The organism is Nitrobacter sp. TKz-YC02 (genome assembly GCF_049852135.1).
Taxonomy (GTDB): Bacteria; Pseudomonadota; Alphaproteobacteria; order Rhizobiales; family Xanthobacteraceae; genus Nitrobacter; species Nitrobacter vulgaris.
Genome location: NZ_CP180728.1, coordinates 3009373 through 3064875 on the forward strand (window position 1 = coordinate 3009373; position 55503 = coordinate 3064875).

The 55503-nt window shown below is 59.3% G+C and carries 57 protein-coding genes, 3 tRNA genes, 1 other RNA gene and 1 riboswitch (1 of these 62 only partly in view); of the genes, 31 read left to right on the top strand and 30 right to left on the bottom strand.

Features of this window, described 5'->3' with window-relative positions; genetic code table 11:
- Both rpoH and ACM561_RS14450 read right to left on the bottom strand, forming a co-directional pair.
- On the bottom strand, positions 1–460 hold the 5' portion of the coding sequence (gene rpoH / locus ACM561_RS14445) for an RNA polymerase sigma factor RpoH (protein ID WP_079447673.1). Its footprint begins 440 nt before the window's first position; the window shows 460 of its 900 coding nt (coding positions 1–460); the start codon lies at positions 458–460; its stop codon lies off the left edge, out of view.
- Positions 461–675: 215 nt separating this feature from the next.
- Entirely contained in the window at positions 676–1737 is a 1062-nt protein-coding gene (locus ACM561_RS14450) for an RluA family pseudouridine synthase (RefSeq protein WP_425905896.1), read from the bottom strand.
- Between ACM561_RS14450 and ACM561_RS14455 the strand changes: the two genes are divergently transcribed.
- From ACM561_RS14455 to ACM561_RS14470, 4 genes are all read left to right on the top strand, one after another.
- Positions 1736–2068, top strand: a complete 333-nt coding sequence (locus ACM561_RS14455; protein ID WP_425905898.1) for a hypothetical protein — start codon at positions 1736–1738, stop codon at positions 2066–2068. The genes ACM561_RS14450 and ACM561_RS14455 overlap by 2 nt on opposite strands.
- 54 nt (positions 2069–2122) lie before the next feature.
- Positions 2123–2197: transfer RNA gene (locus ACM561_RS14460), tRNA-Glu, on the top strand.
- A 99-nt stretch (positions 2198–2296) separates the two neighbouring features.
- On the top strand, positions 2297–2473 hold the full coding sequence (locus tag ACM561_RS14465; protein ID WP_425905900.1) for a hypothetical protein: 177 nt from the start codon (positions 2297–2299) through the stop codon (positions 2471–2473).
- A gap of 50 nt (positions 2474–2523) precedes the next feature.
- Positions 2524–3875 (top strand): IS3 family transposase gene (locus tag ACM561_RS14470; RefSeq protein WP_425905397.1). Its coding sequence is split into 2 segments (ribosomal slippage): positions 2524–2860 and positions 2860–3875, totalling 1353 coding nucleotides; the frame shifts between segments, so codons are not numbered across the junction.
- A 412-nt stretch (positions 3876–4287) separates the two neighbouring features.
- Here ACM561_RS14470 and ACM561_RS14475 read toward each other — a convergent pair.
- The 4 genes from ACM561_RS14475 to ACM561_RS14490 form a co-directional block, all read right to left on the bottom strand.
- Positions 4288–4863 carry a recombinase family protein gene (locus tag ACM561_RS14475; RefSeq protein WP_425905902.1) on the bottom strand — a complete coding sequence of 192 codons (576 nt, stop codon included), beginning with the start codon at positions 4861–4863 and terminating at the stop codon, positions 4288–4290.
- A 368-nt stretch (positions 4864–5231) separates the two neighbouring features.
- Positions 5232–6425 carry an FtsX-like permease family protein gene (locus tag ACM561_RS14480; protein WP_425905903.1) on the bottom strand — a complete coding sequence of 398 codons (1194 nt, stop codon included), beginning with the start codon at positions 6423–6425 and terminating at the stop codon, positions 5232–5234.
- The gene (locus ACM561_RS14485; protein ID WP_425905905.1) at positions 6426–7379 is read right to left on the bottom strand and encodes an efflux RND transporter periplasmic adaptor subunit; all 954 of its coding nucleotides are present in this window, start codon (positions 7377–7379) and stop codon (positions 6426–6428) included.
- Complete coding sequence (locus ACM561_RS14490) at positions 7376–8119, bottom strand: ABC transporter ATP-binding protein (protein WP_425905906.1); 744 nt, start codon at positions 8117–8119, stop codon at positions 7376–7378. The genes ACM561_RS14485 and ACM561_RS14490 overlap by 4 nt, the downstream gene beginning before the upstream one ends.
- 115 nt (positions 8120–8234) lie before the next feature.
- Between ACM561_RS14490 and ACM561_RS14495 the strand changes: the two genes are divergently transcribed.
- The 3 genes from ACM561_RS14495 (at position 8235) to ACM561_RS14505 (ending at position 11406) form a co-directional block, all read left to right on the top strand.
- Positions 8235–8804: a Chromate resistance protein ChrB gene (locus tag ACM561_RS14495; protein ID WP_425905908.1), complete on the top strand. Its 570-nt coding sequence runs from the start codon at positions 8235–8237 to the stop codon at positions 8802–8804.
- A gap of 446 nt (positions 8805–9250) precedes the next feature.
- Positions 9251–10051, top strand: coding sequence for a transporter (locus tag ACM561_RS14500; RefSeq protein WP_425905910.1), 801 nt, complete (start codon positions 9251–9253; stop codon positions 10049–10051).
- A 413-nt stretch (positions 10052–10464) separates the two neighbouring features.
- Entirely contained in the window at positions 10465–11406 is a 942-nt protein-coding gene (locus tag ACM561_RS14505) for an OmpA family protein (RefSeq protein WP_425905912.1), read from the top strand.
- A 73-nt stretch (positions 11407–11479) separates the two neighbouring features.
- On the opposite strand, the gene ACM561_RS14510 is transcribed toward ACM561_RS14505, so the two are convergent.
- The 4 genes from ACM561_RS14510 to ACM561_RS14525 all read right to left on the bottom strand — a co-directional run bounded on the left by ACM561_RS14510 (position 11480) and on the right by ACM561_RS14525 (position 14025).
- A complete protein-coding gene (locus ACM561_RS14510; RefSeq protein WP_425905914.1) occupies positions 11480–12298 on the bottom strand; it encodes a lytic murein transglycosylase in 819 nt (272 codons plus the stop codon).
- A 273-nt stretch (positions 12299–12571) separates the two neighbouring features.
- On the bottom strand, positions 12572–12793 hold the full coding sequence (locus ACM561_RS14515; RefSeq protein ID WP_425905916.1) for a hypothetical protein: 222 nt from the start codon (positions 12791–12793) through the stop codon (positions 12572–12574).
- 201 nt (positions 12794–12994) lie between these two features.
- On the bottom strand, positions 12995–13792 hold the full coding sequence (locus ACM561_RS14520) for a hypothetical protein (protein WP_425905917.1): 798 nt from the start codon (positions 13790–13792) through the stop codon (positions 12995–12997).
- Positions 13793–13827: 35 nt separating this feature from the next.
- Positions 13828–14025: a hypothetical protein gene (locus ACM561_RS14525; RefSeq protein ID WP_425905918.1), complete on the bottom strand. Its 198-nt coding sequence runs from the start codon at positions 14023–14025 to the stop codon at positions 13828–13830.
- 208 nt (positions 14026–14233) lie between these two features.
- Between ACM561_RS14525 and ACM561_RS14530 the strand changes: the two genes are divergently transcribed.
- Positions 14234–15585 (top strand): IS3 family transposase gene (locus ACM561_RS14530; RefSeq protein ID WP_425905397.1). Its coding sequence is split into 2 segments (ribosomal slippage): positions 14234–14570 and positions 14570–15585, totalling 1353 coding nucleotides; the frame shifts between segments, so codons are not numbered across the junction.
- Between the two features lie 2 nt (positions 15586–15587).
- Here the strand turns inward: ACM561_RS14530 and ACM561_RS14535 are convergent.
- Complete coding sequence (locus ACM561_RS14535; protein WP_425905919.1) at positions 15588–15947, bottom strand: hypothetical protein; 360 nt, start codon at positions 15945–15947, stop codon at positions 15588–15590.
- A 149-nt stretch (positions 15948–16096) separates the two neighbouring features.
- On the opposite strand from ACM561_RS14535, the gene ACM561_RS14540 reads away from it, so the two are divergent.
- Positions 16097–16708, top strand: a complete 612-nt coding sequence (locus ACM561_RS14540) for a hypothetical protein (RefSeq protein WP_425905921.1) — start codon at positions 16097–16099, stop codon at positions 16706–16708.
- Between the two features lie 188 nt (positions 16709–16896).
- Positions 16897–17487, top strand: a complete 591-nt coding sequence (locus ACM561_RS14545; protein ID WP_425905922.1) for a hypothetical protein — start codon at positions 16897–16899, stop codon at positions 17485–17487.
- Positions 17488–17540: 53 nt separating this feature from the next.
- Here the strand turns inward: ACM561_RS14545 and rpoD are convergent, their stop codons facing one another.
- Together rpoD and dnaG are read right to left on the bottom strand one after the other, a co-directional pair.
- The gene (gene rpoD / locus ACM561_RS14550) at positions 17541–19697 is read right to left on the bottom strand and encodes an RNA polymerase sigma factor RpoD (protein ID WP_425905923.1); all 2157 of its coding nucleotides are present in this window, start codon (positions 19695–19697) and stop codon (positions 17541–17543) included.
- 671 nt (positions 19698–20368) lie between these two features.
- Complete coding sequence (gene dnaG, locus ACM561_RS14555; RefSeq protein WP_425905924.1) at positions 20369–22270, bottom strand: DNA primase; 1902 nt, start codon at positions 22268–22270, stop codon at positions 20369–20371.
- A gap of 148 nt (positions 22271–22418) precedes the next feature.
- On the opposite strand from dnaG, the gene ACM561_RS14560 reads away from it, so the two are divergent.
- Complete coding sequence (locus tag ACM561_RS14560) at positions 22419–22964, top strand: chlorite dismutase family protein (protein ID WP_425905926.1); 546 nt, start codon at positions 22419–22421, stop codon at positions 22962–22964.
- A gap of 215 nt (positions 22965–23179) precedes the next feature.
- Here ACM561_RS14560 and ACM561_RS14565 read toward each other — a convergent pair whose 3' ends face one another.
- The 3 genes from ACM561_RS14565 to ACM561_RS14575 all read right to left on the bottom strand — a co-directional run bounded on the left by ACM561_RS14565 (position 23180) and on the right by ACM561_RS14575 (position 24758).
- The gene (locus ACM561_RS14565) at positions 23180–23344 is read right to left on the bottom strand and encodes a DUF3309 family protein (protein ID WP_009798696.1); all 165 of its coding nucleotides are present in this window, start codon (positions 23342–23344) and stop codon (positions 23180–23182) included.
- Between the two features lie 306 nt (positions 23345–23650).
- Positions 23651–24190, bottom strand: coding sequence for a hypothetical protein (locus ACM561_RS14570; RefSeq protein WP_425905928.1), 540 nt, complete (start codon positions 24188–24190; stop codon positions 23651–23653).
- 112 nt (positions 24191–24302) lie between these two features.
- Positions 24303–24758: a GatB/YqeY domain-containing protein gene (locus ACM561_RS14575; protein ID WP_425905929.1), complete on the bottom strand. Its 456-nt coding sequence runs from the start codon at positions 24756–24758 to the stop codon at positions 24303–24305.
- Between the two features lie 182 nt (positions 24759–24940).
- Between ACM561_RS14575 and carA the strand changes: the two genes are divergently transcribed.
- Entirely contained in the window at positions 24941–26131 is a 1191-nt protein-coding gene (gene carA / locus ACM561_RS14580) for a glutamine-hydrolyzing carbamoyl-phosphate synthase small subunit (RefSeq protein ID WP_425905930.1), read from the top strand.
- 44 nt (positions 26132–26175) lie between these two features.
- Here carA and ACM561_RS14585 read toward each other — a convergent pair whose 3' ends face one another.
- Positions 26176–26712 (bottom strand): Dps family protein, encoded by a 537-nt coding sequence (locus ACM561_RS14585; RefSeq protein ID WP_425905932.1) that lies wholly within the window; start codon positions 26710–26712, stop codon positions 26176–26178.
- A 236-nt stretch (positions 26713–26948) separates the two neighbouring features.
- Here ACM561_RS14585 and ACM561_RS14590 point away from each other — a divergent pair.
- Positions 26949–27023: transfer RNA gene (locus ACM561_RS14590), tRNA-OTHER, on the top strand.
- Between the two features lie 283 nt (positions 27024–27306).
- Here the strand turns inward: ACM561_RS14590 and ACM561_RS14595 are convergent.
- Together ACM561_RS14595 and ACM561_RS14600 are read right to left on the bottom strand one after the other, a co-directional pair.
- Positions 27307–27376, bottom strand: a tRNA-OTHER gene (locus ACM561_RS14595).
- A gap of 153 nt (positions 27377–27529) precedes the next feature.
- Positions 27530–27961, bottom strand: coding sequence for a DUF302 domain-containing protein (locus tag ACM561_RS14600; RefSeq protein WP_425905934.1), 432 nt, complete (start codon positions 27959–27961; stop codon positions 27530–27532).
- A gap of 283 nt (positions 27962–28244) precedes the next feature.
- Here ACM561_RS14600 and carB point away from each other — a divergent pair, with 283 nt between their 5' ends.
- From carB to ACM561_RS14615, 3 genes are all read left to right on the top strand, one after another.
- Entirely contained in the window at positions 28245–31709 is a 3465-nt protein-coding gene (gene carB, locus ACM561_RS14605; RefSeq protein WP_425905936.1) for a carbamoyl-phosphate synthase large subunit, read from the top strand.
- Between the two features lie 349 nt (positions 31710–32058).
- Positions 32059–32535, top strand: a complete 477-nt coding sequence (gene greA, locus ACM561_RS14610; protein WP_425905938.1) for a transcription elongation factor GreA — start codon at positions 32059–32061, stop codon at positions 32533–32535.
- A gap of 506 nt (positions 32536–33041) precedes the next feature.
- Complete coding sequence (locus tag ACM561_RS14615) at positions 33042–33440, top strand: DoxX family protein (RefSeq protein ID WP_425905939.1); 399 nt, start codon at positions 33042–33044, stop codon at positions 33438–33440.
- Between the two features lie 14 nt (positions 33441–33454).
- Here the strand turns inward: ACM561_RS14615 and ACM561_RS14620 are convergent, their stop codons facing one another.
- A complete protein-coding gene (locus ACM561_RS14620) occupies positions 33455–33934 on the bottom strand; it encodes an Lrp/AsnC family transcriptional regulator (RefSeq protein ID WP_173816000.1) in 480 nt (159 codons plus the stop codon).
- A 265-nt stretch (positions 33935–34199) separates the two neighbouring features.
- Between ACM561_RS14620 and trxB the strand changes: the two genes are divergently transcribed.
- Positions 34200–35165, top strand: a complete 966-nt coding sequence (gene trxB / locus ACM561_RS14625; protein WP_425905940.1) for a thioredoxin-disulfide reductase — start codon at positions 34200–34202, stop codon at positions 35163–35165.
- A gap of 17 nt (positions 35166–35182) precedes the next feature.
- Positions 35183–36076: a LysR family transcriptional regulator gene (locus tag ACM561_RS14630; protein WP_079447500.1), complete on the top strand. Its 894-nt coding sequence runs from the start codon at positions 35183–35185 to the stop codon at positions 36074–36076.
- A gap of 160 nt (positions 36077–36236) precedes the next feature.
- Here ACM561_RS14630 and ACM561_RS14635 read toward each other — a convergent pair whose 3' ends face one another.
- The 3 genes from ACM561_RS14635 to ACM561_RS14645 all read right to left on the bottom strand — a co-directional run bounded on the left by ACM561_RS14635 (position 36237) and on the right by ACM561_RS14645 (position 37679).
- Positions 36237–36917 (bottom strand): ParA family protein, encoded by a 681-nt coding sequence (locus ACM561_RS14635; RefSeq protein WP_079447676.1) that lies wholly within the window; start codon positions 36915–36917, stop codon positions 36237–36239.
- Positions 36918–37109: 192 nt separating this feature from the next.
- Positions 37110–37421 (bottom strand): hypothetical protein, encoded by a 312-nt coding sequence (locus tag ACM561_RS14640; RefSeq protein WP_425905942.1) that lies wholly within the window; start codon positions 37419–37421, stop codon positions 37110–37112.
- 105 nt (positions 37422–37526) lie between these two features.
- Complete coding sequence (locus tag ACM561_RS14645; protein ID WP_173816001.1) at positions 37527–37679, bottom strand: hypothetical protein; 153 nt, start codon at positions 37677–37679, stop codon at positions 37527–37529.
- A gap of 127 nt (positions 37680–37806) precedes the next feature.
- Between ACM561_RS14645 and rnpB the strand changes: the two genes are divergently transcribed.
- Positions 37807–38257: RNase P RNA component class A (rnpB, locus tag ACM561_RS14650), an RNA gene on the top strand.
- Between the two features lie 185 nt (positions 38258–38442).
- Here the strand turns inward: rnpB and ACM561_RS14655 are convergent.
- Together ACM561_RS14655 and ACM561_RS14660 are read right to left on the bottom strand one after the other, a co-directional pair.
- On the bottom strand, positions 38443–39651 hold the full coding sequence (locus ACM561_RS14655; RefSeq protein WP_425905944.1) for an extensin family protein: 1209 nt from the start codon (positions 39649–39651) through the stop codon (positions 38443–38445).
- Positions 39652–39674: 23 nt separating this feature from the next.
- Positions 39675–39905: a hypothetical protein gene (locus ACM561_RS14660; RefSeq protein ID WP_425905946.1), complete on the bottom strand. Its 231-nt coding sequence runs from the start codon at positions 39903–39905 to the stop codon at positions 39675–39677.
- 39 nt (positions 39906–39944) lie between these two features.
- Here ACM561_RS14660 and ACM561_RS14665 point away from each other — a divergent pair, with 39 nt between their 5' ends.
- Positions 39945–41501 (top strand): DUF4403 family protein, encoded by a 1557-nt coding sequence (locus ACM561_RS14665; RefSeq protein WP_425905948.1) that lies wholly within the window; start codon positions 39945–39947, stop codon positions 41499–41501.
- A 126-nt stretch (positions 41502–41627) separates the two neighbouring features.
- On the opposite strand, the gene ACM561_RS14670 is transcribed toward ACM561_RS14665, so the two are convergent.
- A complete protein-coding gene (locus tag ACM561_RS14670) occupies positions 41628–42137 on the bottom strand; it encodes a PRC-barrel domain-containing protein (RefSeq protein WP_425905949.1) in 510 nt (169 codons plus the stop codon).
- A 404-nt stretch (positions 42138–42541) separates the two neighbouring features.
- A complete protein-coding gene (locus ACM561_RS14675) occupies positions 42542–42667 on the bottom strand; it encodes a hypothetical protein (RefSeq protein WP_425905950.1) in 126 nt (41 codons plus the stop codon).
- Positions 42668–42924: 257 nt separating this feature from the next.
- Here ACM561_RS14675 and ACM561_RS14680 point away from each other — a divergent pair, with 257 nt between their 5' ends.
- From ACM561_RS14680 to ACM561_RS14715, 8 genes are all read left to right on the top strand, one after another.
- Entirely contained in the window at positions 42925–43356 is a 432-nt protein-coding gene (locus ACM561_RS14680; RefSeq protein WP_425909764.1) for a transglycosylase SLT domain-containing protein, read from the top strand.
- Between the two features lie 205 nt (positions 43357–43561).
- Positions 43562–43697: riboswitch (TPP riboswitch) on the top strand.
- Positions 43686–44702: an FAD-dependent oxidoreductase gene (locus ACM561_RS14685; RefSeq protein WP_425905952.1), complete on the top strand. Its 1017-nt coding sequence runs from the start codon at positions 43686–43688 to the stop codon at positions 44700–44702. Its footprint overlaps the riboswitch before it by 12 nt.
- A complete protein-coding gene (thiS, locus tag ACM561_RS14690) occupies positions 44693–44890 on the top strand; it encodes a sulfur carrier protein ThiS (RefSeq protein WP_425905954.1) in 198 nt (65 codons plus the stop codon). The genes ACM561_RS14685 and thiS overlap by 10 nt, the downstream gene beginning before the upstream one ends.
- A 57-nt stretch (positions 44891–44947) precedes the next feature.
- The gene (locus ACM561_RS14695) at positions 44948–45730 is read left to right on the top strand and encodes a thiazole synthase (RefSeq protein WP_425905955.1); all 783 of its coding nucleotides are present in this window, start codon (positions 44948–44950) and stop codon (positions 45728–45730) included.
- Positions 45717–46325, top strand: coding sequence for a thiamine phosphate synthase (locus ACM561_RS14700; RefSeq protein WP_425905956.1), 609 nt, complete (start codon positions 45717–45719; stop codon positions 46323–46325). The genes ACM561_RS14695 and ACM561_RS14700 overlap by 14 nt, the downstream gene beginning before the upstream one ends.
- Before the next feature lie 70 nt (positions 46326–46395).
- The gene (thiC, locus tag ACM561_RS14705) at positions 46396–48291 is read left to right on the top strand and encodes a phosphomethylpyrimidine synthase ThiC (RefSeq protein ID WP_425905958.1); all 1896 of its coding nucleotides are present in this window, start codon (positions 46396–46398) and stop codon (positions 48289–48291) included.
- Between the two features lie 220 nt (positions 48292–48511).
- Positions 48512–49237 carry a DNA helicase gene (locus ACM561_RS14710; protein WP_425905960.1) on the top strand — a complete coding sequence of 242 codons (726 nt, stop codon included), beginning with the start codon at positions 48512–48514 and terminating at the stop codon, positions 49235–49237.
- Between the two features lie 197 nt (positions 49238–49434).
- On the top strand, positions 49435–50382 hold the full coding sequence (locus tag ACM561_RS14715) for a YiiG family protein (protein ID WP_425905962.1): 948 nt from the start codon (positions 49435–49437) through the stop codon (positions 50380–50382).
- A 27-nt stretch (positions 50383–50409) separates the two neighbouring features.
- On the opposite strand, the gene ACM561_RS14720 is transcribed toward ACM561_RS14715, so the two are convergent.
- Positions 50410–50844 carry a hypothetical protein gene (locus ACM561_RS14720; protein ID WP_425905964.1) on the bottom strand — a complete coding sequence of 145 codons (435 nt, stop codon included), beginning with the start codon at positions 50842–50844 and terminating at the stop codon, positions 50410–50412.
- Positions 50845–51240: 396 nt separating this feature from the next.
- Between ACM561_RS14720 and ACM561_RS14725 the strand changes: the two genes are divergently transcribed.
- Complete coding sequence (locus ACM561_RS14725; protein WP_425905965.1) at positions 51241–51495, top strand: helix-turn-helix domain-containing protein; 255 nt, start codon at positions 51241–51243, stop codon at positions 51493–51495.
- 161 nt (positions 51496–51656) lie between these two features.
- Positions 51657–53750 (top strand): S9 family peptidase, encoded by a 2094-nt coding sequence (locus tag ACM561_RS14730; RefSeq protein ID WP_425905967.1) that lies wholly within the window; start codon positions 51657–51659, stop codon positions 53748–53750.
- A gap of 169 nt (positions 53751–53919) precedes the next feature.
- Here ACM561_RS14730 and bfr read toward each other — a convergent pair whose 3' ends face one another.
- Both bfr and ACM561_RS14740 read right to left on the bottom strand, forming a co-directional pair.
- A complete protein-coding gene (gene bfr / locus ACM561_RS14735) occupies positions 53920–54402 on the bottom strand; it encodes a bacterioferritin (RefSeq protein ID WP_079447515.1) in 483 nt (160 codons plus the stop codon).
- Between the two features lie 147 nt (positions 54403–54549).
- Positions 54550–54807 carry a (2Fe-2S)-binding protein gene (locus tag ACM561_RS14740; protein WP_425905970.1) on the bottom strand — a complete coding sequence of 86 codons (258 nt, stop codon included), beginning with the start codon at positions 54805–54807 and terminating at the stop codon, positions 54550–54552.
- Positions 54808–55096: 289 nt separating this feature from the next.
- On the opposite strand from ACM561_RS14740, the gene ACM561_RS14745 reads away from it, so the two are divergent.
- Positions 55097–55414, top strand: a complete 318-nt coding sequence (locus ACM561_RS14745; RefSeq protein WP_425905971.1) for a hypothetical protein — start codon at positions 55097–55099, stop codon at positions 55412–55414.
- Positions 55415–55503 lie beyond the last annotated feature (89 nt).

Sequence of the window (55503 nt, forward strand, 5' to 3'; positions counted from 1 at the left end):
TATCGCCTTCATCAAGTGCGGAGATCTTGCTCTTCGCCTTCCGCAAGTTGAAGAACAGTTTCTTCTGGTTCGCGGTTGTGCCCATCTTCACGAGCGACCACGAACGCAGGATATACTCTTGTATTGACGCTTTGATCCACCACATCGCATATGTGGCGAGGCGAAAGCCCTTTTCGGGCTCGAATCGCTTCACCGCCTGCATCAGGCCGACGTTGCCTTCCGAAACGACTTCCGATATCGGCAGGCCGTAGCCTCGATAGCCCATGGCAATCTTAGCCACGAGCCGCAGGTGGCTGGTCACGAGATGATGCGCCGCGTCGCGGTCGTCATGTTCGCGCAAACGCTTCGCGAACATATACTCCTCGTGCGGTTCCAGCATCGGAAACTTGCGGATCTCCGCAAGGTAACGAGAAAGTCCCGATTCTCCGTTGAGAACCGGCAGGGTAGCAGTACGGGCCATGGTTGCGCCCTCCACTTGGTTCAGGCCCCCGATAGCGGCGAGCCTGGCAGGCAGTCTCTTGTGTTAAAGCTGACTACGCTGCGATGTTCCACGTTGGATGTTCAACGCAGGTGCAGCATATACTAGGCGGGTCAAAAAAAGAAGAACAAAAAGTGATTACGTTTTCGTGATAGTGAATCAACTGTTTGGTATGATTGTGTTTTTTGAAATATGCGTCATTCCGCCGCCGCTAAAGCCGATCGAAGTAAAAACAGGTCCTCCGGCAACCCTGCTTCCCAGCGGAGAATTTCTCCAGTCCGTGGATGTTCGATGACCAGAAGGGACGCGTGAAGCGCCTGCCGCCCGAGAGTGGTTAGGGCGGCCGAGGCCCGCGGCCCCAGATGATTGGCCTTGGTCTTGAAATGCGATCCATAGACGCCATCACACATCAGAGGGTGGCCGGCGTCGGCGAGATGTACCCGAATCTGATGTGTGCGGCCGGTGGCGAGTTGGCAGGCGAGGAGAGCGGCCACCGGTTTTCCGTCCCGGCCGTTGAAGGCCTGCAGTACCTCCCAGTGGGTAATCGCTTCCCGCCCGCCTGCACGTACGGCCATCTTTTCGCGTGCGTAAGGATGCCGGTCTATCGGAGCGTCAACGGTACCGTGGGGGCGGTTCGGCAATCCCCAGACAAAAGCCAGGTAACCGCGTCGCATCGCTCCCGTGCGTCCGTGATCCGCAAATTGCGCGCTCAGCGACTTATGTGCGGCGTCATTCTTGGCGGCTACCATGAGGCCGGTGGTGTCCTTGTCGAGTCGATGTACGATGCCGGGCCGGCAGACGCCGCCGATGCCGGACAGACTCTCCCCGCAATGCGCGATGAGGGCGTTGACGAGCGTCCCGGCCTGGTGGCCTGCACCGGGATGAACAACCAGACCTTTCTGCTTGTTAATGACGATGAGATCGTTGTCCTCGTAGATGATATCCAGCGCGATGGCCTCGCCTTTCGGTTTGGCCGATATTGCCGGGGGCACGAGGATTGTGATCGTATCTCCCGGAGCGACATGATAAGCCGGGTCGCAAACACGAGCCGGGCCGATCGCACTCTCGGCAGCAGAAACTTTTTTCACAACACTGACGCAGCCGGCGAGAATCAGGGATTTCAGGCGTGATCGCGACAAATCGGGACTGTGAACGGCAAGGACGCGGTCAAGGCGCACCGACCCCTCGTCGCCGGTGACAATGATGTCCAGCCTTTGATCGTGATCCGATGATGAGCCTTCAAGAGCCGAGCCTTGCATGACCGAGACTTTAAACCCTGAGCCGACGCCGGAACAGGCCGCGCTGTTCGCGAGGGTTCGGCGGATGATGTTGATCGCTGGGCTGACCACAGCCCTCGCCGTTGGAGCCGTCCTGGTCGCCATCGGCTATCGTTTTTTCCGCGCTGAGGGAAGCAGGCCGGTGGTCGACGTCACCGCGACCCTGCCGAAGGACGCAAAGATCATCGCGACTGCGGTTACAGGTGACCGATTGGTGGTGACCCTCGATCTCGGCGGTTCCGTCCAGATACGGACGTTCGATCCGCGTACGCTGCGGTCGACCGGAACACTGAGTTTCGCACGCGAGCCCTGATATCCTGAGGTACCTTGCAGCGTATCGATTTCGGGGTTATTGCCTGTCCAATACGCTCCCTTCGTCTAGCGGTTAGGACGCGGCCCTCTCAAGGCTGAAACAGGGGTTCAATTCCCCTAGGGAGCGCCATGCATCATCTAAGCCATTGAAAAGCTGAAAACTCTAAGCAATCATGAGCTTAGAGAGGCCGCCTTGCTACACAAACGTAGCCCACAAAGGTGGTCCACAATGGCGGCTTTGAGTTACATGCAGCGACGTGCATCCGGCATCTACGAGTTCCGAAAGCGTCTGCCGGAGGCGCTGGCTGGGAAGCCCGTGCCATTTCACATGCGCGATGACTTTCCCGATCTGGTCAACGCAAAGACCCGTTGCTGTCCGGGATCAGCGCCTATGGCACAGAATTGAAGGTATGATTTAAGGAGAGTTCGGTTCTCGTCGATGACGAAGGAACGAACATGACTACGAAGTCTCGCAGCAGGAAAAGTTCTGCCGAACGGGTTGTCAAAGACATTCGCCGCGCCACCCGGCGCCATTTCTCGGCGGAAGATAAAATCCGGATTGTGCTTGATGGCTTGCGCGGTGAAGACAGCATCGCTGAACTGTGCCGCAAGGAAGGGATCGCTCAGAGCCTTTACTACGTCTGGTCGAAGGAGTTCATGGAGGCAGGCAAGCGGCGGCTGGCCGGTGATACGGCGCGAGCTGCGACAAGTGGTGAAGTGCAAGACCTTCGCCGTGAGGCGCATGCCCTGAAGGAGGTGGTTGCCGATCTGACGCTGGAGAACCGTCTGCTCAAAAAAAGCATGATCGCGGATGGGGGCGAAGGCGAATGAGATATCCCGCATCCGAAAAGCTTGAGATCATCAGGCTCGTCGAGCAATCGCATCTGCCGGCGAAGAAGACACTCGACAAACTGGGCATTGCACGTCGAAGCTTCTATCGCTGGTATGACCGTTACCTTGAGGGCGGGCCGGAAGCGTTGGAAGATCGTCCTTCCCGGCCAGGTCGCGTGTGGAACCGCATCGATGCCGATATCCAGGGTCAGATCATCGAGATGGCGCTGGAGCAATCCGAACTTTCATCGCGCGAACTGGCAGTGCGCTTTACCGATGAGAAGCGCTACTTCGTCTCCGAAGCCAGTGTCTATCGCCTGCTCAAGGCCCACGATCTCATCACCAGCCCAGCCTTCATTGTGGTCAAGGCGGCTGATGAGTTCAAAGACAAGACGACAGCACCCAACCAGATGTGGCAGACCGACTTCACCTACTTCAAGATCATCGGCTGGGGGTGGGTGTATCTGTCCACCGTACTCGATGACTTCTCTCGATATGTCATTGCCTGGAAGCTGTGCTCGACCATGCGCGCCGAGGACGTCACCGATACGCTCGAACTGGCCCTTGCAGCTTCAGGCTGCGACAACACCAAGGTGTTGCACAAGCCCAGACTGCTCAGCGACAATGGTCCCAGTTACATCGCCGCCGAGCTTGCCGAATGGATCGATGCCAACGGCATGAGCCATATCCGCGGCGCACCGCTGCATCCGCAAACCCAAGGCAAGATCGAGCGATGGCATCAAACCCTCAAGAACCGCATCCTGCTCGAGAACTACTTCCTGCCCGGCGATCTCGAGTGTCAGATCGAGGCATTCATCGAGCATTACAATCATCGCCGTTATCACGAGGGCATCGGCAACGTCACACCCGCCGACGTCTACTTCGGACGTGCACAATCCATCATCAAACAGCGTGAAAGGATCAAACGACAGACAATCAAATATCGGCGCTTGCTCCACCGCAAAATCGCCGCTTAACATCAACCAACAAATGAGGCCCGCTCTCCGCTAAATCTCGCCGCTCTTTGCGCCAAATGTTTTGATGACGGACAGTCGGGAGAAAGAGAGAATGCATATCCAGTCGGTGCAACGCGCTCGTTGCGTATCTCAATGTGACTCGAAGCAATGAAAATTGTGGCCAAGCTGGTCGAATTCGAATGCATTGGTGTTGGTACTCCAAAAATCAGCGTTACAGAATGCATGCGGTGTGTATGAAATTGAAGACAAAAAGTCAATGCATCACGATAACACAAAATGAAAGAAGTGCCTGTGCCCCAGTGGTTATCTCCCCTATCTCTGCCCTATCTCTGTCTCTATGTCCGCCCTATCTCCGTCTCTATGTCTGTCCCATCTCTGTCTCTATGCTTGTCCCATCGGTAGGCTCTATATCCTAGCAGGTGTGAGGTGACGTGCGCGATGATGGTCCCTCATCACGGCATGCCTTGCCGTCTCTGATCCGAAGCACGGTACCCACTCCCACTTCGAGGTCACGCCCTAGCTTGATACCGTCTGCCTTGGCCCTCGCAAGCCCTGCCATGACCCGCTCTCGGATCATCGAGCGTTCGAACTCGGCGAACACCCCAAGCATCTGAAACATAGCCCGGCCCGAGGGTGTGGATGTGTCGAGGCCTTGCTGATGCAGGAAGAGGTCCACTCCCTTTGCATGTAGGTCTCGTAGTACGTCTAGAAGGTCCGTGAGGGATCGTCCCAAGCGATCCACCGACCATGCCGCCACCATGTCCACCTCGCGGCGGGCTACTGCCTTCATGAGTGCGTCGAGGCCGGGCCGTTGGTTGCGTCCCTTGGCTCCCGAGATGCCCGCATCCTCGTAGACTGCGGTAACCTCCCAGCCGTGCCGCTCCGCTACCGCTTGTAGCTCAAGGCGCTGGTTGCCAGTGTGCTGCTCTACGGTGCTCACGCGAACGTAAAGGGCAACACGCCGAGTGAAGGGGCTTCGTGAATGCATCTCCATGCTTCCTCTATGAGTGAAGGATGGAAACGATTCTGAATCCCGCGAGTCCGAAAAGCAATGTCTTTGGAACACGCGAGGTGATCGACGAAGCCTGCTGCGAATGCTGGGTTTTCGCCATGCGATCCACACCGGGTTTTCGGAACACTTAGTCAGACCCATTGAGGCCGACAGAGGTTAGTGATGAAGCACTGCAGATGCCGATGTCGATGCAGAAGGGAGGGCTATGGGGGAAATCCCATTGCTGCTGCTACGAGGTCACGTCTCGCATTTGTGACCCTTAAAATTAGCGCCGGTACCGCAACTTAGAGCGGGAAGAACAAGGTGTCTGACAGTCCGCTTTTGGACCCGGAGCGGACCTCGACCTAACGACCTGTAAAGACGACACTGGGATCGAGTTTGAGCACCGGGCCCGCACTTATTATCGCGGCGACCACGCTCACCACCAGAACCATCGTGCTGCCGACCAAGGGTGTGAACCACATCATTCGAAATGGGTATTCGAACTCGGATGCAAATTGGCCGACAAGAGCACAGAGCCCGAGACCAAGGCCTGTCCCAAGCAGGGCGCACAGACAGACCTGAACAAAGATCATCGCCAGAAGCGTTGATGACGTAGCGCCCATAGCCTTGAACACCGCGTACTGCTTGAGGTTTTCGGTGGTGAACATGTACAGCATGATTCCCGTCACCCCGAGGCCGACCGACATTGCAAGCGTAAGCATTGCGGCGATATCGCCGACATCTTCGGAATTGGCGAGGAACCACCACACCGTATCACTCTTGAAGTCGTCCGCCGCACGTGCGCGAAGTCCCGCCCGAGATTCGATCCGGGAGGCCAGACTGCTTGCAGCAACCCCCGGTGCAGCAATCACCAAGACGAAAGTCAGCCTGCGACGTTCAGGCAACAGGATGCGCGAGGCGCTGGAATATGTCGTATACAGCAAGGGTCGCGGCGGAAATCGCGGCAGCGCCTCCGACCTGCCAACAACTGTAACGTGGCGGTCGTTGACCAGGAGATCATCACCAACAGCGAGCGAACGCGTCGGCACGTCGAGACGTGGCCCTCCGCCGGGCCATTGATCGGTTCGGAGCTGCGGAGTCTGCAACTTGCCGCTTGTCCCACCGGGATCAACGATCACCGAGTCTGGTGTACGCAACACCGTGGTCGATACGCCGTCCTTGAGTGGCGGAACGCCAGCTAGGGTGGCGTCATCCACACCGATGATCTGAAATGACTGAAATACGCCATTTGGGAACCGCACCTCAGCGGTGCCAAGCGCCATAGGGACGGCTGAACGGACTCCTTCGATGCTGCGCACGCGATCGAGCGCTGATGCAGCCATGTTGGCGGTTTTTTCGACGGAATGCACTGCGGGGTCCATGACCCATACGTCGACCGTCGGGTTTTCGCTAACGAGTGCGAAGCCGCGTGTCATGAAGCCGGTAAAATACGACGCGGCGAATGTGACCAAGAAGGACGTAAATGCGATTCCGAAAATGAGTCCGGCGTACTTGGCGCGGTCGCCCATGAGCATCTTGATGGCCACGCGGAGCATCTACTTCGCGCCTTCGCGCGGTTTCGCGACGATCGTACTTCCGGGTTGCGCTTCAACGCCGCCGGCAGCGGGTGCGTCGACATGCGCATTCATGCGCTGACCTATATAGATCGGCAACTCGCCCCGCTCGAAACTATAGAGGACCTGCAGCACCCGTGTATCAGTGCGCTCGGTGCTCTCACCGGTTAACGACACTTTCGGCACTGCGTAGGGCTCGATCCGTTCGAACCGCAGGCGCACGCTGAGGTCTGGATTGCCCGGCACGTAGGCCATAGCGGATGCCGTTGGCTTTATCCGCCAAGCATCGTTCTCGTTGATGTCGACGCGAACATGCAGGCGCGTGTCGTCACCCAGCAGCATCAGCGACGGGTTAACCACGCCGCTCTGCGCGTATTCGCCCGGATGAATCTTGATCTGGAGAATCCGACCCGCCAAAGGAGCGCAAACAGTCCGCCGATCAACTTCGCTCTTCAATTGATCTACCTGCGCCTTTGCCGATGCGACGATCCCTTCATTGATGCCCACGTCGAAGCGACGATTGGCCAAGTCCACGACGCTGATGGAAGTGCCCTTGCCCAGGCCCTCTCCGACATTGAGCAAATTCTTCACCTTCGCCAGACCTGCTTCGGCCTCTTTGACCTTGGCGTTCGCGACCAAAAGCTGTCCTTGCAGGTCGCGGTCATCGATCTTGAAAAGGAGGTCCCCGCTCTTGACGTGATCGCCCCATTTCACCGCGATTGCCGTTACGATTCCGGACACTGGCGTTCCGATCGCAATGTTCTCACTGCTGGCTTCGACGATACCGGCACCGGCTACAGAGGTCAGAAAAGGCGATACCACGGGATTGAGGACCGCGGACGCGCCGGGAGGCGTCCGATCGCCGAGCATGACGGTGCCGATCGCAAGACCGACGCCGACGACGGCCAAAAGCGGAAGGGCAATTCGGCGGCTCATAACGGTGATCCCAGCGTTCCGCCACTGGTGACGTCGATGATCTTTCCGTCGTCCATATGCGCAATCCGATCGGCAAACTGGAAGATACGCGGATCGTGCGTGACAACGATGAGCGCCCGGTCATGCTTTCTGCCCGTGCCGCGGAGCATTTCCATCACCGCTATTCCGGTGTCGTGATCGAGGTTACTGGTCGGCTCGTCGCAAACGATCAGCTTCGGGTCGTGGACAAGGGCACGCGCAATCGCGACACGCTGCTGTTGACCGCCACTAAGCTCGCCCGGCAGAGCGTTCGGCCGCGAACCGAGACCGACCGCCTCGACGACTTCTCGCGCCCGAGTCTTTGCATTCGGACGGGGTGTCCCGTTGATCAGCAATGGTATGGCCACATTTTCGACCGCGGAAAGCGACGGCAACAGATTGAACATCTGAAACACGAACCCGATCGATGTGCCGCGAAATTGGGCGCGTTCCATCGGGCTCATGCGCCGCACGTCACGGCCAAGCACTATGCACTCGCCGGAATCCTGACCGAGGATCGCACCGATCATTGAGATAAGCGTCGTCTTGCCGCATCCGGACGGGCCGACGACCATCAAAAGCTCGCCGCGCTGAACGTCAAGGTCGAGGCCGCGCAACGCAGTTACCGATGCGTCGCCTGCACCGTAGGTTTTAGTCAAGCCTCGGCAATGAACCGCAAGCTCACCCGTCGGTTCGGATAGTTCAGCTAGAGCGGCAGTCATGATTTCAACGCCAATCGATTGTGGCGCTCCCGACACAGCGTGATGCGATTATCGCGCGAGAAACGCCAGCTCAGAACACTTGTTTTGTTACGATCGTTACATTACATTTGTACTTATGACCGTCAAGTCTTGGCTCCTGCTGACCTATAAGGTCCCACCCGAGCCCGCTAAGAAGCGCATCGCGCTCTGGCGGAAGATCAAGGCATTGGGCGCGGTTTATCTGCAGAACGGCATCTGCTTGCTACCAAAAACCGACGACCACGTCCGACAGTTGAAGATGCTGGAGAACGACATCAATGAGATGAACGGTGAAGTGGTCATTCTGGAGACGGTCGCGCTGGACCGAGGACAGGAAGAGAAGGTGGTCGCCCGCTTCACGGAGGACCGAGACGAGCAATATCGCGAATTTCTCGGTCGGTGCGCCGATTTCGAAGTTGAGATAGCCAAAGAGATCGCGATCAAAAAATTCACCTACGCCGAGCTTGAAGAAGAAGACACCGACCTGAAGAAGCTTCAGGGATGGCTGGAAAAGATCAGAAAGCTCGATTTTTATGGCGCAACGCTGGCTGACGAAGCGGCGGAACGGCTACGTGGTTGCGAGACGTTGCTCGACGCCTACGCTCAGCAGGTCTTCGATGCACAAGACGAGAACCGTCCATCTCCACGGACTGCCAAGCCGTCTTGATGGAATCCTAAGTTGCGGCCGGTGATACTCGACGCCTCACGTAAAGGCTGCTACACAATCGCCTGCGGGTTGGCCGAAAATGCTAATGTTTTCAAAGGTTCTTGATGTCACTTGGTGTTTCCCCTAGGGAGCGCCATTGAAATCAGTAATCTTGATGCAGCTCGGCGACGATCCTGCCCGGTAGCATCGGCTCGGGACTCGCCACCATGGTCCTCATGGCGTTGCTCGCGCTCCCTGTCCTTCCGGCATCGCTGTTTGGCCTCGCGGCTGTGGCGGCGGTATTGCCGCCCGTGCTTGAGGGGCTTCTCAACAAGGGGCTGCACGGACTGCAGGATGTCCTCCATTCTCGTTTACGGCCTCGGCGGCCCCGTCGCGCCCTTCGTCGGCATCAAGCTGATCGACATGGCCATCGCCGCCCTCGGTCTTGCCTGAGAGGCAGGTATGCGATGGGCACGCTCACGCTATCGGCCGCGCTCTTCGCGGCTCCTGCCATGGCGCAGGATGTTGTGCCCACCGGGTCTACGCCGGATGCGCCGATCTGCACGGACCGACCCACCAAGTCCAACTTCGCCTGCACCGTGCCAAAGGGAAAGGTTCAGATTGAGGCTGACACCTTCAACTGGCTCAGCAACACCGTTGCCGGTGTTCGCACCGACCAACTGCTGTTCACCAACCCGACGTTCAAATACGGCCTGACTGACAGCAGTGACATCCAGCTCAACTGGGCACCCTTCACCCGGGTGTGGACGCGTGATGCCAGCGGCAATGTCGCCTCTGTCTCGGGTGTGGGCGACATGACCGTTCGCTTCAAGCAGCGCCTGACCCCTCTCGAGGGTGACTTCCAGCTTGCCATCCTGCCATTCGCAAAGCTGCCTACCGCGCGCACCGGCAACGGCAACGTTGAAGGCGGCGTTGCTGTCCCGATCAACTACAGCGTGCCTGGCGGATGGACCCTCACACTGGGCCCGCAGCTGGATGTGCTGGCCGATTTCGACGGCCGGGGCCGGCACCTCGGCGTGACAGGACTAGTGAACATCGCCAAGCAGTTCGGACAATTCACCCTGTACAACGAGATCTGGACCAACCAGAATTTCGATCCGACCGGCACGGTGAGCCAGTATAGTTATGACATATCCTTGGCTTGGCAGCCGCACCCGACTCTACAGTTCGATGTCGGGCTTAACATCGGTCTTAATCGCAACACGCCCGACGTCGTCAGTTACGTCGGCATCTCCACACGCTTCTGAGAAGATTGCCATGCAACCTTGTGGATAACGGGCTGACGACGCTTTGGTGACGCGACGCGGCTCATCCGAATCTGTTCGGATCGATGCCCGAGGCTGTTGTGCGGTTGTCCCCTTGAACACGCCTCGAAGTCGCGTTCAACCATTTAACCCTTAGAGGACATTATGGCCAAGAAAGCGAAAAAAGCTGCGAAGAAAACAGCAAAGAAAACCGCAAAGAAAAAGAAGAAGTAGTCTCAGAGGCTCGGGCGGAGTTTGCTTCGCCCGAGCCTTCGATGACGGCGCATGATCCGCTGCGATTGCGGACGAACATTTTTTCTCGGGTCGCAGCGGCGAGGATCGAAGCGGATCCCTCGCCTGCCATTTCATATGACTCATATGACGTTTTTCATGTGACGCTATCAAAAGGTTTGTTCATGCCGCGCCTGGCCCTCGCTGTTGCCGCCGCCATCGTCTTTCACTTGATGCCGAGCCTGACCGCACCGGCCGCAGCCGCGGCGGGCGATGTCACCAAATCGCACGATTATCCCGGTATCGGCCGCTTCAAGGGTAGCGTCATCACCGGTTATGACGTGAAGGATTTCGACGCCGCAACCCTGCAGGCCGCTCCGTTCAAGGACGGCAAGGCCACCGACCCGCGCAGAGTGGAAGGCCGTATCTCCCGTATCGCTTACCGCACGGGGCCTGGTCCCTCGATTCTTGAAGTATCCCGCAATTTCGAGAGCCAACTGGCGAACGCCGGGTTCGAGACGCTGCTCGCTTGCGATGTCGACGCCTGCGGCGGAATTCCATTCAGCGAGACAATCGGCGCGCTGCCGATACCGCAAATGTGGGTCGACGGCTTCGACTACCGCTACTATGCCGGCCGGAAGGTCGAGAATGGGCGCGAGACCTATGTCAGTGTGCTGGTCAGCAAGAACAACGACGACATCTTCGCGCAGCTCACCGTCGCCGAACGCTACGCGATGCAGAACAAGATGGTCGATGCGGCTGCGATGGCCAAGGGGCTCGGCGAGAGCGGACACATCGCGCTCTACGGCATCTACTTCGATACCGACAAGGCCACGCTCAAACCGGAGAGCCGGCCGACACTCGACCAGATCGCGAAGCTGTTGAGCGGTCAGCCGGACCTCAACGTCTACATCGTCGGCCATACCGACAGCCAGGGCGCCCCGGCCCACAACCTCGACCTGTCGCGCCGCCGCGCCGAAGCCGTCGCCGAGGACCTCGTGCGCACTTACAAGATCGTCAGGACCCGGCTCAACACCTCCGGCGTCGGCTTCCTCGCCCCGGTCGGCTCCAACGGCACCGAAAGCGGCCGCGCGCTCAACCGCCGGGTCGAACTGGTGCAGCCGTAGAGCCAAGTCCGGCTTTGATTAAATCAAAGCCGGTGACGCGAACCGGTGTCCACTTCGCTCGAAAACGCTATCCCTACTGCCCGGCCAGCTTGTCGGCGAAAAGGCCGATGGTCTTGCGATAGACCTCGGAGCGATTCCATTCGCGCATCGCCTCGAAATTGGCTGAGCCCTCGTGATAGTCGCCGCCGGCCTTCCAGCCGTTGACCCTCAACAGGTTCGCCGTCGAAGCCAGCACGTCCGGCACCGAATGCCGGAGATCGACATGGCCGTTGCCATCGAAATCGACGCCGTACTTGATATAGGACGAGGGCAGAAACTGGGTCTGCCCGATCTCGCCCGCATAGGCGCCGACCATGTCGCCGAGACGCAGATCGCCGCGCTGCAGGATCTTGAGCGCCGCCAGCAGCTCGTGCTGAAACAGTTCGGTGCGCCGGCAATCATGCGCCATGGTCGCGAGCACCCGAAACACCGGCAGCTTGCCCATGTCGCCGCGGCCGAAATCGGTTTCCAGTCCCCAGATCGCGACGACGATTTCCGGCGGCACGCCATATTGCTTCTCGATCCGCGACAGCAGCGAGCCATTACGCGCCAGCATCGCCTTGCCGCCCTTGATGCGGCCGCCGGTGACGCGGGTCGCGGCATATTGCTCAAAACTCTTGCGGAAGGTGCCGCGCTGGCGACGATCGAAATTCAGGACCGCCTGATCTTGCTGCACGCCGCCGAGCGCCTGCGAGATCACGTTTTGCGAGATGCCATCCGCCGCGGCTTCCCGCGACATCGACGCCACGAACGTATTGAAGTCGCCGCCGCATTGCGCGGCGGAAACGGCGGTCGATGCGAGGGGGGCGGCGAGAAGGGCGGCGGCGAAGGCGATGGCGAAACGGGTTTTCATTGCAATCCCTTTTGCTGAATCGTCGCGCGTTATAGCATGACTATGGCAACGCGATGATTAACGACCGCGCGCGGCGCCTGCGCCGTTCGCGCCAGAAACAATTCGCGCCGACCTTCGGGCGTACAAAAATACCCCTATTGTTTAGCGGCGCGGGGACGCCGTCGTCGTGATCCCGTTCTGCGCTCTCGTGAGAGGGCGCGCGGAACGCCGGGTGCTCGATGCACCCATGGCCCCGTGTGCAAAAGTAAAAGCACACGAGTGTCGTCGCCACGGTCACACCGGAATCATCCGGCGTTCCGCGCGCGATGGTGTTAACGACTTGCTGCGCGAAAACCCCCGACCGCCGGCCCTGAGGTGACGATCACTCCAGGGGTCTTGCACCTCGCCGCCGCTCCCGTTGAGGGAGACGGCCGAAAGGCTGCCCCATGGCGCAAGGCGATGCGCCGGGATATCGCGCGCTGGGCCGTTCGCGCCCGGCGTGGTCGTCAGTCTCATCTCACTCGCGAGGTTACCCCCGCGCGATCCGAAACATCGAACGCCGCGCGCGCCCACCGCATCCCGCCCCGCGTTCGTGACGATCGCGAGCCGCCCCTCTAGTGAGACGGGACAAATAGGAATATAATCCACACTACAGAGATAAGTCAACAGTACTTTTTCAGCACACAGGAGGCTAATACGCCCCTCCCAGATTCCGAATTAGGCGCTCAATAGTAGTTGGCGTGCCAATGCTTTAGTAACTTGCCAAAAGATCGATGAGTCATTCAAGCTAAGCGTCACGCCGTAACGTAATTCCTTAGCTGGATGAACGAAGTTACGATACTCCTTCAGCCTGTCGGCCACATCTTTGGCTGACTCAGTAATCCATCTAAGCTCAAAACCCACTTTGATATACGAATCCAACATCCAATCTTGATAGTTAGTGGTTTTACCCGTGAGCTTATCTTTCGGCGCACTAGCCGCTGATGTAAGCGACCTCTTGTCAGTCAACCGGTTGGCTCGTGCAACAAAAAGTGCTTCCAGCAACCCACCCATCATAACAATCGCAGCAAGATGAGCATCCGCCTTTACACATTTGGCACACTCATCCCATCGACGCACGAGAATGTCCCGCATCTGCAGACTGCCTGCGAGAGGTGAAAAGTCTGGTGCAACATCATCGGAATCAACAGTGGGAGCCACGAGCACCATCGAGCGGACTGCAATCAAAGCTCCTTTCGTGTCTTTTAATGCATCTAAGTATGTTGCTTTAGCTGCACATTTAGCTGTCGCATCCAACACCACAGTAAAGTACGCATCAACGGTAGTCAGATCGGTGCTCGGTGCGCCGGCGACTATGATTGGTCTGTGGGTGTGGAACCAAGTTTGAGCTGTTGCCTTTAACGTTGCAATTTCATCAACCCCACGCACTTGACCAGATCTAATTTTGGCTACTCGCTTCCGAGCCGCAGTGGCTTCATTTATCGCAGCATCGATGGCTTCATAAACATTCGGCACAGCTACGCGCTCCTATCAGGCAAAGAAGCCGCACCTCACCGCTTCTTTTTCCCATTCTTCCTGACGGGCTTCTTTTTAGGATTTTTGGTCAAGCCATTGCCTTTACTGGCTCCTATCGCCCCGTCGCCAGGCAGAGTAATTGCCACCAGATTTTCACCGACAGAGCTAAGCTTAAATTTTCCACTACCTGCCGAATCTAGATAACCGGCATTCTTTGCGTTGGTGAGAGTCATATTCCATCGAGCTACTTGCCGACGCCCAGCAAGACGAGCGGCCTCCTTCATTACATCACTGTCAATCGCATCTTTCCTTTCATCTGATCTCGATTCGAATTGATAAAAGTACGCGACAACAGCCGTGTCCGGGATCAGCGCCTATGGCACAGAATTGAAGGTATGATTTAAGGAGAGTTCGGTTCTCGTCGATGACGAAGGAACGAACATGACTACGAAGTCTCGCAGCAGGAAAAGTTCTGCCGAACGGGTTGTCAAAGACATTCGCCGCGCCACCCGGCGCCATTTCTCGGCGGAAGATAAAATCCGGATTGTGCTTGATGGCTTGCGCGGTGAAGACAGCATCGCTGAACTGTGCCGCAAGGAAGGGATCGCTCAGAGCCTTTACTACGTCTGGTCGAAGGAGTTCATGGAGGCAGGCAAGCGGCGGCTGGCCGGTGATACGGCGCGAGCTGCGACAAGTGGTGAAGTGCAAGACCTTCGCCGTGAGGCGCATGCCCTGAAGGAGGTGGTTGCCGATCTGACGCTGGAGAACCGTCTGCTCAAAAAAAGCATGATCGCGGATGGGGGCGAAGGCGAATGAGATATCCCGCATCCGAAAAGCTTGAGATCATCAGGCTCGTCGAGCAATCGCATCTGCCGGCGAAGAAGACACTCGACAAACTGGGCATTGCACGTCGAAGCTTCTATCGCTGGTATGACCGTTACCTTGAGGGCGGGCCGGAAGCGTTGGAAGATCGTCCTTCCCGGCCAGGTCGCGTGTGGAACCGCATCGATGCCGATATCCAGGGTCAGATCATCGAGATGGCGCTGGAGCAATCCGAACTTTCATCGCGCGAACTGGCAGTGCGCTTTACCGATGAGAAGCGCTACTTCGTCTCCGAAGCCAGTGTCTATCGCCTGCTCAAGGCCCACGATCTCATCACCAGCCCAGCCTTCATTGTGGTCAAGGCGGCTGATGAGTTCAAAGACAAGACGACAGCACCCAACCAGATGTGGCAGACCGACTTCACCTACTTCAAGATCATCGGCTGGGGGTGGGTGTATCTGTCCACCGTACTCGATGACTTCTCTCGATATGTCATTGCCTGGAAGCTGTGCTCGACCATGCGCGCCGAGGACGTCACCGATACGCTCGAACTGGCCCTTGCAGCTTCAGGCTGCGACAACACCAAGGTGTTGCACAAGCCCAGACTGCTCAGCGACAATGGTCCCAGTTACATCGCCGCCGAGCTTGCCGAATGGATCGATGCCAACGGCATGAGCCATATCCGCGGCGCACCGCTGCATCCGCAAACCCAAGGCAAGATCGAGCGATGGCATCAAACCCTCAAGAACCGCATCCTGCTCGAGAACTACTTCCTGCCCGGCGATCTCGAGTGTCAGATCGAGGCATTCATCGAGCATTACAATCATCGCCGTTATCACGAGGGCATCGGCAACGTCACACCCGCCGACGTCTACTTCGGACGTGCACAATCCATCATCAAACAGCGTGAAAGGATCAAACGACAGACAATCAAATATCGGCGCTTGCTCCACCGCAAAATCGCCGCTTAACATCAACCAACAAATGAGGCCCGCTCTCCGCTAAATCTCGCCGCTCTTTGCGCCAAATGTTTTGATGACGGACAAACAGCCGTAAACTGCTGATCGCTCTTCGGCGCTTTCATCGCCGTGAATGCTCTAATGTCGGTTGAGTGATCTGCTCCAGTTGGCACTTGCGGCAACGCTTGCTGCAAAGAGCTTGCTGACGGAGTCACGACCTGCGGCGACACGGAAGAAAGTCGAAGACCCAGCGTTTCAGTCGCAAATTTCAGCGCCAGCAACTGGTGATCGGAAGTCATACCATTCAATTCAGCAACAATTTTCTGCGCCGCATCTAATGGGGATTTTACACTTCCATCCGAAGCCCCCGACATTTATTTTCTCCTTGGTGCTACAAAATTCAATTAGAGCGCGATCATAGCTAGTTGTACATAATTTACGCGAGCAAGCTTTGCGCAATATCCAAACTGACTAAACGATCAAAAAATTCCGAAATCTCCCCAAATCCCGCTAGTAACTACTCATGGCTGATCCCACCTCCGCCTCAACCGCTTACGACCTCTACTACCTGCAAAACGGCAAGCGCTTCTTCTGGCGCAATCCGAACCACGGCGTGACGCTGATCGACGACCGGCGCGACTCCGCGATTCTCTGGCAACCCGAAAAGGGCGAAGCGGGACGGCAGCTCTGGACCGACATCGTCTCGGTGAACATGACGTCCATGACCAGCGGCAAGGACATCGTCAACAATTGCCGCATCAATTTTCGCGATGGCCGCTTTCTCGTCGTCACCGACGGCGGCCCCTCCGGGGAGGTCGATCACGACCGCACGCCGGTCTATCGCGACTTCGTGCGCGCCTTGCATCTGCGGCTGGCGCAGGCGCCCGCGGGCACCATCGCATTCAATGCCGGCGCATCCGCAGGACGCCACCGGCTCATGGTGGCGACGGGCGTCTTCGCCGCGCTGTTCTTCGTCGGCACGCCGCTTGTGCTGGTGTTCATCATACGCGACTGGCGCGTGTTGCTCACGCTCGCAGCCGGCGCTGCCTTCATCTGGCCGTTGTGGAAAGTGATCGAGGCCAATCGCCCGCGCAGCTACGATCCGCGCCAGCCGCCGGGCGAATTGATGGACTGATAGCGTTTTCGAACGAGGTGGAATCCGGCTCGCGTGAAAACGCTATTGAATCAGTTCCTGGGTTTCGATTCGGGAACCCGACGCCGCTGCGCTCGCGCCCGTCGCTCGTTGCATTGCAGCGTGAAAACCAGCCTCGACGTCACGCGAGAATCCGCTATGCTCCGCACATGATCGAGCCAGCACCCGTCATGGCCTTGATGGCCTATGACCTATATTATCTGGTGAACGGCGAACGCTTGTTCTGGCGCAGCGCGGGCCATGGCGTGTCGCTAATCGACGCGGGGCGCGACTCCGCCATCGCCTGGCGCGACAAAGACGGCGAGGCAGGCCGTCAGCTCTGGACCAACATCGTCGCCGTGAATATCCCCGACACCGACAGCAAGGATGCCGTCGACAAATGCCGCATCGATTTTCGCGGCGGCCGTTTTCTTGTCGTCACCGACGCAGGCCTTAACGGCAAGGCCGACCGCTTCCGCGCGCCTGTCTATCACGATTTCATCCGCGCGCTGCACGAGCGCCTAGAGGACGCGCCGGAAGGCAGCATCCGTTTCACCGCCGGCGTCTCGCAGAGATATCGCAACGCGATGCTGGCGCTCGGCGTTCTCGCGGTGCTCTTGTTCGTGGTGACGCCCGCGGTGCTGGTGGTGGACTTTCACGAATGGCGCGCGCTCGGCCCGCTGACCGCCGGGGCCACGTTCATCTGGCCGTTCTGGAAGAAGATCGGCACCAACCGGCCGCACGACTACGACCCGCACCATCCGCCGGGCGAGCCGGACTAAGGCGTCGCGCGAGCGCAACACTTCGTGTTGCACACGCCCGGGACAAGCGAAAGTTAGTTGTCGAGGAAGCTCCGCAGCTTGCGCGAGCGCGAAGGGTGCTTGAGCTTGCGCAGCGCCTTGGCCTCGATCTGGCGGATGCGTTCGCGCGTCACCGAGAACTGCTGGCCGACTTCTTCCAGCGTGTGGTCGGTGTTCATGCCGATGCCGAAGCGCATGCGCAGCACCCGCTCTTCGCGCGGCGTCAACGACGCCAGAACGCGCGTCGTCGTTTCGCGAAGATTGCTCTGGATCGCAGCATCAATGGGAAGCACCGCGTTCTTGTCCTCAATGAAATCGCCGAGGTGTGAGTCTTCCTCATCACCCACCGGTGTTTCCAGTGACAGCGGCTCTTTCGCGATCTTGAGAACTTTTCGTACCTTCTCCAGCGGCATGCCGAGCTTTTCGGCGAGCTCCTCCGGCGTCGGCTCGCGGCCGATCTCGTTCAGCATCTGGCGCGAGGTCCGCACGATCTTGTTGATGGTCTCGATCATGTGCACGGGAATGCGGATGGTGCGGGCCTGGTCCGCGATCGAGCGTGTGATCGCCTGCCGAATCCACCAGGTCGCATAGGTCGAGAATTTATAACCGCGGCGATACTCGAACTTGTCCACCGCCTTCATCAGGCCGATGTTGCCTTCCTGGATGAGGTCAAGGAACTGTAGGCCGCGGTTGGTGTATTTCTTGGCGATGGAGATGACGAGGCGCAGGTTCGCCTCCACCATTTCCTTCTTGGCCTGACGCGCCTCGCGCTCGCCCTTCTGCACGCCCTGCACGATCTTGCGAAACTCGCCGATCTCAAGCCCGGTCAGCGCCGCGAGTTGCTGAATTTCGCCGCGCAATTCCTTGATGCGGTCCTTTTCGTGGTGAACGAAATTCTTCCAGCCTTTCGCGGAGAGTTTCGATACCCGGTTGAGCCAGCGGGGATCGAGCTCGGAGCCCTGGTAGTTCCGTAAGAAATCCTCTCGCGCCACGCCATGGCTGTCCCCGAGCCGCAACAGGCGACCTTCGAACGAGACCAGTCTTTTGTTGATGTCGTAAAGCTGCTCGACCAGAGAATCGATACGCGCTTGGTTCAGGCGCAGCGACTTCACCTCGACGATGATCTCATCCTTCAGCTTCTTGTAGCGGCGCTCCTGGTTCGGCGAGAGCGACTCGTTCTGAAGCTGGTTGGAGATGTCGGCTTCCTGCAGGCGGCGCAGTTTCTTGTAGTTGTCGGCGATCTTGTCGAATGTTTCGACCACCTTCGGCTTCAACTCGGCTTCAATGGCTGCAAGCGACATCTGGTTGTCGAAGTCGTCCTCCTCCATATCGCCTTCCGCCGCGGCCGCACCCGGATCCTTCTCGTCCAGGTCAGAGCCCCCGGCCGGCGCAGCGCGGGCGGCACGGAATGGGGTCGGTGACGGCGGTGCTGAAGGGGGCGCGGTCACCGTGGATCCAACGCCGTCCTCACCCGAGACGGCATCGGAGGCGTCAGCCGACAACGGCTGGCCGTCTGGACCGGTCGGCGGTCCAAGCAATGCCGGGTTCATGCCGCTCTTGGCCTCGGGTCCGGCATAGGTCGCCTCGAGGTCAATGATGTCGCGCAGGAAAATCTTTCCTTCGTTGAGTTCGTCACGCCAGATGATGATGGCCTGAAAAGTCAGCGGGCTTTCGCACAGCCCTGCGATCATCGCCTCGCGGCCGGCCTCGATGCGCTTGGCGATGGCGATTTCGCCCTCGCGTGACAAGAGTTCGACGGTACCCATCTCCCGCAGATACATGCGCACAGGATCGTCGGTGCGTTCGCCGGGTTCCGACTTCTTGACCTCGGTGACGGCCTTCTGAGTGACCTCGACCAACTCGTTGTCGGTCTCCTCGTCAGCCTCTTCCTTGTTTTCCTCCTCGCTGTCGGCATCCTCGGATTCAGACACGTTGATGCCCATGTCGGAAAGCATCGACATGATATCCTCGATCTGCTCCGGCGAGGTGGTGTCGGACGGCAGCACTTCATTGAGCTGGTCGAAGGTGACGAAGCCGCGCTTTTTCGCCTGCTTGATCATCTTTTTGACGGCGGCGTCACTGAGGTCGAGCAACGGCGACGGCGCGTCCGCGACATCCTTTTCGGGAGCGTCGGCGGCCTTGTCGTCCTTTTCCTTTTCCCTGACCTGCAGCGTCTTTGCCTTGCTCGCCATTCACAGCTCCTGAAACGCACTCATGCGGAAACGCGCCCGCTTCCCCGTGAAATCCGCGCCGCGCCCGGCGCTCTTGATCTGCGCCGCTCACGACGCACAAAGGGCGGCGCAACCTCTCGCCACCCCGTCAACCCTCTCTCGAATGATCGTACCCGCGTTGGACTACGTGTCGGATGACTTAGCCTGCCAGCCCTTGACTTTTAATTAACCCTGTTTGCCGCCAAACCTCGGATTTGGCGAGTCTTTATCATGGTTCCGAGTGCCATCGTCCCAACATCATTTGTTTCAGACGATCCATGCCCGGCGACGGATCCCATCCGCGCACAGGCGCATTCCCCTCCCGCAGGTTCAGCGGCGTTCCAGCGCCATAGGGTCTTTCACCGCTTCACGTAAATCGGTGAAGGGACCCTAACTTTTTGATTTGACGCGTTTTCTTCACGCGAACCGAATTCCACTTCGCTCGAAAACGCTATTAAGAGTATTCCCTAAGTAAGAAGCGCTGCTGATGATACAAGCCGATCCGCCGGTATCTGCGACCAAAAAGGGCGGAGGCGACCGCCTTTTGCTCCCGACGGGCCGCGAACCTGCGGCAACCGGCTGTATTCCCTCGTTATCTCTGTCCTTTTCGGCGCCTCTTTTCGTGCAGGATTCGCCGATCGGTGCCGGACTGCTCATGCGGCGAGGTGCATCGTTCCGCCCTGGGGCGCCCAAACGCGGATGATATCTTCCGCCCACTCCGACAACGCCACTCCCTCGGCACTTATGGTTTCCTGTTCGGCGTGACCTTCCCGAACCAAATTTAGCAGGCGTGCGACGGCCGATTCGTCTCCTTCTCCGGCATCGAGCCTGGCCCGCTGGATGTCATCTTCCAGTTCATGCCAATGCAGGATTTTGATGAAGTGATCCGTGCATCCCGACACAAAATCGAGCGGCGGATCGCGACTTAAAATTGGAAAGCGCTCAACCAGCCGATGTCCGCGCGGTTTTCCGTTGCCCGCTTCGCCATGCACAGCTTGCAGCGTGTCATAAAATGCGGGTTTAAGTTTCGTCCAAATATCCGCGACAGACAGCTTTGCGTCGGTAACCAGCAGCTGAAAGAGACTCGTCAAAAAACCATCGAACTCCTCGGGAAAGTGCAAGCGCAGAACGGAGTCTTGCTTTTCGTCGAGCAGGTCAGGATATTGGACAAGCATCCCGAGAACGACTTTTTGCAGCCCCGAACGTTGTCCCTCACCATCGAACTTGAAACGTGGATTTAATGGGGTGGGCGCTTCCCTGGCCTTGCGGGTCGGCCCCCGATTGACTTGCCAGAACAGGTTGGCGAGCTGCATCCGTGACGTTCTGAAGAACGCCGTGTTGACGGCCGGGTCTTGGATGGTGCGGACCAGCGTATAGAGCTTCTGTTCCAGCGCAGCCTGTTTGTCGGGCGTTCGAACGTCCTGACCGTCCGTCTCGCGCTGCCAGAGCACGTCCCACAGCGGCAAGGAGCCTGATAAAACGCTTCGGAATGCCTCGACGCCCTTTTCCCGGATCAGGTCGTCGGGATCCTTTTGTTCGTCCATGAACACGAAGCGGAAGGTCTTGCCGACACGAAGCAATGGCAGGATGCGGTCAACGGAGCGATAAGCGGCCGAGACACCCGCGCGATCGGAATCGAAGCACACGACAGGCTCGGGAGACAGTCTCCACAGCGTAGCGATCTGCTCTTCCGTGAACGCGGTCCCCATGGTGGCGACCACGGCCTTGATCCCCGCCTGATAGACCGCGATGGCATCCATGTATCCTTCGACGGCAACGACCGAATTGGCCTCGTGCGCCGGCTGGCGCGCGCGATGAAAGTTAAAAACGATCGAGCCCTTGTGAAAGATCGAGGTTTCCGGCGAATTCAGATATTTGGGCTGTACGTCCTTCTTGAGAGCGCGGCCGCCGAATCCCACGACGCGACCCCGCTGGTCGTGAATCGGAATGATGATCCGGTCACGAAAGCGATCGTAAGGAACGGGGATATCGTCTCCGGCGACCAACAAGCCGGCCTCGATCATGTCTTCGACAGGGACGCCTCGCGATCCCAGATATTCCTTCAATGCGAAACGATCGGCGGTCGCGTAACCGATCCTGAATTCGACGGTGCTTGACGAGATGATGGCGCGATCCGACAGGTAGCCGCGCGCCTGCGCGCCGACACGCGACGCGAGGTTTTGCTCAAAAAACTTGGTCGCTAGCTCCATCACCTCGAACAGGGATTTCTGCCGCTGCTCGCGCTGCTCGTCTTCCCGTGAATTGCGCGGCAGCGGAAGCCCCGCCATCGACGCCAGCCGCTCGACCGCTTCGGGAAAGGAAACGCCTTCGGTCTCCATTATAAAGTCGAAGATGTTGCCGTGCTTGCCGGTGGAGAAGTCGTGGTAGAACTGCTTCTGGTCGTTCACCGTGAACGACGGCGTCTTTTCCTGCTGGAACGGCGACAGCCCCTTGAATTCGCGGCCAGCTCGCTTCAGCTTTACGCGCCGGCCCACGACTTCCGAAACCGGAAGGCGCGCCTTGACCTCATCAATAAAGCTGGGCGGGAAACGCATGCGCCGTCTCACTCAATCTCGGCGGCCGGTATAACTGCCTGCCGCCACCCAGGCGAATCAGCTAGGCCCTTTTTAATATTGTACTACATATGTTCTCGGACATATCCCCTGCTTCCCCCACCTGTCCACAGACACCGGAAGTGAAATCATGTTCACAGTCTTCACCGCCGGCAACACCGGCGCCTGGAATATCCTGTCAATTGCTCCCGTCACCGGCGAAAGCCTCGGACCAGCGTCTCATCTGGAGATCGCGCCGAGCGCCTCGCTGGGCGGCGCCTCCGCGGCGCCGTGGCAGTTCCGCGGCTTCACCAGCCACGTGCGCTACGTCGAGCGCGCCGAGAAAACTGCGCTGACCTCGGTACAGGCTGGACTGGGACGCGCCGAGGCAACGCTAGCGGCGCTCATTCCCATTAGAAAGTCGGCCGCGTGGTGGGATCTAACACAGGAAGAACGGCGGAAAATCTTCGAGGATAAGTCGCACCATATCGCCGCCAGCCTCAAATACCTGCCCGCCATCGCGCGACAGCTCTATCACTGCCGCGATTTGGGCGAGCCATTCGATTTCTTGACCTGGTTCGAATACGCCCCTGAACATGCAACGATGTTCGAAGACCTCGTCGGCGTCCTGCGCGCGACCGACGAATGGACTTATGTGGAGCGCGAGGTGGATATTCGATTGACGCGCGCAATATGACAGCACTTGAGGCGCGGACAATGGGCCAGGCGCTTGACGGGGCTGCTCCGCGATGTCGAAACGACGCAGATAACAGCGCTATCGTCCTAAGCGTAGATTTCTTGGGATCATCCTCTCCGATGCTGGTACCGGCGTCCGCAACGAAGCGATCCGATTTCGGCGCACCGGACGGATTGCTTCGTTCGCATGACGGATTCAGTCTGTTGACGCATTAACTAGATGCGTCCCATCAGAATCAGAATCAGCAGGATAACGATCACCAGGCCAAGGCCACCGCCGCCGTAATAGCCGGTGCCGTAAAACGGACCGCCGCCAATTCCGCTGAAGCCACCCAGCAGCGCAATAATAAGAATGATCAGAATGATTGTGCCAATGCTCATGTCGTCCCTCGCTCAGGCTCAGTTATGCATAAGAAACGCGATGAGGATGATCAGCGGGATCGGAATTCCGATTAGCCAGAGAAGAAGTCCGCGTCCGATTCCCATGTTCGCCTCCGTTTTAGTGAGGCGACAACGCGGCGAGCGGAAGGTCGTTCCCAAGCAGGAACCGAACTAATATTGCGGCTGAATGGAACCAATTCAGCACATAAAGAGACGCACCAGTGCCTCCGGTTGGGGTATCGGCCGGAGTCGGAACTCGCCCGAGTTAGGTCTCACTGGTCGGAGGGTCCCACGATCATCAAGAATCTATCGTTGGCTCTCTTCATTGCGCGGCCAGCATTTACCACTGCTCGCGAAGAGTTTCTCTTTCCACAGCACATAAATTTCACAAAATGGACCCAAAGGCGCGTCGAGTTGACGCATGATTTCAGCTTCGATCTCACGTTGGCGAATTCCGTACTCGCCAATGTTCAAGTAAATGAACAGCTCTGTGCCGGATGGATACTTAATGGCCTTCTTCTTTGTGAGTGAGTTGGCGAGCGCAACGGGTATCAGTTCAGCTCTCCGAATCCACTCGCTCCCAGGGTCTTCCCGCCATTCACCGGGTTTCCAATTTTCCAATCTTCGCTTGCGACCAGGCTCCATAGCCTCAGTCACTTCCGCGCCGAACTCCAACCCATCCCTACGGGAATAGCCGTCTGGCCGCGGAGTATCCAAGGGTGCGAGTCTAACGAGCGGGCAATCCGACATCAGCGCACATCGCGCCAGCACCCACATCTCCCTGAATGGTTGCGCCTCGACGTCGTCAAGAAAATAAAATCGATCCGCAAACCTACGTTCGAGCATCTGAACTATTGAATCGTTCTTCTGGATGGCTTCCGTGGGGGTACACCACTCCGTTAGCCGAGTTCGCTGTTCTGATATAATGCTCCGAAGTTGGGAATCGTGTCGTCTCATCTTACCCCGTCAATGCGGCCTTCACCACGCCGCTGGCCTTGCCGAAATCCATCTGACCGGCGTATTTGGCCTTAAGTGCGCCGATCACCTTGCCCATGTCCTTGATGCCGCTCGCGCCGGTCTCCGCGATCACCGCGGCGACAGCCGCTTTTACATCGTCGTCGGACATCTGCTTCGGCAGGTAAGCCGAGATGACAGCGATCTCGGTGCGCTCCTGCGCTGCCAGTTCCTCGCGGTTGCCTTTTTCGTAGAGTTCGACCGACTCCTGGCGCTGCTTGATCATCTTTTGCAGGACGCCGAGCAAATCGCCATCCGCCAGCGGCGGCTTGCCCTGCCCGCGCGCCTCGATATCGGCGTTCTTGATAGTGGAGTTGACCATGCGCAGCGTGGAGAGCTTGCGCTCGTCCTTGGCCTTCATCGCCTCCTTGACGGCGTTGTTGATGTCATCGCGCAGCATCGAAGTCTCCCCTAATGGTCCAATACTAACATTTGCATCCCGTTGCGGCCGGGTTCTCGCAAATGTTAGAATCAAAGGACCACTAGCAGCTATTAGCTTTCCAGTGGAGTTTTGAATTTGGCATCCGCTTGCCCGGAACCGGAGTTTGACGCGGTGCAATAGCCGGGCTATGTCATGCGCTCATGACCCCATCGGAAAATGCTTCAGCCTGGCCGGACCTTGAGCCGACCGCGCTTCTCGTGCTGGCCGACGGGACCGTGCTCAAAGGCTTCGGCCTCGGCGCGGAAGGCCAGGCGGTCGGAGAAGTCTGCTTCAACACCGCGATGACCGGTTACGAGGAAATTCTCACCGATCCCTCCTACGCCGGGCAACTCATCACCTTCACTTTTCCGCATATCGGCAACGTCGGCACCAACGACGAGGACATCGAAACCGTGAACATGGCGGCGACGCCTGGCGCGCGCGGCGTCATCCTGCGAAGCGCCATCACCTCGCCGTCGAACTATCGCGCCGCCAAACACCTCGACGCCTGGCTGAGGGCGCGCGGCATCATCGGCATCTCGGGCATCGACACCCGCGCGCTAACCGCTTTGATCCGCACCCGCGGCATGCCCAACGCGGTAATCGCCCATGCGAAGAACGGACGATTCGATCTGCATGGATTGAAAAAGGAGGCGCGCGAGTGGCCCGGCCTCGAGGGCATGGACCTCGTGCCGATGGTGACATCGAGCCAGCGCTACACCTGGGACGAAACGCCGTGGGAGTGGGGTAAGGGCTTCGGCCGGCAGGATAGCCCAGAATTCAACGTCGTCGCCGTCGACTACGGCATCAAGAGAAACATCCTGCGCCTGCTCGCCGGTGAAGGCTGCAAGGTTACGGTGGTGCCGGCAACCACCTCGGCGGAGGACATCCTGGCGATGAAGCCGGACGGGATCTTCCTGTCGAACGGCCCCGGCGACCCGGCCGCGACTGGCAAGTATGCCGTGCCAATGATTCGAAAAGTGATCGAGTCGGGCACGCCGACCTTCGGTATCTGCCTCGGTCACCAGATGCTCGGCCTCGCGGTGGGCGCGAAAACCAAGAAGATGCATCAGGGTCATCACGGCGCCAACCATCCGGTCAGGGAGGAGACAACCGGCAGGGTGGAGATCACTTCCATGAACCACGGTTTTACCGTCGACGAGGCAACGCTGCCCAAAGGCGCGAAGCAGACTCACGTCTCGCTGTTCGACGGCTCCAACTGCGGCATCGAACTCGAAGGCAAGCCGGTATTCTCCGTGCAGTATCATCCGGAGGCTTCGCCGGGACCGCGGGACTCGCACTATTTATTCAAGCGCTTTGCCAGTCTGATGCGCGAGAACAAGTCGGCGTAGATTTACGCCGACATTGCGCAGCCCAGCAGCGAATACCTGCTCGATCAGGCTTCGTTGCTGCCCTCCTGACGGCTCGCCTCGAACAGGAACCAGGTCCTTCGTTCGGCCGCGTCAATGAAATTTTCGAGCAGGCTTGCGGTCGCAACGTCCTCGTACTTGTCGCAAACATCATGCGCTTTGCGCATGGCCGTCACGACCTTCTTGTTGTCGTTCATAAGTTCGCGCAACATCTCCCGCGGTGGGACATAGCTCTCGTCGTTATCTTCGAGCGTCTGCAGTTTGGCGACTTGCCCGATCGAGCGCAGCGTGGTGCCGCCGATCTTGCGAACCCGCTCTGCTATTTCGTCGGTCGTGCCGAATATCTGCTCCGACTGCTCGTCGAGCAGCAGATGGTAGTCGCGGAAATGCCGGCCGCTGACATGCCAATGGAAATTCTTGGTCTTGAGATAGAGCGCAAAGGTATCGGCGAGGATCGTGTTCATGGCGGCCGATATCTTACTGACGCCTTCCTGTGAGAGATCGGTCGGCGTGTCGAGTACGGGGTTTACTTTCCGCAAAGCGGAGCTTTTGGCTTGGGACACGATGCACCCTCCTATTATGAGATTGGAGAATTCGGCGAGGCCGGACAGTCGCTTCAGACTAACGCGCCATTCGCGACAAGCGCGCTAACTCGCGAGCCGGCGGAGTGTTCCAAATACGAATGGTTCAGAAATGACGGGCGGCGCGCGCGCCATCGATATCAGAAGATGCTAGGCTGCATTAACGTTAAGTGGCGGTAAGACTCGCCAGCCAACGATTGTTGCGGAATATTGTGGTCGGCCCGGTGGCGGAAGATCGACGCGGGAGCTGTGCAAAGCTTTTTATCCTGGTTCAAGTCCAGGCTGGGCCTCCAAACTTCTTCTTTACGTGCATAAGCCTCCGACGTGGTGCTGCGGCGCAGCTTCCGGAAGTGCATACCCATCCTCACCAAGAATGAGTTCGCGAGCGCGGGCTTCCCGGTTGTCTAACCGCGATGCTAGCAACGATGATACCGGTGACGGTGAAGCGCCTGTGGAAACGCAGCGAACCGCAATAACCAATAACTTGTTGGGAAAGACTGTCCGCTCCCGCGCTAAGCGAGATCGAAAGACAATTCGCGCGTCATGACACGCGAGTACGGACACTGATGGTGACGGAGCGGATTCGATGAATCGAACATCGGTCTGCGACCTGGAAGCCGCTGCTTTGCCACTAAGCTAAATCCGCGCAACTCCGAACGTAGCATATCGTCGCCACTCTTGCACCGGAAGCTAGAATTAACGTTACATTGCAAACCGCTCGACCCGCCGGCGGCAGAAGTTCGACACCGGAGCGACACTTTTTATTCTGGTTCAGTCCAGCGGGGCCTCATTTTTGAGACTACCCGATCGCGGCATCGGTTGCCGCGGCCAGCTTGCTCTCAAGCCCCTTCGCCGTCGCATGGAGCTTGTCGCTATTGGCATCGAAACCGTGGCGGGCGAAAACAGCCGAAATGTAAGTCGCGTCGTTATAGCTGACGTAGACCTTGCCGGCCTGGTCCTGCCAGACCAGCATTTTTAGCGGTAAATCGATGGCCAACATGGGATGCTGAAGAAACAGCGGCGTTCCGCCTTGTGGGCTGCCCACCACCAGAACCGTCGCCGGAGGCATCTCAAGACCGACAGCCTTGGCCGCGGCGGCGTGATCGAGGCGCGTAAAGACCTTCAGACCGCTCTCCTTCACCGCCGTTTCGAGCTGATCCAGCGTGATCTCGAAATCGTGCGAGCTTTGCTTTGTCACCAGATCGGTCGCAGCTTTTGCAAAACCTGCCATAAAAAGACTCCGAAACTCGACTACGCGGTCGCTCGCCTAGGGCGTAACATCGCGGATATTCGTCGGCGGCAGCTGAATTTTCGTACCCTGCCCGACCTGGGAATAGGCGCAAAGGATTTTTGCGTCCCCAAACCGGGAATTGCCGGTTGATGAAGCCCTTATAATCCTTCCCCACCCGGGCAATCTGGTCTAAAAGCAGCCCGCGCGCGAAGATCGCGCTCTTGCTTAAGGGACGCGCGGCTCGCGCGCCCTTTTTTTGTGCCCGATTTCATCCTGGGACTTGATGCCTAAACGCACCGACATCTCGACCATTCTCATCATCGGTGCCGGTCCGATCGTCATCGGACAGGCCTGTGAATTCGACTATTCCGGCACCCAGGCGGTGAAGGCGCTGAAGGAGGAGGGTTACCGGGTCGTCCTGGTCAACTCCAACCCGGCGACGATCATGACCGATCCAGAACTGGCGGACGCGACCTACATCGAACCGATCACTCCCGAAATCGTCGGCAAGATCATCGAAAAGGAACGCCACGTCGTTCCCGGCGGCTTCGCGCTGCTGCCGACTATGGGCGGTCAGACCGCGCTGAACTGCGCATTGTCGCTCCGACGGCAGGGCACGCTGGATGATTTCGACGTCGAGATGATTGGCGCGACAGCGGATGCCATCGACAAGGCCGAGGACCGGCAACTGTTCCGCGAGGCCATGACCAAGATTGGTCTGGAGACACCGAAATCCCGCCTCGCCAATGCCTCGGCGCTGAAGAAGCAATACCGCGACGAATATCTGGCCAGAAAGGAAACCCTCTCCGGCGATGCACTGGCGGAGCATGAGCGGCAATGGACGCTCGGCGAGAACGAGCGACGCAAGCGCTATCAACAACAGGCGATGGCGGAAGCGCTGATGGCGCTGTCCGAGATCGGCCTGCCGGCGATCGTCCGCCCCTCCTTCACCATGGGGGGCAAGGGCGGCGGCATTGCCTACACGCGCGACGAATTCCTCGACATCATCGAACGCGGCCTTGATGCCTCGCCGACCAACGAAGTGCTGATCGAAGAAAGCGTACTCGGCTGGAAAGAGTACGAGATGGAGGTCGTTCGCGACAAGAAGGACAACTGCATCATCATCTGCTCGATCGAGAACCTCGATCCGATGGGCGTTCACACCGGCGACTCCATCACGGTGGCGCCAGCACTGACGCTGACCGACAAGGAATACCAGATCATGCGCGACGCCTCGCTGGCGGTGTTGCGAGAGATCGGCGTCGAAACCGGCGGCTCCAACGTGCAGTTCGGCGTCGATCCTGCCGACGGACGCATGGTCGTCATCGAGATGAATCCGCGGGTGTCGCGCTCCTCGGCGCTGGCATCAAAAGCGACCGGCTTCCCCATCGCCAAGGTCGCGGCGAAACTGGCGATCGGCTACACGCTCGACGAAATCGCCAACGACATCACCGGCGGCGCGACACCGGCATCATTCGAGCCCAGCATTGACTACGTCGTTACCAAGATTCCGCGCTTCGCGTTTGAGAAATTTCCAGGCGCTTCAACCACGTTGACGACCTCGATGAAATCGGTCGGCGAAGTGATGGCGATCGGCCGCACCTTTCAGGAAAGCCTTCAGAAGGCGCTGCGCGGCCTGGAGACCGGCCTTACCGGCCTCGACGAAATCGATATCGAGGGCATGGGCAGGGGCGACGACAAGAACGCAATTCGCGCGGCACTCGGCACACCGACTCCTGATCGCCTGTTGCAAGTCGCGCAGGCGATGCGGCTCGGCTGGACTGACGAGGAAATCTTCAATTCCTGCAAGATCGACTCCTGGTTTCTCGCTGAGTTGCGCGGCATCGTCGAGATAGAGAACAGGGTCCGTGCCCACGGCCTGCCGGGCAACGCCTTCGGGATGCGCACGGTCAAGGCGATGGGTTTCTCGGATGCGAGACTCGCGGTGCTCTCAGGCAGAACGGAAGCTGAGGTCAAAGCGCTGAGGCGCACCCTCGGCGTGCGCCCCGTCTACAAACGCATCGACACCTGCGCTGCGGAATTCGCCTCACCGACCGCTTACATGTACTCGACCTATGAGTCGCCGTTCGCAGGCGCGGTCGCCGACGAAAGCGCGCCGTCGGGCAAGACCAAGGTCGTTATCCTCGGTGGCGGCCCCAACCGCATCGGCCAGGGAATCGAGTTCGACTATTGTTGCTGCCATGCCTGCTTCGCGCTGTCGGATGCCGGCTATGAGACCATCATGGTCAACTGCAACCCGGAAACGGTCTCAACCGACTACGATACCGCTGACCGGCTTTACTTCGAGCCGCTGACGGCCGAGGACGTGCTGGAGATCATCGACACCGAACGGCAGAACGGAACGCTGCATGGGGTGATCGTGCAGTTCGGCGGCCAGACGCCGCTGAAACTTGCACGCGCGCTGGAGGCGGCCGATGTACCGATCCTCGGCACCTCGCCCGAAGCCATCGATCTTGCCGAAGACCGCGACCGGTTCAAGCGGATCCTCGACCGGCTGAAACTGAAGCAACCGAAAAACGGCATCGCCTATTCGGTGGAGCAGGCGCGGCTGGTGGCCGCCGATCTCGGCCTGCCGCTGGTGGTGCGCCCCTCCTATGTGTTGGGCGGCCGTGCCATGCAGATCATCCGCGAGGAAAGCCAGCTCGGCGACTATCTGCTCGGAACCCTGCCCGAACTCGTGCCGGTCGACGTCAAGGCCCGTTATCCGAATGACAAGACCGGCCAGATCAACACCGTTCTCGGCACCAACCCGCTACTGTTCGATCGTTATCTTTCCGATGCCACGGAAATCGATGTCGATTGTCTCGGCGACGGCAAGGACACTTATGTCGTCGGCATCATGGAGCATATCGAGGAGGCCGGCATTCATTCCGGCGACTCGGCCTGCTCGTTGCCTCCGCGTTCGCTCGATGCAGCCACGATCGCCGAGCTGGAGCGGCAGACCCGCGAACTCGCGCTCGGTCTCGATGTCATCGGTCTGATGAACGTGCAATACGCCATCAAGGACGGCGAGATCTACGTGCTGGAAGTGAACCCCCGCGCTTCACGCACGGTGCCGTTCGTCGCCAAGGTAGTCGGCCTTCCGGTCGCCAAGATTGCGGCGCGGATCATGGCCGGCGAGAAACTCGCCGACTTTAAACTCGGGGCACAAAAGCTCGGCCATGTCGGCGTCAAGGAATCGGTCTTCCCCTTCGCGCGCTTCCCCGGCGTCGACACCGTGCTCGGTCCGGAAATGAAATCGACCGGCGAGGTGATGGGCATCGACCGCTCGTTCGAGATCGCCTTCGCCAAGAGCCAGCTCGGCAGCGGCACGCATCTGCCGCGCAAGGGCACGGTGTTTGTCTCGGTCCGCGAGAGCGACAAAATGCGTATCCTCGCGGCCGTGAAGCTGTTGGCATCTCTCGGCTTCAGGGTGATGGCCACGTCGGGAACGCAGCGCTATCTGACCGATAGCGGCGTTCCGGCTGAAAAGATTAACAAAGTTCTGGAGGGGCGGCCGCATATCGTGGACGCCATCACCAACGGCGAGGTGCACCTGGTGTTCAACACCACTGACGGGCCGCAGGCACTGGCTGACAGCCGCTCGTTGCGGCGCGCCGCCCTCTTGCATAAAGTGCCATATTACACCACTCTTTCGGGAGCCGTGGCGGCCGCGCAGGGTATCCGCGCCTATCTGGGCGGAGATCTTGAGGTTCGCACGTTGCAGAGCTATTTTCCCAAGACTTAGGCCCCAATCGGACTTGATCGGCCCGATAATCGGTCTGCAGGAGCCCTAAAGAAGTGGAACCTGCAGTCTGCGGGGAGGTTTTTGTCGCGACAGCAGCCAGTTGGCTACTGTCGCGATCAAGACGGTGCTCCATTGCTTCGACGGGTCCAAAGCGAGCTTCTGAACCCAATTGCATTGGATTCATAGAGTTTCGAATTCCCTTAAGAGTTTGCACTAATGGGGCCGCAAAGGCATGCGAGCGTCGGAGCCGAAACAATAGGCGAATGCGGATTTTACGGCCGGGGGTCCGGACGGAAAGCCGCTTCGCACAACGCGGCAACGCCGCCGATGAAGCGAAGGACGAAGTGAGATGATCGATAAGGTTCCGATGACCCGAGGGGGACATGCCGCCCTCGAAGTCGAACTGAAAAAGCGCCAGTCGGTGGACCGGCCGCGGATCATCGAGCAAATCGCCGAGGCGCGGTCGCATGGCGACCTATCGGAGAATGCGGAGTATCACGCCGCAAAAGAAGAGCAGTCGCACAACGAGGGCCGTATCGCCGAGCTCGAAGACAAGCTGGCACGCGCCGACATCATCGACGTCAGCAAGCTGTCCGGCGATACCATCAAGTTCGGCGCTACCGTGACGCTGATCGACGAGGACACCGACAAGAAGGCGGTGTGGCAGATCGTCGGCGAAGCCGAAGCTGACGCCAAGCAAGGCCGCATTTCAATCACCTCGCCGCTCGCGCGCGCCCTGATCGGCAAGAAGAAAGGCTCTTCCGTTGAAGTCGTCGCGCCAGGCGGCGCCAAGGCCTACGAGATTGCAAAGGTCGAGTGGCGATAGTCTAAGCCGTCTTTATGCTGTCCGATTGATCCCCGCCGGATTTCGTTTTCTTGATTTATTTTCGCAGAGCAGGACGCGGTATGCGGCTTTTCCGTTTATGTCTCGCTCCCGCGATGGCTTTGGCGATCCTCGCCGGAGCCGCTCTCGCCGCCGATATGGATATCCCGCGACATCCGCCGACGACGGATATCCCGGTGCAGAAAGGGCCGCCGAATTGCAGCCGATGGACTGACGACTGCGTTAATTGCGCACGCGGCTCCGATGGCTCGCCGCCACTCTGCTCGAATGCCGGTTTTTCCTGCCAACCCAAACCCGTGCGATGCCTGCGGCCTTGACGTTTCCCTGTCCGGTCGCGGCCAGGACGCCAAGACCAAAGTTACGGAAATCAACTTGTTCCAGCTCTGGAACCGGTCGAGGGTCCGGGGTGTTAGGGTTTTGCGTCGGCCTGTGACGACAGGGCGACGAGCGGGTATGTTCGGACGTCGTAACCGGGGGAAACCTGACACATGGACCAGATGTTCGCCAAATGGCAGCCGACTGTTCTCAGTTTGCTTCGCTTCATGAGCGGGCTCCTGCTCATGCAACACGGGACGGCCAAGCTGCTAGGATTCCCGTCCCTGCCGATGTTCGCCGATCTGCAAATCGCGTCGATGGTCGGGGCTGCCGGGGTCATCGAACTGGTTGGCGGCGGGCTTCTGGTCGTCGGGCTGTTCACGCGGGCCGCGGCCTTCATCACGTCAGGCATGACGGCGGTCGCCTACTTCATGGTGCATGCGCCGCAGAACTTCATGCCGATCGTCAATCACGGCGAACTGGCCGCGCTTTACTGTTTTGTTTTCTTTTACTTAGTGTTCGCTGGCGGCGGCCCGATCAGCCTCGATGCGATGCTGCGCAAAAAGGTCTGACCTCAGCGATAAAATTAGCCCGGCACCTTCAGCTCCAACGGCACCGCCGGGGAGTATTTGGAATTGTGAAGTACCAGTGAAGTCCGCACGTTGCGCACATGCGGCGCAGCGGTGAGATGCGCGACGAAATCCTGAAATGTGGCCATGTCAGGCGCAACGCATTTCAGGATGAAGTCGACCTCGCCTGACAGCATCCAGCATTCGCGCACAAGCGGCTCGCGACGCACGAACTCCTCAAACGCGCGAAGGTCGGCGTCCGCCTGACTCGACAGATGCACCGACGCAAACACCGTAACCTCGAAACCGAGCCGCTGGGGATCGAGCAGTCCGCGATACCCCTGAATATAACCATCTTCCTCCAGCGTCCGAACCCGGCGCAAGCACGGCGGCGGCGAAATGCCGACCCGTTTCGCCAGTTCGACGTTGGTGATCCGGCCGTCGGCCTGAATTTCGTTCAAAATCTTAAGATCGATCTGGTCCAGACTTTTCGACACACGCATCCAATCCCGAAAGCCGGGGCAAAGGTCGAATCCCCGGCAGGTCTTACTTAACGCAAATGGGGACGCTTGCGTAATTTTATTGCGCCAGGTTCACTTTGGTGCTTAGAGGAATTGTTGCAGCGACGGGTTGCATTTTTCGCATAGCTAGCCAGATATCGAAGGCGTCGATCCCGACGCTTCTCACGCCTCTACGAGCCTTCGCGGGCCATTTTGTGCCTTGCGCGCAAAGCCATTTTCTTACGATAGGGATTCCAATTCCATGTCCGCCCCTACCCAAGCCAAGGTCGTCATCATCGGCTCCGGGCCGGCGGGCTATACGGCGGCGATCTATGCGGCACGCGCCATGCTGGAGCCGGTGCTAATCCAGGGCATCCAGCCGGGCGGCCAGCTCACCATTACGACCGATGTTGAAAATTACCCCGGCTTCGCCGACGTGATCCAGGGGCCGTGGCTGATGGAGCAGATGGAGAAGCAGGCGACGCATGTCGGTACCCGGATCGTAACCGATACGGTGAATTCCCTCGATGTGTCACAGCGGCCGTTCCGGCTAACCTGCGACAGCGGCGAGGTCTATCTCGCCGAAACCGTGATCCTCGCAACAGGTGCGCAGGCGCGCTGGCTCGGGCTGCCATCCGAGGACAAGTTCAAGGGATTCGGTGTATCCGCATGCGCTACCTGCGATGGCTTTTTCTATCGTAGTAAAAACGTGATCGTAGTCGGCGGCGGCAACACAGCGGTGGAGGAAGCGCTCTTCCTTACCAATTTCGCCTCACAGGTCACCCTTGTGCATCGCCGCGATCACTTCCGCGCCGAACGCATCCTGCAGGATCGCGCATTCAAGCATCCGAAGATCAAGGTCGTCTGGGACAGCGCCATCGACGAAATCTGTGGCAGCGAGGATCCTCCCAAGGTTACCCATGTGCGGCTGAGGGACGTCAAGACCGGCGCACTCACCGAAGTCGCAGCCGATGGCGTGTTCATCGCGATCGGCCACGCACCTGCGACCGAACTGGTTACGGGCAAGGTCAAGCTGAAGCCGTCGGGCTACGTCGAAGTTGCGCCGAACTCGACAGCAACGTCTGTGCCGGGGCTGTTCGCCGCCGGCGACGTCGCGGACGAGGTTTATCGCCAAGCCGTGACGGCCGCCGGCCTGGGCTGCATGGCCGCGCTGGAAGCCGAACGGTTTCTCGCTGCGCACGCGGGCGACCGCGCTGCGGCAGAATAACCGCGCAGTGTGCCGACATGGATTGGGACAAGCTAAAAGTGTTTCACGCCGCGGCAGAGGCTGGGAGCTTCACGCACGCCGGTGAACAGCTCGGGCTGTCACAATCTGCTGTATCGCGACAGGTCGGCGCGCTGGAGCAGGAACTCTCGGTCCCGCTGTTTCATCGTCATGCGCGGGGGCTGATCCTGACCGAACAGGGTGATCTGCTGTTCCGCACCGCGCATGATGTCTTCATGCAATTACAGGCGGCGCGCGCCCAGCTCGCCGACAGCCGGGAAAGACCAAGCGGCGACCTCAAGGTGACGACCACGCCGGGAGTCGGCATCAACTGGTTGATACCGCGCCTTGGCGAATTCACCTCGCTGTATCCGGAGATCAGGATCTCACTGCTTTTGACTGACGAAGAGCTCGATCTGTCGATGCGGGAAGCCGATATCGCGATCCGCACATACAAGCCGACCCAGCCCGACCTGATTCAGCGCAAGCTGTTTGCAATATGTTTCCACGCCTATTGTTCGACCGAATACGTCAAGCGTTTCGGTACCCCGCGAACGCTTGAGGAACTCAGTGGGCACCGTATCATCCTGCTCAACGAGACGCAGGCATCGCCCCATCTCCAGAACCGCAACTGGCTGATCGATGCCGCTCGCAACGGCTCAGGACCGCACGAACCCTACTTCACCGTCAACAGCATACTGGGCCTGTTCAGCGCCTGTCAGCAAGGTCTCGGCATAGCGGCGCTGCCGGATTATCTGGTCGGGGGGAACAACCTGCTGGTTCAGTTGTTTCGCGAATCCGATTCGATTCAGCTCGATACTTATTTCGTATATCCGGAAGAGCTGAAATCCGTGGCGCGGGTTCAGGCTTTCCGAGATTTCGTCGTCAGCAAAGCGCAACGCTGGCCGTCGTGATCGGATCGAACTCTGTCTGATTTGCTCTGACGCGTTTTCTTCACGCGAACCGTATCCATCCTCGGGTCAAGCCCGAGGACATGCTTTGCTCGAAACGCTCTCGCACAAAAAGACAAAACGCGCGAAACCCGCGCGCTTTGTCACCAGCATCGAGCGACAGTCAGGCGGCCTGCTTATGCATGGCTCCGCCCGAGGACACAGATCCGCGGATCGCCTTGACGGACCTTTCAATCGCTGCCCACAACCGTCCGATCTCCGAGGCAGCGCGGCCTTGGGAATCGTATTCGCGTGCCCCTTCGCCGTGTGCAAGCGCCAGCAGCAGGTCGGCGCGATTTGTAATCTGGCCACTCCAAACCGGAGCGCGGAATTTTGCCAGAGCCTCGCGCGCAATGGTAACGATCGGACTTTCGGAGCCATCGCGCATCGCCGGCGCACCATTGATGACAACCGCATAAGGCTTCCGGGCAGACCGACAGCTCTGGATGGTACCCTGAACGGCATTGACGTCGAACACGCCGGGTCGCGCGGGAATCACAACCATGGTCGCATTCCGGATGGCGTCATCGACGACGGCCGTCAGATTCGGAGGCGTGTCGATAAAGACCCACTCGAAGCCGTCACGCTTCGCGGCGTTGATGATTTCGGTGACGGAGCGATTGGCTGTCCGGATCGGAGGCTCGTTGGTGCCGCGCAACTTGTGCCAAAGCGTCAGCGATCCCTGCGGATCGGCATCGACCAGGAGGCAGGGCCTCGAAGCCTTATGAACTTGTGCGGCAAGATGAGCGGCCAGGGTGCTTTTGCCTGAGCCGCCTTTACGCGATGCGAAAACAATAACGTTCATACCTTGGTCTCCCGATTGACCCAGGAGAATAAAATGAATCAGCATACTGATTCGTTAAAGACAATTTTTACCGTCTTTCACCGCCGTGGGCCCTGTTTTTCATGCTTTTTGGGGCATTTGAGCCGCGTCGCTGTCCGATATCGAGACGGTCTTGGCCCCAGAGAGCCCGAAATGGAATAGTCGTGCGAAGCCTTACGACATGCGTTTCGCGGCTTTTCGCTCCATCCATTTGCGCTCGATCCACCCCAGCATCCGGGCCATCGGTCCCTGCAAGAACGGCAGATCTTGCGCGATCAAAATAAGACCGAGAGGCAACATCCACAGCCCGAGAACCGGTAGAAAACTGAAAATGCCGCCAATGATCAACGCCATCGCCAACGGAACGCGGACCAGCCGCGAGGAGGGCTTGCGCACCCAACCCATAAATTTCGCAAATCGTATCGGCATTCTACCTTCCAACCAGGCAAGATGCCGATCCAGTTCCGCACGGTGATCCTTGCTCACGTCTCGCTCCATGACAAAAAGATGTTGATTTGTCACGGCACCACAAGGGGGCGGGATGTCGCGCAGACGTCTCGCAAAAAAAGCCCCCAGATCGCTGCATCAAACTCAGAATCCGAACGTCCAAACCACGCTTACCACCGTTAGCGTCAGGAAAGCGCTGAGTGTCCAGCCGATGGCATAGTTTTTCTCCTCCGGCACGATCCCGCGCATGTCCTCGACCCCTCCGTGGGTAGGACGCCAAAGGTGCAAATCGGTCATTACAACCTCCCATGCAGACATTGCCGCAATACTCCAATGGCGGGAGGGCAATACAAGTTCCCTTCCAGATATCCGAATTATCGCGCTCGACTTGACGGCGCGGTGCACAGCGGTCATGCGTACCGTGTCAGTCAGCTGGACGGCCGCTCCCGCTCGGGCCGAAAGGCTTGCGGGGGAGGAAAGTCCGGGCTCCATCGACATGCGGTGCCGGATAACATCCGGCGGGGGTGACCCTAGGGACAGTGCCACAGAGAACGAACCGCCGCTTCCACCCTCTCCTTCCGCTTGCCGGAAGAAGGAGGGCGAGAGCGGTAAGGGTGAAAAGGTGCGGTAAGAGCGCACCGCGTTTCCGGCAACGGGAACGGCATGGCAAACCCCACCGGGAGCAAAACCGAATAGGGACGGCGTCGCGAGAGGTTCGCCTTGGGCGATAACATCGCAGGGCTATGTCGGGCTCGCTGTCCGGGTAGGTTGCATGAGGCAACGTGCAAACGTTGTCCCAGAGGAATGGCCGTCACGTATCGTATGCGTAAGTGTGCGGTGCCCTACAGAACCCGGCTTACAGGCTGGCTGATATCCGCAAAGCGTTTTGAATCGAAGTGAACTTGCGGTTCTCTTGAGGAAAGCGTGTTTCACTGTGAATGAGGGGTTCGGCGCGCCGGACCCCTCGCCAACGAAACTCCGCGGCAGGTGGAAAGACGATCAAGATCGACTCCGCCGAACACCAAACAGCAGTGAATATGACCGCCGGCGCTCGACGCCACTATTCGTCGTAATCCGCCTCGCTGGCGTAACTGTGCGAATGGTTCTTGCGACCGCCAAACGATCCCGTGACAGCCGGCTCGCGGCTGGCATACGAACCGCGCGCGGCTGCGCGTGCGGCAATATCCTCGCCCGATACCGCAGCTGGGTTGCAGACCATTCGGCGACTTGCGCGGCGCATCAGATCGACATGGATATGATTATAGTGATGGACGTTGGAGCCCGGCGCCAGCACCGTGGCGAAGCGCTGACAGGCCGACGCTTCCACATCGCGAAGGAAACCCTGCTCTTCCGGCAAACCCTTCCAGCCGTGCTGCACTGAAACGTATCGTCCATCCGCCAGCGTGAAACCAGCGATATCCAACGCATTCCCGAAGGCGTGCTCGGAAATATGCGCGCGCGGATTGCCGTTCATGCCACGGCAGGAATAGGCCGAGATCTGCTTGATCTCGACCACGCGCGCGCCGAACCAACGCATCGACGCCGGCTGTACCGCATCCGCTAGCCAGCGATCGAGCGCTGCGACGATCGGGCAGGCAAGCGTCGCGGAAGGCTTCACCACGACGGGACCGACCGCGCTGGTGACGGACCCGCGCGCAGGTCCGAGACGCAGCGATGGGTTCTGTGACGAATCCAGCGCAGGCGTTGCCGGATACGCGGAGGACCGTGTGCCGCTATAGGACTGAGGCTGCGGCCGCGGATACGACTGTCCGTAATGGTCGTTCGGCGATGCGTGATTATCCTGCGGTCCGTCCGGCGGCAACTCAATCCGACCCTCGGCAGGATAGACGCCGGGCGCGGTCAGCGAGACCAGCCCGTTCGATCCGTCGCCGGAGGCGGGCTGAGGAGTTGGTGTTTCGGGGTAGGATGGCGGCGGCGTCCGGTAGGCGGGCTGCGCGATCGGCCAGCGCGGCTGGCGGCCGATTGACGCGGGGGGCCTAAGATCCTCGTCGGCAAAGCCGTACGCCGGGTTCTCACCGAGCGCCGAGACCTTCAGGGGAAATTCCGCGCCGCAAATGCCGGGGCCATTGATCGGACGGATGCGAACGAGATCGGCACTCTCCCTGACTTCGCCGGATTTCAGACATGCAGCTTCAGCCTCGGCCCGCCACGGTTCGCGCTCCGCAGTCTGAAAAAAACCGCGCCCGCAACCGGCCAACGATACGAGGACGAGGGAGCCGACAAAATACAAGGCAACTCTGCGCGTCATCCGCGCACGTTCAACGAATTTATTTAAAGCTTCTTCAATGTGTTGTTTTCAGTCATTTTTAACCACGCCGTTGCGGTGCGCCATAAAAGATGGGTGGCGAGACTGGAACCGATTGCAGGACGCTGCGTTACGACGAACAAATGGCGTGAGGTCGCATGACTTTCGCGGGTCACATGAGCATCCTGACCGCCTACATCGCACTCGCCTTCGTGGGTGCGATCGTGCTGGGCGTTTTTTAGCCAAATTTCCCGCATCTGGTCCCCGCATCGGTGGGTGATTAAGTCGGGGAGCCAATGCGGCCTGGGTTTAACCTCAAGACCATCCTGCTCGGCATCGTGATCCTTGCGGTCTCGTTTCTTGTCGGTCTCAAGGCCGTGGACTGGTTGTCGCCGCGCGACATCGACAAGCCTGCCCTAGCGACATTGCCACCGCTCCCCCCCGTCAACCGCAATTCGAGCATCGTCGCGCCGATCAAGATACCCCTGACGCTCATTCGCGACGCCGCCGAGCGCGCGGCTCCGCATAACTTCGCTGGCAAGGCCGACAATCCGGCGGCGCAGATTCTCCAAAACGCGGACATCGGTTGGACCGCATCCCGCGGCGCGATCAGCGCCACGGGCGTCAACGGCGTGCTGTCGCTGTCGACGCCGTTGACCGGCGCTGTCAGGGTTACTGGATCGCTATCCGCCAACGCCCAGGATGCGGTCGGCAACGCGCTCGCGGGCGTACTCGGCGGCGACATCGCCAAACGGGTCGGCCGCGTGAACATCAAGAATCTGAACGCCAATGCCGAGATCAAGGGCAACGTCGTGATGACGGCACGGCCGGCGCTGGCCGAAAACTGGCGTATCGATCCCGGTATAACCGCGCAGGTCAATCTTGGGGACACCAACCTCTCGGTCGCGGGCGCACGCCTCAATGTGCCGTCACAGGTCAAGCCCGTCATCGACAGGGCAGTCAACGAACAGATCGCAAGCCTGCAGCAGCGCATCCGCAACGATCCCGCCCTGGAACGCAACGCGCGGCGGCAGTGGACACAGATGTGCCGCTCGATTCCATTACAGGGTGCAGGCGGGTTTCAGGATCTTTACCTCGAGCTGAAGCCGGTGCGCGCCATCGCGGCTCAACCGCGCATTGACACCAGCAACGTCACGTTGACACTTGGCGTCGAAGCCGAGACGCGGATCACGATCGCGGCGACCAAACCCGACTGTCCGTTTCCCCAGACGCTCGCCATCGTTCCGGCCACGACGGGAAAACTGAATATCGGCGTTCCGATCGACATGTCCTTCACCGACATTACCAAGATCCTCAGAGCACAACTCGCCGGCAAGACATTCCCCGAAGATGATAGCGGCGCGGCTGAGGTCACTGTCAAACAAGTCAGCGTCGCGGCCGCGGGCGACCGCCTTCTGATCTCGCTTCTTGTTCATGCGAAAGAGAAGAAGAGCTGGTTCGGTTTCGGCGGCGAGGCCACAATCCACATCAGGGGTAGACCCGTTCTCGACCAGGCCCAGCAGATCGTACGTCTGACAGACATCCAGCTTGCGGTCGAATCCGAAGCCGCGTTCGGCCTGCTCGGCGCCGCCGCGCAAACGGCATTGCCCTATCTGCAACACGCCTTGGCCGAGAAGACAGTGCTCGACCTCAAACCGTTCGCATCGAATGCACGAGAGAAGATCGCCGCGATGATCGCGGACCTTCAGAGAAATGAGAACAGCGCCAGGGTCACGGCAGAGATCAGCAGTCTGAAGCTTGCGGGCATCGCCTTCGATTCAAAGACGCTGCGCGTGATCGCCGAAGCGGCAGGCACCGTGAACGTCGAGATCAAGACATTGCCGGCGCTGTGAGGGTCCAAGTTCCCGATGCTCCCCGGCATTCATCGCGTCCCTCCTCCGTCCAAACGAAGCTCTGCACGAATAAACACGCCCGGTAAAAACCGGGCGCGTTGATTATTCTGCCGTCTATCTGGCGGCTCAGGTCGAGTATTTGAATTCAGGCATCGCCTCCAGCTGTTGCTTGGTCGCGCTGAAGACTGCGTGATCCGGATACCATGAACTCTTGTCCGCTTTCGTCGTATTGACCGTAGCCGGCGCGGATGTCGCAGAGCCCGTGGTGGTCCCCGTACCTGCGCCACTTCCCGAGGCCGATGCCTGCGCAGGTGTGTCGACAAACTTTAGCTTGTCGAACGGTACCGCAACCAGACGCTCACCAACGCCTAGGAAGCCGCCCACGCCGATCACCGCAGCTTTGATCGTTCCATTCTTGTCCAACAGAAGATCGCTGATCGAGCCGAGCTTGTCGTTGGTATCGTTATAAACGTTGAGACCGACCAACTTCGACGAACGCCAAGTGCCATGATAGCCTGACACTGATGTGGTAGCGGCCGGAGCATTCATCATCATGGTGTTTGGTGTCTGGGCAACCGCCGCCGTCGCCAACAGCGCGGAGCCAATCAACGCGACCGTCATATGTTTCGAGATCATCAGTGTGCTCTCCTTCAGTTTAAATGGAGTAGCGAGAACCCATGATGCCAAGAGTGGTTCCACGGAACACCTTCGATAAATCCCGTTCCAATCGGATAAAACAACACAAAGATGTGCGGAGATTTCGAACGACGCACGCAAGCTACGCCGACACGCAGCAGCGCGACCAATGACCGAGAGCGATGTGCCATCGCAAACAGCGACACCGTCGTTTCTCAAGATTTGCGTTTCTCAAGATTTACAGTGCAGCCGGTCGAAACGACGCCGCTAAGCAGCGTGTGCACGCGGCTCGTTGTTCGCCTCGCGAAAGAACGCGACGGTTTCGAACTGATAGCCACAGTGAACGCATTGCCAGAGATACGCTGTTCGGCGCGGTCCGTTTTCAAACCATACTGGTGCGGCAATCAGACGACCGCACTGCGCACAAGGATTTTGGTGGGGCAAATCATCAGATACGGCAGCGACCATGACGCTTCTCCCATCTGCTTTTTTGTCTGCGAATTGTAGCGCAACTCGCCGAGAGTTCGCATTACTCGATCCTGACTCCCTCTCGCGACAAATTTGCGACATTCCGCAAGCGCCCCTCGTGTAGCTAAACGCCGCAACACGACGCCACACGATCAAAGAGTTCCTTTGGCATTACGCCCTCGGCAGGCTGATTCATGAGCTTCCTATTTCGCCCTTTTTGCCATAGGAAAGGCAAGATTGAGGCGGTAAAAAAGCAAATCATGAAGGGGTGCCCGTGACAAATTTACGCAAATTCGGTCCGCTTCTTGTTTTTGTCGCGATGGCATGGCCGCAGCCATCGACCGCGCAACACGCGGACTACGCACCGATGGTGGCGGCACATGCGCAAGCCAACGGCGTTCCTGTCGAGCTGGTTCACCGCGTCATCATGCGTGAAAGTCGCTACAATCCACGCGTGGTTCATCGCGGAAACTATGGCATGATGCAGATCAAGCTCGCGACCGCTCGTGGCCTCGGCTACACCGGCACTGCTGAAGGCCTGCTCGATCCTGAAACCAACCTCACCTATGCAGTCAAATATCTCGCGGGCGCATACCAGGCAGCTCACGGCAACCACGACCGCGCGGTGGCTTATTACGCCGGCGGTTACTACTACGTGGCGAAACGGCAACGGCTCCAGCGCTCCACGCACGAGACCATGAGCGCCGACGCGCGAATCCCCGGTGCGCCGCTATCGATCGTGCCGCACTGAACTGCCGGCGATACGGGGTCGAGTAGCGTCGCGTCGATGCGGTAGCTGTCGAGCAGCGATAGACGCGTGATTGCTCCGTTGCGAAGCGCCGCGAACCGCGCCGAGCGCGGCGACCGCGAAAACGTCCAGCAAAACGCCAATCATGGAACCGCCTCCATTATTTAACTGCCGCGCGTTGACACCCCTGCCTTTCGGTCTAGATTAGAGATGTTCCGAGGGGTGCTCCGTCAGGGAGCTGAGATACCGCAAGCTCGTAATCCGAAGACGGATTGCAGGGACCGCGGTGACCCTTTGAACCTGATCCGGGTCATGCCGGCGAAGGGACAGGGATGCTTCAGAAGACGCGGGAGAAGCGGGGGACGCCCCCGATCGGGGTGATCGGTGCAGGTATTGCCGGCGCGTGGCAGGCGTTGCTGTTCGCGAAGGCTGGACACGCGGTCACGCTCCACGAACGCGGCGACAACGCGATGGCGCATGCCACCAGCCACTGGGCCGGCGGCATGCTCGCACCGTGGTGCGAATCCGAGGTGTCCGAACCTCTCGTCTCGCGTCTCGGCCTTCGCTCGCTCGCGCTATGGCGCGAACATGCTCCCGGTACGTCTTTCAACGGCTCTCTTGTGGTGGCGCATCCACGCGACCGCTCGGATTTCGAGCGTTTCGCGCGGATGACATCAGGACACCGACACCTTCAGCGCGACGACGTGAGCAAGCTCGAACCATCGCTCGATGGACGATTTCGTGAAGCGCTGTTCTTTCCGGACGAAGGCCATGTCGAGCCGCGCCGCGTGTTACCTGAACTGCATGCGCGCATCCGCGCGGCCGGCGGCCAAATCGAATTTGGCAGCGCGCCAGAACCAGTCGACATTGAGGGTCTGGCGATCGATTGCCGCGGCCTCGCCGCGCGCGACACGTTTCCGAACCTGCGGGGCGTCAAGGGCGAGGAGATTATCGTCGAAACTGACGAGATCATGCTGTCGCGCCCGGTGCGACTCCTGCATCCGCGATGGCCGCTCTACATCATTCCACGCGAACACCACCGCTTCATGATCGGCGCCACCTCGATCGAATGCGAGGACGACAGCGTCAGCGTCCGTTCCGCGCTGGAACTGCTCAGCGCCGCTTACGCGGTGCACCCGGCGTTCGGCGAGGCGCGGATCGTGGAGATCGGCGCAGGCCTGCGGCCCGCCTTTCCCGACAACCTGCCGCGCATCGCGATCGACAAGAATCGGATCGCGGTCAACGGGCTTTACCGTCACGGCTTCCTGCTGGCTCCGGCGCTCGCGGAACTGACGCTCGGCTATGTCGCGCGCGGAGAGATCGACAACGAGGTGATGCAATGCAAGTGATCGTCAACGGCGAACGGCGCGAGATCGCAGCGCAGACCGTGGACGCCCTGCTGAGCGAGCTCGACTATGAAGGCACGCACGTCGCAATCGCTCTGAATCTTGACGTGCTGCCGAAAAGCCGATGGGCGGATACGACGCTCAAGAGCGGCGATGAGATCGAGATCATCACGCCGCGGCAAGGCGGGTGAGATCGCAATGAACAACGCGAATTTTACTTCCCTACCTTTACCGGTACGAGCCGAGCCATGCTGAAATTCTATGATCGCCAATTCTCCTCGCGCCTCCTAATCGGCACGGCGCTATATCCGTCGCCGAAAATCATGCAGGACGCGATCCGCGCCGCGGGCAGCCAGATCGTCACGGTATCGCTGCGGCGGGAAACCGCAGGCGGCAAAACCGGCGACGCCTTTTGGTCGTTGATCCGTGAGCTCGATGTCACGGTGTTGCCGAACACCGCTGGGTGCAAAAGCGTGCGTGAAGCCATCACGACGGCAAAACTTGCTCGCGAACTGTTCGGCACCTCCTGGATCAAGCTCGAAGTCATCGCCGACGACGACACGCTGCAGCCTGATGTGGTTGGACTCGTCGAAGCTGCCACCGTCCTCATCAAGGATGGTTTTGACGTGTTTCCCTATTGCACCGAAGATCTCGGCGTCGCGATGCGGCTTGTCGAGGCGGGCTGCAAGGTGGTGATGCCGTGGGCCGCGCCGATCGGCAGCGCGAAAGGCATCACCAACCGCGACGCCTTGAAGCTGCTGCGCGAACGCTTGCCCGATATCACACTCGTCGTCGATGCCGGACTCGGCGCGCCGAGCCACGCCGCGCTGGCCTGCGAACTCGGCTACGACGCCGTGCTCCTCAACACAGCCGTCGCCAAGGCCGCCGATCCAGTTGTCATGGCTGGCGCTTTCAAGCTCGCGGTGGAGGCCGGCCGCAGCGCTTATGAGGCGGGCCTGATGGAGGCCCGCGACTTCGCCTCGCCATCAACCCCCGTCGTAGGGACACCGTTCTGGCATGCCGTATCCTGATCGCTTTTATCCTGTCGTCGACACACTGGACTGGTTGCGCCGCCTGATCGGGCTCGGCGTCGGCACAGTGCAGTTGCGCGCAAAAGATCTCAACGATGGCGAAGCACTGCAGCTCGTCAGCGATGCGCTGGAGATCGTCAAGGGCACGCCGGTGCGGCTGGTTGTCAACGACTACTGGCGCGCCGCCATCGTGGCCGGAGCGAAGCATCTCCATCTCGGCCAGGAGGATCTGGCGACGGCCAACGTCCACGAGATCCGCAAAGCCGGGCTCACACTCGGCCTCTCCACCCATGACGACGCCGAACTCGAAACCGCGCTCGCAGCCGAACCGGACTATATCGCGCTTGGTCCGATTTTTCCGACCACGCTGAAATCGATGCGCTTTGCGCCGCAAGGGATTCCGAAAATCACCGAATGGAAGAAGCGCGTCGGCGACGTCCCGCTGGTCGCAATCGGCGGCATCAAGCTGGAGCAAGCGCCAGAGATTTATGCTGCCGGCGCGGACTCGATCGCCGTGGTCAGCGACATCACACAGAACCCAGATCCAGATGCGCGGGTGAAAGCCTGGCTCGAACAGGTGATTGAAACCGCATGAGGTGCCGTCTTCTGCCTTCTCGTTTATTCGCATTGACCCACAACGACTGGTCTCGAACCGGAGAAACGCCATGAACATCCGCCCCAATCCGGACACCACGCGCCCCGCCGTCACCACCGGTGCCCTGCCCTCGTCTCGCAAGATTTTCTCCGCGCCCGATGCCGCGCCGGACCTGCGGGTGCCGCTGCGCGAGATCATTCTCTCTGAGGGCGCAGGCGAGCCGAACCTGCCAGTCTACGACACGTCCGGTCCCTATACCGACCCGAGCGTCGTTATCGACGTTAACGCCGGCCTGCCGCGCACGCGCCTCGCCTGGGTGAAGGAACGCGGCGGCGTCGAGGAATATGACGGCCGCGTCATCAAGCCCGAAGACAACGGCAATGTCGGAGCAAAGCACGCTGCAGCCGCGTTCACAGCACACCACAAGCCGCTGCGGGGCATCGGCGATGCGCCGATCACCCAGCTTGAATTCGCCCGCGCAGGCATCATCACCAAGGAGATGATTTACGTCGCCGAGCGAGAGAACCTCGGACGCAAACAACAACTCGAACGCGCCGAAGCCGCGCTGGCCGACGGCGAATCCTTCGGCGCCTCCGTCCCCGCGTTTATTACGCCGGAATTCGTGCGCGAGGAGATCGCGCGCGGCCGCGCCATCATTCCGTCGAACATCAACCACGCCGAACTCGAGCCGATGATCATCGGCCGCAACTTTCTGGTGAAGATCAACGCCAACATCGGCAACAGCGCAGTGACCTCCTCGGTCGAGGAGGAAGTGGACAAGATGGTGTGGGCGATCCGCTGGGGCGCCGATACCGTGATGGATCTCTCGACCGGCCGCAACATCCACACCACGCGCGAATGGATTTTGCGCAACTCGCCTGTCCCGATCGGAACGGTGCCGATCTATCAGGCGCTGGAGAAGTGCGACGGCGATCCGGTCAAGCTGACATGGGAGCTTTATCGCGACACGCTGGTGGAGCAGTGCGAACAGGGCGTGGATTATTTTACCATCCACGCTGGCGTGCGCCTGCCCTACATCCACCTCACCGCCGACCGCGTCACCGGCATCGTCTCGCGCGGCGGTTCGATCATGGCGAAGTGGTGCCTCGCCCACCACAAGGAGAGCTTCCTCTACACGCATTTCGAGGAAATCTGCGATCTCATGCGCAAGTATGATGTCTCGTTCTCGCTCGGGGACGGTCTGCGCCCCGGCTCGATCGCGGACGCCAACGACCGCGCGCAGTTCGCCGAACTGGAAACGCTCGGCGAACTCACGCAGATCGCCTGGAAGAAGGGCTGTCAGGTGATGATCGAAGGCCCCGGCCATGTGCCGATGCACAAGATCAAGATCAACATGGACAAGCAGCTGAAAGAATGCGGCGAAGCGCCGTTCTATACGCTGGGACCGCTGACCACCGACATCGCGCCGGGCTACGACCACATCACGTCCGGCATTGGCGCCGCGATGATCGGCTGGTTCGGCTGCGCCATGCTGTGCTACGTGACGCCGAAGGAGCACCTGGGCCTGCCGAACCGCGACGACGTGAAGGTCGGCGTGATTACGTACAAGATCGCGGCGCACGCCGCCGACCTCGCCAAGGGCCATCCGGCCGCGCAACTGCGCGACGACGCATTGAGCCGCGCTCGCTTCGAATTCCGCTGGCAGGATCAGTTCAACCTCGGTCTCGATCCCGACACGGCGGTGGCGTTTCACGACGAGACGCTGCCAAAGGACGCGCACAAGGTCGCGCATTTCTGCTCGATGTGCGGGCCGAAGTTCTGTTCGATGAAGATCACGCAGGACGTACGCGACTACGCCGCAACGCTCGGAGATAACGAGAAGGCCGCGCTCTATCCGGATGCAGCACAGGCTGGCATGAAGGAGATGAGCGCGAGGTTTAAGGAGATGGGATCGAGCGTTTATCTCGATGCGGATAAGGTGAAGGAGAGTAATAAGGTGTTGTGAATATGTAGGGCACGCCTGTCGATTCGGACCCTTGTGTCGCGTGTTTTTTGGATTTTCGCGACACGCACATTGGGCTATAGTTAGCAGACAGGCTTGGCCCGCGCCTCCTCCCTCCCATCGGGGAAGTATCGTTCATACGGGGTATTGAGATCATCGAACCATCTGTTCGAGCGTCGCATAAGGAGGGATTGCATTTCCTGCTCGAAATGGAGGTTCCTTGATGAAGCTTTCCGCTCCAATCTATCAACTGAAGCGTCGAGCCAAGCTATTGGCTCGGGATGAAAAAATTCCCCTGCACACGGCATTGGACCGCATCGCACGCGATGAGGGTTTTGCAGGGTGGAGCCTGCTTTCCGCCCGAGTTGCAACGTGTGCGACAGCGAGTGAAATGCTGTCCCAGCTTTCCGATGGCGATATGCTCGTACTGGGAGCGCGGCCCGGACACGGAAAGACCCTGCTGGGGATTCGGCTCCTGCTCGATGCAATCCGTGACGGCAGGAAAGGGGTGTTCTTCACGCTCGAATATAATGAGCAAGAGACCAGAGAACGTATTCGATCACTGGAAGGCGAAACGTCGGACCTCGGCAACGCTCTGGAAATCGTGACCTCCGATGAGATTTGCGCGGACAATATCGTGCGCTATCTTGCCGATGCCCCCCGAGGGACGGTCGCCGTTATCGACTATCTGCAAATCCTTGACCAACGGCGAGACAAGCCTGAGCTTTCGGCGCAAATTGTCGCCCTTCAAAAATTCGCGCGACAGACCAGCGTTATTCTCGCTTTCATCTCCCAGATTGACCGTACATACGATCCTGAGTCAAAACCTTTGCCGGATATGCAGGACATACGCTTGCCCAACAAAGTAGACGTGGGGCTTTTCTCGAAAGCCTGCTTCCTACATGAAGGTAAGGCGCGGTTTCAAGCAATAGCGCGTAGGGCGGATTAGCGAAGCGTCATCCGCCAATTCGGCCTAACCGAACTGGCGGCGGGTTACGTCTTTGGCTAACCCGATATGGCGGATTTAATTCCGCCCTACGAATCTGCCTAGCGGTTCGTAGGGCCTACAGCAAAACACCACATGAACCTCCTCGCGATTCGTGCGACAAATGCGGGGATTGTCAGCATCGCGAGGGATAGAGAACCATGACGCCGTTTCGGGCGATTGCCCTGTTGTCTGCCGCAGCCTTCGGCATGTCCCTCGCTCCCGCCGCCGCACAAGACAAGACGCCCCCCTCCTCGTCCCCCTCGCCGCTCGTCGAAAAGCTCAACGCTTATGTCGGCTGCATCAATCGCCTCTCGGAGCGGTCGTATGAGTCGCGCAACCGTTACTTCTCATGGGCGAAGAAGACCGGGCCGACGGGCAAGGAGCGCATTATCTACGGCACCTACACCATCTACGACACGACCGACTGCAAGAAGGACGTCGAGAAGGCCAACGCGGCGGAGCCGCGCGACGCCGAACTCGAATCTGCTGCTTCCGCTTACGCCGACGCCGTCGGCAAGCTCGAGCCGCTGCTGAAGGAGGCCGACGAGTATTACGAGCAGGAGAACTACAAGGACGACAAGATGGCCAAGGGCAAGGAGATGCATCCGCGCCTTGTCGCGGCGTGGGACGCATTCGCGAGCGCCGACAAACAGCTGCGCGCCGGTGTCGAGGCCATCAAGGACAAGCAGGCGGCGGAACAACTCGCCGCGATCGAGGCGAAGGAAGGCCGCAAAACGCACTACTACGTCGAGGCGCTGATGGTCCAGGCCAAGCGCCTGTTGCGCGCGGAAAACACCGACAAGCCCGACATCGCGGCGATCACGCAGGCGCTGACCGAGTATGAGACTACAGTGAAGGCGGCCGAAGAGGCATCGGGCAAGGACGGCGATGCGAAACTCGGCTCGTTCTTTGTCAGCAGCGCCAAATCATATCTGACCTCGGCGAAGCAACTGATGCGCCGCATCCGTGACAAGGTGCCTTACAGTCAGGGCGACCGCATGATGCTCGGCGGCGGTGGCGGCTGGATGGTCGAGGGCTCGCCGCCGCGGCTGCTCCGCGACTACAACCAGCTGATCGAAGGTTATAACCGCGGCGCTCACATCTAGCGCGGGCTCGCCGCGCTAGGGCGACCACTACTTCATAGAGATCGCAAGGCCAGAGAGATCGGCGTTAGCCATCAGGCCGACCTGACGGCCGGAAAGCTCCAGCACCGCGCCCTTCTGGTTGCTCAACACGATGGCGCGGGCGCCGCCGCCGATCGCCAGCCCCGCCCCGGCCGCGCCGTAAACGCCGGCGACATCGGACGGTCGGCTGATGCGGCTGACCTGGCCGTGCAATACGGTCTTCGATCCGCCGAACACCAAGCCATAATCCAATCCGCCGACCGAAAGCGGATATCGCCGTCCGTGGAAGGTGAGCGTACCGCCGCCAGCGGAGGCGCCGATGATCCAGCCGCCCTTGTAGATGGTCAGCGTCACCGTGCCGCTGTCGGCGCTGGCAGAAGAGGACAGGCCGAAGCACACGGCCAGCGCGAGCAAGGCGGCGCGAAACAGCGACGATGACGACATGCGGAAGTCTCCTGAGCGTGAGAAGGCGGGAGGCGATTCGGAACTGTCGCAAGCGTAAGAGGCAGTCGCGGCGGGAGCAATCCTGAACGTCGCTCCCGGTCCGAGACCGATCTGCTGACGAGCCAACCGGCGAATCGATCCCGCCCCCGCTGAGCACGTCGCAATCGGCAATTGCGATGGCCGGAAATACACTTCGCGTTAGCATCGCTCCAAATTTAACATTCAACTGTTACGCGCATTTTGGCGCAGGATCGGTAGTTTTCCCGTTGTTTTATGAGGAATTCCGACGAATCCAGGATTGTTAATGATCTGGTAACCATATCACTCCAGCCTTGTCGCCGGGATGGGGGTCTCAATCCGTCGGCTGGACGCCAGCCGCACTTCGGGGAGGGACCGATGAACCAAGATTTTCAGATCAGAGACCAGGGTTCGATACAGGATCAGGCTGCGCTCACGCCGGACGCAGTGATTCCGCTGCTGGTCGGCTCCACGGTCGACGAAATCGAACGGGAGCTCGTGCTGCAAACGCTGGCGCGTTGCGATGGCAACCGCACGCGCGCAGCAAGAGTACTGGGCGTATCGGTACGTACGCTGCGCAACAAGATACGGCAGTATACGACCATGGGACTCGACGTGCCCGATCACGGCTGATCTTGGCGGAATGATAGACGCGTCTGGTTACCAACACCGCATCAAATCGGACTTTCGAGACACACCGGCTTGCCGTTGCGCGCGCGCCCTCCTATGAACGAAAATATAACGTTCAGTTCTCGCGCACGCTCAGCCTGCGCTTCGACCAGGCGCCTTTTTTCATGACATCAATACCGACACCTCCGAAAGCCGACCGCCACTCACATAGCTATACGCACCACGGCATCGCCCTGACGGATGACTACGCCTGGCTGAAAGATGCGAACTGGCAGCAGGTGCTTCGCGAACCTTCGTTGCTTGTGCCGGAGATCCGCGCCCACCTTGAGGCTGAGAATGCCTATTCGAACGCCGTGCTGGCGCAGACCGAGCCGATGCAAAAGCAGCTCGTCGCTGAAATGCGCGGCCGCATCAAGGAGGACGATTCCACTGTCCCCTCCCCTGACGGGCCATTTGCCTATTTCACGAAATACCGGGAGGGCGGCCAGCACCGAATGATCGGCCGGCAGCCGCGCCACGGCGGCGACGCCCGTTTTCTTATCGATGGCGATGCGCTTGCAGAAAACAAAGAATTTTTTCAGCTTGGCGAAGCCCGTCATTCTCCGGATCATCGCCTGGAAGCGTGGAGCGCCGACGATCGCGGCTCGGAATATTTTACGATCCGTATCCGCGACTGGGACAGCGGCGCCGATCTCGCCGATGTCATCGAGGAAACCGATGGCGGCGTGGTGTGGAGCGCGGACTCACGCGCGTTCTATTACGTCAAGCTCGACGACAATCATCGCCCGATGCAGGTCTACCGCCACCAGCTCGGTACACCGCAATCGGATGACGTGCTGATTTACGAAGAACAGGACATCGGTTGGTTCACGCATATTCATGAGAGCGCGAGCGGCCGCTTCTGCGTGATTGCCGGCGGCGATCATGAAACGTCCGAACAGCGGCTGATCGACCTCGCCGCGCCCCAGGCCGCACCGCGCGTGATCGCAGTGCGCGAGATCGGCGTTCAGTATTCCATCGCCGATCGCAACGACGAACTGTTCATCCTCACAAACGCCGACGGCGCGATTGACTTCAAGATCATGACCGCGCCGCTCTCAGAGCCGGACCGCGCGCACTGGCGCGACCTGATCCCGTATTGTCCCGGAACCTATGTGCTCGATCTCGAACTTTATTCCGGCCACATGGTACGGCTCGAGCGCGCCAACGCGCTGCCGTCGATCGTCGTCCGCGATCTGGCGACCGGAAATGAGCACGCAATCGCCTTCGACGAGGCCGCCTATTCGCTCGATACCCATGGCGGCTACGAGTTCGACACCACAACCTTGCGCTTCAGCTATTCGTCGATGACGACGCCTTCCGAGGTGTTCGATTACGACATGGCGAGCCGCTCGCGAACCTTACGCAAGCGTCAAGAGATTCCGTCAGGGCATGATCCTGCGGACTATGTCACCACCCGCATCATGGCCAAGGCGAACGACGGCGCCGACGTGCCGGTCTCGATCCTGCATCGCAAGGATTTCGCGCAGGATGGCCGCGCGCCGCTGCTGCTCTACGGCTACGGCTCCTACGGTCACGCGATGCCGGCGTCGTTCTCGGCCAACCGGCTGTCACTGGTTGACCGCGGTTTTGTCTATGCCATCGCGCACATCCGCGGCGGCGCGGACAAGGGCTGGGGCTGGTATCTCGACGGCAAGCGCGAGAAGAAAACCAACAGCTTCGACGATTTCGCCGCCTGTGCCCGCGCGGTGATCGCGGCGAACTATACGTCAGCCAAAAACATCGTCGGCCACGGCGGCAGCGCCGGGGGCATGCTGATGGGTGCGGTCGCCAACCGCGCAGGCGAGTTGTTCGCCGGCCTCGTCGCGGAAGTGCCGTTCGTCGACGTGCTCAACACCATGCTCGACGACACGCTGCCGCTGACCCCGCCGGAATGGCCGGAATGGGGCAACCCCATCGAGAGCGAGAAGGATTTCCGCACCATCCTGTCCTACTCGCCTTACGAGAATGTCGCGGCGAAAGACTATCCGGCGATTCTCGCTATGGGCGGGCTGACCGATCCGCGCGTCACCTATTGGGAGCCGGCGAAATGGATCGCAAGGTTGCGCGCCACCATGACGTCAGGTGGGCCTGTTCTGTTGCGAACTAACATGGGCGCGGGACACGGCGGCGCGTCCGGCCGCTTTAACCGGCTCGACGAGATCGCCCTCGCCTACGCCTTCGCTCTGTGGGCGGTGAAGCACGATCCGGCTGGCTAGCTAGCGAGAGCTATTATCTAGGGGCCTCTTCGCGTGAGGAACGCCTCGATCAGAATCGTAAAGGCCCGCTTCAAGATCCCTCAAGCGGAAAAGCTCTTGCGTATCCATAGAAACGCAAAAAGCCGGCGCGCAACGACGCCGACTTTTGCGATGGAGAACCGAATGAGGATCAATCGTGATCCATTTCGCCGATGTGCTTCTGCGAATAGAGCTCGACGCCGATCTTCTTGATAAGATCGATCTGGGTTTCGAGGAAGTCGATATGGCTTTCCTCGTCCTTCATCAGCTTCTCGAAGATGTCGCGGGTGACGTAGTCCTTCACCGCGTGGCAATGCGTCGCCGCCTCTTCATAGAGAGCACGGGCCGAATACTCCGCCTTGAGATCGCAATCCATCACCTCGCCGACGTTCTGGCCGATGTGCAGGGGATCAAGCACCTGCATGTTCGGGAACCCGTCGAGGAAGATGATGCGGTCGATCAACTTGTCGGCATGCTCCATTTCCTCAATGGACTCCGCGCGCCATTTTTTCGCGAGATCCTTGATGCCCCAGTTATCCAGCAGCCGGTAATGCAACCAATACTGGTTGACCGCCGTTAGTTCGTGGCGGAGCGCTTTGTTCAGGTAGTCGATAACCTTCGGGTCGCCCTTCATGAAGCAGCTCCTGTTGTCTGTGCTTTAAAGCCGGCGGCCGACTATCGCCCGCTTTTTCCTAATTTAGAATACTTCTAAATGAGATTCGGCCGCGCGACAACCCCCCAAAAATGCTGGGCTGCTATCCAAATGCCGCTATCCAGAAGGTCAAAGAGTGATTTCGGTGTGAGTTTGTTCGACTTCTGCTTCCATCGCAGAGTGGGGACACCCGTCGCAACATCGCCGGGCGCAGGCGCCGAGCGCTTCCTTGATGATGGTCCTGATCGTCCGGGCACACCGTCCGCATTCCGCGCTGCATCCGAGACATCCGTAAACCTGCTTCGGCGAGCGCCGCAGGTCGTCTGTTCCCGTCACGGCAGAGCGGACGTCGTGATCGGTTAGTACGTTACAAGAACACACAATCATGAAAACGGAACCCAATTGCCACACGCGAACGGGCCGATATTGTTGGACCGCCTCGCGAAACGCAAAGGGAAAACCCGCTATTTCAAACTATTCCAAGTTGTCCGAAAAGCCGCCGCGGGCGGCAGTTCCAGAATCGCCATAACATTTTGATATTCATCATTTAATCGTCACACTTAGGTCCGCATCGTGGCGGGATTCAGTCACTTCGTTCATTGATCGTTCAAACCGGCTGTGGGAATCTTCGTTCGACAGATGCACTGCGGTATCGATTGATGAGAAAGGTGAGGCCATGAAAAGAACATTGATGGCATTGGCCACGGTTGCCATGGTCACAGCGGTGGCCGCACCTCAAGCAGCCGAGGCCGGCGGCGGCGGCATCGCAGCAGGGGTCGCCGGCGGACTGATCGGCGGCGCGATCGTCGGCGGAGCGCTGGCCGGTCCGGGATATTATGGTCCCGGTTATTATTATGGCGGCCCGGGATACTATGGACCCGGCTACGGCTATTACGGTCCGGGATATGTCGCAACCCCCGGCTGCTATTGGCAAAGGCAGCGTTTTTGGGATGGCTTCGGTTGGCGGCTCCGGAATGTCCGGGTGTGCGGCTGATCTCGTCTGATGAACGACTCCGGTTCATATTGTTGGTGTTTTCCCGGAATCCCGCGCGATAACCTGAAAAAGCCGCTTTTCCCAGCGAC

Coding starts and splice junctions, on each gene's coding strand:
- ACM561_RS14525 (WP_425905918.1), bottom strand. CDS start 14,025: ATGACTCTCACCAACGCAAAGAATGCCGGTTATCTAGATTCGGCAGGT.
- thiC (WP_425905958.1), top strand. CDS start 46,396: ATGAACATCCGCCCCAATCCGGACACCACGCGCCCCGCCGTCACCACC.
- ACM561_RS14710 (WP_425905960.1), top strand. CDS start 48,512: ATGAAGCTTTCCGCTCCAATCTATCAACTGAAGCGTCGAGCCAAGCTA.
- carB (WP_425905936.1), top strand. CDS start 28,245: ATGCCTAAACGCACCGACATCTCGACCATTCTCATCATCGGTGCCGGT.
- ACM561_RS14495 (WP_425905908.1), top strand. CDS start 8,235: ATGACCGTCAAGTCTTGGCTCCTGCTGACCTATAAGGTCCCACCCGAG.
- ACM561_RS14465 (WP_425905900.1), top strand. CDS start 2,297: ATGGCGGCTTTGAGTTACATGCAGCGACGTGCATCCGGCATCTACGAG.
- ACM561_RS14515 (WP_425905916.1), bottom strand. CDS start 12,793: ATGAGACTGACGACCACGCCGGGCGCGAACGGCCCAGCGCGCGATATC.
- ACM561_RS14680 (WP_425909764.1), top strand. CDS start 42,925: ATGGCATGGCCGCAGCCATCGACCGCGCAACACGCGGACTACGCACCG.
- ACM561_RS14665 (WP_425905948.1), top strand. CDS start 39,945: ATGCGGCCTGGGTTTAACCTCAAGACCATCCTGCTCGGCATCGTGATC.
- ACM561_RS14700 (WP_425905956.1), top strand. CDS start 45,717: ATGCCGTATCCTGATCGCTTTTATCCTGTCGTCGACACACTGGACTGG.
- ACM561_RS14480 (WP_425905903.1), bottom strand. CDS start 6,425: ATGCTCCGCGTGGCCATCAAGATGCTCATGGGCGACCGCGCCAAGTAC.
- ACM561_RS14500 (WP_425905910.1), top strand. CDS start 9,251: ATGGGCACGCTCACGCTATCGGCCGCGCTCTTCGCGGCTCCTGCCATG.
- ACM561_RS14510 (WP_425905914.1), bottom strand. CDS start 12,298: ATGAAAACCCGTTTCGCCATCGCCTTCGCCGCCGCCCTTCTCGCCGCC.
- ACM561_RS14540 (WP_425905921.1), top strand. CDS start 16,097: ATGGCTGATCCCACCTCCGCCTCAACCGCTTACGACCTCTACTACCTG.
- ACM561_RS14655 (WP_425905944.1), bottom strand. CDS start 39,651: ATGACGCGCAGAGTTGCCTTGTATTTTGTCGGCTCCCTCGTCCTCGTA.
- rpoD (WP_425905923.1), bottom strand. CDS start 19,697: ATGGCGAGCAAGGCAAAGACGCTGCAGGTCAGGGAAAAGGAAAAGGAC.
- dnaG (WP_425905924.1), bottom strand. CDS start 22,270: ATGCGTTTCCCGCCCAGCTTTATTGATGAGGTCAAGGCGCGCCTTCCG.
- ACM561_RS14720 (WP_425905964.1), bottom strand. CDS start 50,844: ATGTCGTCATCGTCGCTGTTTCGCGCCGCCTTGCTCGCGCTGGCCGTG.
- carA (WP_425905930.1), top strand. CDS start 24,941: ATGACCCCATCGGAAAATGCTTCAGCCTGGCCGGACCTTGAGCCGACC.
- ACM561_RS14600 (WP_425905934.1), bottom strand. CDS start 27,961: ATGGCAGGTTTTGCAAAAGCTGCGACCGATCTGGTGACAAAGCAAAGC.
- ACM561_RS14740 (WP_425905970.1), bottom strand. CDS start 54,807: ATGATTGTGTGTTCTTGTAACGTACTAACCGATCACGACGTCCGCTCT.
- ACM561_RS14565 (WP_009798696.1), bottom strand. CDS start 23,344: ATGAGCATTGGCACAATCATTCTGATCATTCTTATTATTGCGCTGCTG.
- ACM561_RS14675 (WP_425905950.1), bottom strand. CDS start 42,667: ATGCGAACTCTCGGCGAGTTGCGCTACAATTCGCAGACAAAAAAGCAG.
- ACM561_RS14695 (WP_425905955.1), top strand. CDS start 44,948: ATGCTGAAATTCTATGATCGCCAATTCTCCTCGCGCCTCCTAATCGGC.
- ACM561_RS14725 (WP_425905965.1), top strand. CDS start 51,241: ATGAACCAAGATTTTCAGATCAGAGACCAGGGTTCGATACAGGATCAG.
- thiS (WP_425905954.1), top strand. CDS start 44,693: ATGCAAGTGATCGTCAACGGCGAACGGCGCGAGATCGCAGCGCAGACC.
- ACM561_RS14660 (WP_425905946.1), bottom strand. CDS start 39,905: ATGCGGGAAATTTGGCTAAAAAACGCCCAGCACGATCGCACCCACGAA.
- ACM561_RS14570 (WP_425905928.1), bottom strand. CDS start 24,190: ATGCTCGAACGTAGGTTTGCGGATCGATTTTATTTTCTTGACGACGTC.
- ACM561_RS14685 (WP_425905952.1), top strand. CDS start 43,686: ATGCTTCAGAAGACGCGGGAGAAGCGGGGGACGCCCCCGATCGGGGTG.
- ACM561_RS14615 (WP_425905939.1), top strand. CDS start 33,042: ATGGACCAGATGTTCGCCAAATGGCAGCCGACTGTTCTCAGTTTGCTT.
- ACM561_RS14505 (WP_425905912.1), top strand. CDS start 10,465: ATGCCGCGCCTGGCCCTCGCTGTTGCCGCCGCCATCGTCTTTCACTTG.
- ACM561_RS14575 (WP_425905929.1), bottom strand. CDS start 24,758: ATGCTGCGCGATGACATCAACAACGCCGTCAAGGAGGCGATGAAGGCC.
- ACM561_RS14635 (WP_079447676.1), bottom strand. CDS start 36,917: ATGAACGTTATTGTTTTCGCATCGCGTAAAGGCGGCTCAGGCAAAAGC.
- trxB (WP_425905940.1), top strand. CDS start 34,200: ATGTCCGCCCCTACCCAAGCCAAGGTCGTCATCATCGGCTCCGGGCCG.
- ACM561_RS14545 (WP_425905922.1), top strand. CDS start 16,897: ATGGCCTTGATGGCCTATGACCTATATTATCTGGTGAACGGCGAACGC.
- ACM561_RS14645 (WP_173816001.1), bottom strand. CDS start 37,679: ATGACCGATTTGCACCTTTGGCGTCCTACCCACGGAGGGGTCGAGGAC.
- ACM561_RS14485 (WP_425905905.1), bottom strand. CDS start 7,379: ATGAGCCGCCGAATTGCCCTTCCGCTTTTGGCCGTCGTCGGCGTCGGT.
- ACM561_RS14475 (WP_425905902.1), bottom strand. CDS start 4,863: ATGCATTCACGAAGCCCCTTCACTCGGCGTGTTGCCCTTTACGTTCGC.
- ACM561_RS14455 (WP_425905898.1), top strand. CDS start 1,736: ATGACCGAGACTTTAAACCCTGAGCCGACGCCGGAACAGGCCGCGCTG.
- ACM561_RS14745 (WP_425905971.1), top strand. CDS start 55,097: ATGAAAAGAACATTGATGGCATTGGCCACGGTTGCCATGGTCACAGCG.
- ACM561_RS14490 (WP_425905906.1), bottom strand. CDS start 8,119: ATGACTGCCGCTCTAGCTGAACTATCCGAACCGACGGGTGAGCTTGCG.
- ACM561_RS14535 (WP_425905919.1), bottom strand. CDS start 15,947: ATGTCGGGGGCTTCGGATGGAAGTGTAAAATCCCCATTAGATGCGGCG.
- ACM561_RS14630 (WP_079447500.1), top strand. CDS start 35,183: ATGGATTGGGACAAGCTAAAAGTGTTTCACGCCGCGGCAGAGGCTGGG.
- ACM561_RS14715 (WP_425905962.1), top strand. CDS start 49,435: ATGACGCCGTTTCGGGCGATTGCCCTGTTGTCTGCCGCAGCCTTCGGC.
- ACM561_RS14730 (WP_425905967.1), top strand. CDS start 51,657: ATGACATCAATACCGACACCTCCGAAAGCCGACCGCCACTCACATAGC.
- greA (WP_425905938.1), top strand. CDS start 32,059: ATGATCGATAAGGTTCCGATGACCCGAGGGGGACATGCCGCCCTCGAA.
- ACM561_RS14450 (WP_425905896.1), bottom strand. CDS start 1,737: ATGCAAGGCTCGGCTCTTGAAGGCTCATCATCGGATCACGATCAAAGG.
- bfr (WP_079447515.1), bottom strand. CDS start 54,402: ATGAAGGGCGACCCGAAGGTTATCGACTACCTGAACAAAGCGCTCCGC.
- ACM561_RS14560 (WP_425905926.1), top strand. CDS start 22,419: ATGTTCACAGTCTTCACCGCCGGCAACACCGGCGCCTGGAATATCCTG.
- ACM561_RS14670 (WP_425905949.1), bottom strand. CDS start 42,137: ATGATCTCGAAACATATGACGGTCGCGTTGATTGGCTCCGCGCTGTTG.